The 46,388-nt window shown below is 67.0% G+C and carries 51 protein-coding genes, 1 tRNA gene, 1 pseudogene and 1 riboswitch (1 of these 54 cut by a window edge); of the genes and pseudogenes, 33 read left to right on the forward strand and 20 right to left on the reverse strand.

The window, feature by feature from the left end; translation table 11 throughout:
* Positions 1–991: the final stretch of a glutamate synthase large subunit gene (gene gltB, locus RNZ50_22205; protein ID MDT8857707.1), read on the forward strand. 3,548 nt of this gene lie to the left of the window's left edge; the window shows 991 of its 4,539 coding nt (coding positions 3,549–4,539); its start codon lies off the left edge, out of view; its stop codon occupies positions 989–991.
* Between the two features lie 45 nt (positions 992–1,036).
* On the opposite strand, the gene RNZ50_22210 is transcribed toward gltB, so the two are convergent.
* Positions 1,037–1,384 (reverse strand): DUF4342 domain-containing protein, encoded by a 348-nt coding sequence (locus RNZ50_22210; protein ID MDT8857708.1) that lies wholly within the window; start codon positions 1,382–1,384, stop codon positions 1,037–1,039.
* Between the two features lie 159 nt (positions 1,385–1,543).
* Here RNZ50_22210 and mtgA point away from each other — a divergent pair, with 159 nt between their 5' ends.
* From mtgA to RNZ50_22235, 5 genes are all read left to right on the forward strand, one after another.
* Complete coding sequence (mtgA, locus tag RNZ50_22215; GenBank protein MDT8857709.1) at positions 1,544–2,290, forward strand: monofunctional biosynthetic peptidoglycan transglycosylase; 747 nt, start codon at positions 1,544–1,546, stop codon at positions 2,288–2,290.
* 77 nt (positions 2,291–2,367) lie between these two features.
* Positions 2,368–3,033: a glutathione S-transferase family protein gene (locus tag RNZ50_22220; protein MDT8857710.1), complete on the forward strand. Its 666-nt coding sequence runs from the start codon at positions 2,368–2,370 to the stop codon at positions 3,031–3,033.
* 71 nt (positions 3,034–3,104) lie between these two features.
* Positions 3,105–4,133: a tRNA epoxyqueuosine(34) reductase QueG gene (queG, locus tag RNZ50_22225; GenBank protein ID MDT8857711.1), complete on the forward strand. Its 1,029-nt coding sequence runs from the start codon at positions 3,105–3,107 to the stop codon at positions 4,131–4,133.
* A gap of 54 nt (positions 4,134–4,187) precedes the next feature.
* Positions 4,188–4,682: a DUF1294 domain-containing protein gene (locus RNZ50_22230; GenBank protein ID MDT8857712.1), complete on the forward strand. Its 495-nt coding sequence runs from the start codon at positions 4,188–4,190 to the stop codon at positions 4,680–4,682.
* A 70-nt stretch (positions 4,683–4,752) separates the two neighbouring features.
* Positions 4,753–4,923 carry a hypothetical protein gene (locus RNZ50_22235; GenBank protein MDT8857713.1) on the forward strand — a complete coding sequence of 57 codons (171 nt, stop codon included), beginning with the start codon at positions 4,753–4,755 and terminating at the stop codon, positions 4,921–4,923.
* 75 nt (positions 4,924–4,998) lie between these two features.
* On the opposite strand, the gene RNZ50_22240 is transcribed toward RNZ50_22235, so the two are convergent.
* Positions 4,999–5,865 (reverse strand): branched-chain amino acid aminotransferase, encoded by an 867-nt coding sequence (locus RNZ50_22240; GenBank protein ID MDT8857714.1) that lies wholly within the window; start codon positions 5,863–5,865, stop codon positions 4,999–5,001.
* 151 nt (positions 5,866–6,016) lie between these two features.
* On the opposite strand from RNZ50_22240, the gene RNZ50_22245 reads away from it, so the two are divergent.
* The 7 genes from RNZ50_22245 to dxs all read left to right on the forward strand — a co-directional run bounded on the left by RNZ50_22245 (position 6,017) and on the right by dxs (position 11,784).
* On the forward strand, positions 6,017–6,526 hold the full coding sequence (locus tag RNZ50_22245; protein MDT8857715.1) for a MarR family transcriptional regulator: 510 nt from the start codon (positions 6,017–6,019) through the stop codon (positions 6,524–6,526).
* The gene (locus RNZ50_22250; protein MDT8857716.1) at positions 6,523–7,233 is read left to right on the forward strand and encodes a response regulator; all 711 of its coding nucleotides are present in this window, start codon (positions 6,523–6,525) and stop codon (positions 7,231–7,233) included. Before RNZ50_22245 ends, RNZ50_22250 begins: the two co-directional genes overlap by 4 nt.
* A 67-nt stretch (positions 7,234–7,300) precedes the next feature.
* Positions 7,301–7,810: a hypothetical protein gene (locus RNZ50_22255; protein MDT8857717.1), complete on the forward strand. Its 510-nt coding sequence runs from the start codon at positions 7,301–7,303 to the stop codon at positions 7,808–7,810.
* Positions 7,807–8,733: a histone deacetylase family protein gene (locus RNZ50_22260; protein MDT8857718.1), complete on the forward strand. Its 927-nt coding sequence runs from the start codon at positions 7,807–7,809 to the stop codon at positions 8,731–8,733. Before RNZ50_22255 ends, RNZ50_22260 begins: the two co-directional genes overlap by 4 nt.
* Complete coding sequence (locus tag RNZ50_22265) at positions 8,730–8,972, forward strand: exodeoxyribonuclease VII small subunit (protein ID MDT8857719.1); 243 nt, start codon at positions 8,730–8,732, stop codon at positions 8,970–8,972. Before RNZ50_22260 ends, RNZ50_22265 begins: the two co-directional genes overlap by 4 nt.
* Positions 8,969–9,838, forward strand: a complete 870-nt coding sequence (locus RNZ50_22270; protein MDT8857720.1) for a polyprenyl synthetase family protein — start codon at positions 8,969–8,971, stop codon at positions 9,836–9,838. Before RNZ50_22265 ends, RNZ50_22270 begins: the two co-directional genes overlap by 4 nt.
* Before the next feature lie 32 nt (positions 9,839–9,870).
* Positions 9,871–11,784 (forward strand): 1-deoxy-D-xylulose-5-phosphate synthase, encoded by a 1,914-nt coding sequence (gene dxs / locus RNZ50_22275; protein ID MDT8857721.1) that lies wholly within the window; start codon positions 9,871–9,873, stop codon positions 11,782–11,784.
* Between the two features lie 9 nt (positions 11,785–11,793).
* On the opposite strand, the gene RNZ50_22280 is transcribed toward dxs, so the two are convergent.
* Together RNZ50_22280 and RNZ50_22285 are read right to left on the reverse strand one after the other, a co-directional pair.
* Positions 11,794–12,456, reverse strand: a complete 663-nt coding sequence (locus RNZ50_22280; GenBank protein MDT8857722.1) for an exopolysaccharide biosynthesis protein — start codon at positions 12,454–12,456, stop codon at positions 11,794–11,796.
* A gap of 110 nt (positions 12,457–12,566) precedes the next feature.
* A complete protein-coding gene (locus RNZ50_22285) occupies positions 12,567–13,415 on the reverse strand; it encodes an SDR family oxidoreductase (protein ID MDT8857723.1) in 849 nt (282 codons plus the stop codon).
* A 156-nt stretch (positions 13,416–13,571) separates the two neighbouring features.
* Here RNZ50_22285 and RNZ50_22290 point away from each other — a divergent pair, with 156 nt between their 5' ends.
* The 4 genes from RNZ50_22290 (at position 13,572) to RNZ50_22305 (ending at position 16,710) form a co-directional block, all read left to right on the forward strand.
* On the forward strand, positions 13,572–15,053 hold the full coding sequence (locus tag RNZ50_22290) for an AMP nucleosidase (GenBank protein ID MDT8857724.1): 1,482 nt from the start codon (positions 13,572–13,574) through the stop codon (positions 15,051–15,053).
* Between the two features lie 133 nt (positions 15,054–15,186).
* The gene (locus RNZ50_22295; GenBank protein ID MDT8857725.1) at positions 15,187–15,474 is read left to right on the forward strand and encodes an HU family DNA-binding protein; all 288 of its coding nucleotides are present in this window, start codon (positions 15,187–15,189) and stop codon (positions 15,472–15,474) included.
* Between the two features lie 72 nt (positions 15,475–15,546).
* Positions 15,547–16,422 carry a DMT family transporter gene (locus RNZ50_22300; GenBank protein ID MDT8857726.1) on the forward strand — a complete coding sequence of 292 codons (876 nt, stop codon included), beginning with the start codon at positions 15,547–15,549 and terminating at the stop codon, positions 16,420–16,422.
* A gap of 123 nt (positions 16,423–16,545) precedes the next feature.
* The gene (locus RNZ50_22305; GenBank protein ID MDT8857727.1) at positions 16,546–16,710 is read left to right on the forward strand and encodes a hypothetical protein; all 165 of its coding nucleotides are present in this window, start codon (positions 16,546–16,548) and stop codon (positions 16,708–16,710) included.
* Here the strand turns inward: RNZ50_22305 and aroC are convergent.
* Complete coding sequence (aroC, locus tag RNZ50_22310) at positions 16,707–17,819, reverse strand: chorismate synthase (GenBank protein MDT8857728.1); 1,113 nt, start codon at positions 17,817–17,819, stop codon at positions 16,707–16,709. The two genes, RNZ50_22305 and aroC, sit on opposite strands and share 4 nt — an antisense overlap.
* Before the next feature lie 149 nt (positions 17,820–17,968).
* Positions 17,969–18,067, forward strand: a riboswitch (TPP riboswitch).
* A gap of 35 nt (positions 18,068–18,102) precedes the next feature.
* Here aroC and thiB point away from each other — a divergent pair.
* The 3 genes from thiB to RNZ50_22325 are packed head-to-tail and all read left to right on the forward strand — an operon-like array spanning position 18,103 to position 21,285.
* A complete protein-coding gene (thiB, locus tag RNZ50_22315; GenBank protein ID MDT8857729.1) occupies positions 18,103–19,089 on the forward strand; it encodes a thiamine ABC transporter substrate binding subunit in 987 nt (328 codons plus the stop codon).
* Positions 19,065–20,606, forward strand: coding sequence for a thiamine/thiamine pyrophosphate ABC transporter permease ThiP (locus RNZ50_22320; GenBank protein MDT8857730.1), 1,542 nt, complete (start codon positions 19,065–19,067; stop codon positions 20,604–20,606). The genes thiB and RNZ50_22320 overlap by 25 nt, the downstream gene beginning before the upstream one ends.
* Complete coding sequence (locus RNZ50_22325; GenBank protein MDT8857731.1) at positions 20,593–21,285, forward strand: ATP-binding cassette domain-containing protein; 693 nt, start codon at positions 20,593–20,595, stop codon at positions 21,283–21,285. Before RNZ50_22320 ends, RNZ50_22325 begins: the two co-directional genes overlap by 14 nt.
* A gap of 94 nt (positions 21,286–21,379) precedes the next feature.
* Here RNZ50_22325 and RNZ50_22330 read toward each other — a convergent pair whose 3' ends face one another.
* The 6 genes from RNZ50_22330 to RNZ50_22355 form a co-directional block, all read right to left on the reverse strand.
* Positions 21,380–22,237 (reverse strand): cytochrome c1, encoded by an 858-nt coding sequence (locus RNZ50_22330; protein ID MDT8857732.1) that lies wholly within the window; start codon positions 22,235–22,237, stop codon positions 21,380–21,382.
* Positions 22,238–22,256: 19 nt separating this feature from the next.
* On the reverse strand, positions 22,257–23,567 hold the full coding sequence (petB, locus tag RNZ50_22335; GenBank protein MDT8857733.1) for a cytochrome b: 1,311 nt from the start codon (positions 23,565–23,567) through the stop codon (positions 22,257–22,259).
* 14 nt (positions 23,568–23,581) lie between these two features.
* Entirely contained in the window at positions 23,582–24,142 is a 561-nt protein-coding gene (gene petA, locus RNZ50_22340; protein MDT8857734.1) for a ubiquinol-cytochrome c reductase iron-sulfur subunit, read from the reverse strand.
* 229 nt (positions 24,143–24,371) lie between these two features.
* Positions 24,372–25,019, reverse strand: coding sequence for a LysE family transporter (locus tag RNZ50_22345; protein ID MDT8857735.1), 648 nt, complete (start codon positions 25,017–25,019; stop codon positions 24,372–24,374).
* On the reverse strand, positions 25,016–25,624 hold the full coding sequence (locus tag RNZ50_22350) for a glutathione S-transferase (GenBank protein ID MDT8857736.1): 609 nt from the start codon (positions 25,622–25,624) through the stop codon (positions 25,016–25,018). The genes RNZ50_22345 and RNZ50_22350 overlap by 4 nt, the downstream gene beginning before the upstream one ends.
* Positions 25,625–25,642: 18 nt before the next feature.
* Positions 25,643–25,948, reverse strand: a complete 306-nt coding sequence (locus tag RNZ50_22355) for a hypothetical protein (protein ID MDT8857737.1) — start codon at positions 25,946–25,948, stop codon at positions 25,643–25,645.
* 182 nt (positions 25,949–26,130) lie between these two features.
* Here RNZ50_22355 and RNZ50_22360 point away from each other — a divergent pair, with 182 nt between their 5' ends.
* A complete protein-coding gene (locus RNZ50_22360) occupies positions 26,131–26,694 on the forward strand; it encodes a peroxidase-related enzyme (GenBank protein MDT8857738.1) in 564 nt (187 codons plus the stop codon).
* A gap of 61 nt (positions 26,695–26,755) precedes the next feature.
* Here RNZ50_22360 and ykgO read toward each other — a convergent pair whose 3' ends face one another.
* Positions 26,756–26,881, reverse strand: coding sequence for a type B 50S ribosomal protein L36 (gene ykgO, locus RNZ50_22365; protein ID MDT8857739.1), 126 nt, complete (start codon positions 26,879–26,881; stop codon positions 26,756–26,758).
* Positions 26,882–26,952: 71 nt separating this feature from the next.
* A tRNA-Val gene (locus RNZ50_22370) sits at positions 26,953–27,027 on the reverse strand.
* Positions 27,028–27,193: 166 nt separating this feature from the next.
* On the opposite strand from RNZ50_22370, the gene RNZ50_22375 reads away from it, so the two are divergent.
* Positions 27,194–28,069: an N-formylglutamate amidohydrolase gene (locus tag RNZ50_22375; GenBank protein ID MDT8857740.1), complete on the forward strand. Its 876-nt coding sequence runs from the start codon at positions 27,194–27,196 to the stop codon at positions 28,067–28,069.
* A 1-nt stretch (position 28,070) separates the two neighbouring features.
* Here RNZ50_22375 and RNZ50_22380 read toward each other — a convergent pair whose 3' ends face one another.
* On the reverse strand, positions 28,071–29,324 hold the full coding sequence (locus tag RNZ50_22380) for a DNA polymerase IV (GenBank protein ID MDT8857741.1): 1,254 nt from the start codon (positions 29,322–29,324) through the stop codon (positions 28,071–28,073).
* A gap of 205 nt (positions 29,325–29,529) precedes the next feature.
* Between RNZ50_22380 and RNZ50_22385 the strand changes: the two genes are divergently transcribed.
* From RNZ50_22385 to RNZ50_22405, 5 genes are all read left to right on the forward strand, one after another.
* The gene (locus tag RNZ50_22385) at positions 29,530–31,206 is read left to right on the forward strand and encodes an IS1634 family transposase (GenBank protein ID MDT8857742.1); all 1,677 of its coding nucleotides are present in this window, start codon (positions 29,530–29,532) and stop codon (positions 31,204–31,206) included.
* Between the two features lie 75 nt (positions 31,207–31,281).
* Positions 31,282–32,214, forward strand: a complete 933-nt coding sequence (locus RNZ50_22390; protein ID MDT8857743.1) for an IS5 family transposase — start codon at positions 31,282–31,284, stop codon at positions 32,212–32,214.
* 249 nt (positions 32,215–32,463) lie between these two features.
* On the forward strand, positions 32,464–33,345 hold the full coding sequence (locus RNZ50_22395) for an SPFH domain-containing protein (GenBank protein ID MDT8857744.1): 882 nt from the start codon (positions 32,464–32,466) through the stop codon (positions 33,343–33,345).
* Positions 33,342–33,614 (forward strand): hypothetical protein, encoded by a 273-nt coding sequence (locus RNZ50_22400; protein ID MDT8857745.1) that lies wholly within the window; start codon positions 33,342–33,344, stop codon positions 33,612–33,614. Before RNZ50_22395 ends, RNZ50_22400 begins: the two co-directional genes overlap by 4 nt.
* Positions 33,615–33,731: 117 nt before the next feature.
* Complete coding sequence (locus RNZ50_22405) at positions 33,732–34,055, forward strand: hypothetical protein (GenBank protein MDT8857746.1); 324 nt, start codon at positions 33,732–33,734, stop codon at positions 34,053–34,055.
* Between the two features lie 217 nt (positions 34,056–34,272).
* Here RNZ50_22405 and istB (RNZ50_22410) read toward each other — a convergent pair whose 3' ends face one another.
* Complete coding sequence (istB, locus tag RNZ50_22410) at positions 34,273–34,992, reverse strand: IS21-like element helper ATPase IstB (GenBank protein ID MDT8857747.1); 720 nt, start codon at positions 34,990–34,992, stop codon at positions 34,273–34,275.
* A 119-nt stretch (positions 34,993–35,111) separates the two neighbouring features.
* Here istB (RNZ50_22410) and istA (RNZ50_22415) point away from each other — a divergent pair, with 119 nt between their 5' ends.
* Complete coding sequence (istA, locus tag RNZ50_22415) at positions 35,112–36,650, forward strand: IS21 family transposase (GenBank protein ID MDT8857748.1); 1,539 nt, start codon at positions 35,112–35,114, stop codon at positions 36,648–36,650.
* Positions 36,651–36,662: 12 nt separating this feature from the next.
* On the forward strand, positions 36,663–37,424 hold the full coding sequence (gene istB, locus RNZ50_22420) for an IS21-like element helper ATPase IstB (GenBank protein ID MDT8857749.1): 762 nt from the start codon (positions 36,663–36,665) through the stop codon (positions 37,422–37,424).
* A gap of 88 nt (positions 37,425–37,512) precedes the next feature.
* Here istB (RNZ50_22420) and RNZ50_22425 read toward each other — a convergent pair whose 3' ends face one another.
* Positions 37,513–37,674, reverse strand: a complete 162-nt coding sequence (locus tag RNZ50_22425) for a hypothetical protein (GenBank protein MDT8857750.1) — start codon at positions 37,672–37,674, stop codon at positions 37,513–37,515.
* Entirely contained in the window at positions 37,671–39,179 is a 1,509-nt protein-coding gene (istA, locus tag RNZ50_22430) for an IS21 family transposase (GenBank protein MDT8857751.1), read from the reverse strand. The genes RNZ50_22425 and istA (RNZ50_22430) overlap by 4 nt, the downstream gene beginning before the upstream one ends.
* Positions 39,180–39,365: 186 nt before the next feature.
* Between istA (RNZ50_22430) and RNZ50_22435 the strand changes: the two are divergent.
* Positions 39,366–39,836: pseudogene (locus tag RNZ50_22435) on the forward strand (ferritin-like domain-containing protein).
* 44 nt (positions 39,837–39,880) lie between these two features.
* On the opposite strand, the gene pyrF reads toward RNZ50_22435, so the two are convergent.
* Positions 39,881–40,588 (reverse strand): orotidine-5'-phosphate decarboxylase, encoded by a 708-nt coding sequence (gene pyrF / locus RNZ50_22440; GenBank protein ID MDT8857752.1) that lies wholly within the window; start codon positions 40,586–40,588, stop codon positions 39,881–39,883.
* Between the two features lie 143 nt (positions 40,589–40,731).
* On the opposite strand from pyrF, the gene RNZ50_22445 reads away from it, so the two are divergent.
* From RNZ50_22445 to clpB, 3 genes are all read left to right on the forward strand, one after another.
* Positions 40,732–41,505 carry a hypothetical protein gene (locus RNZ50_22445; GenBank protein ID MDT8857753.1) on the forward strand — a complete coding sequence of 258 codons (774 nt, stop codon included), beginning with the start codon at positions 40,732–40,734 and terminating at the stop codon, positions 41,503–41,505.
* A complete protein-coding gene (locus tag RNZ50_22450; protein ID MDT8857754.1) occupies positions 41,505–42,335 on the forward strand; it encodes a hypothetical protein in 831 nt (276 codons plus the stop codon). Before RNZ50_22445 ends, RNZ50_22450 begins: the two co-directional genes overlap by 1 nt.
* Positions 42,336–42,453: 118 nt before the next feature.
* Positions 42,454–45,066, forward strand: a complete 2,613-nt coding sequence (gene clpB, locus RNZ50_22455) for an ATP-dependent chaperone ClpB (protein MDT8857755.1) — start codon at positions 42,454–42,456, stop codon at positions 45,064–45,066.
* Between the two features lie 178 nt (positions 45,067–45,244).
* On the opposite strand, the gene RNZ50_22460 is transcribed toward clpB, so the two are convergent.
* Positions 45,245–45,724, reverse strand: coding sequence for a fasciclin domain-containing protein (locus RNZ50_22460; protein ID MDT8857756.1), 480 nt, complete (start codon positions 45,722–45,724; stop codon positions 45,245–45,247).
* Positions 45,725–45,904: 180 nt separating this feature from the next.
* The gene (locus tag RNZ50_22465) at positions 45,905–46,345 is read right to left on the reverse strand and encodes a DUF302 domain-containing protein (protein ID MDT8857757.1); all 441 of its coding nucleotides are present in this window, start codon (positions 46,343–46,345) and stop codon (positions 45,905–45,907) included.
* Positions 46,346–46,388: the final 43 nt, after the last annotated feature.

A 46,388-nucleotide genomic window follows, 5' to 3' on the forward strand; every position in this document is an offset into this window, starting at 1 on the left:
CATCGGCGCGCGGTCGATGGACGAGATCATCGGGCGGGCCGACCTTCTGAGCCAGGTGTCGCGCGGCTCGGCGCGGCTGGATGACCTTGACCTGAACCCGCTTCTGATCAGCGTCGATGGGGCGCACCGCATCACCTATGACCGCAGCAAGCCGCGCAACGCGGTCCCCGACACGCTGGATGCCGAAATCGTCAAGGACGGGGCGCGGTTCTTCGAGGACGGCGAGAAGATGCAGCTGTCCTACGCCGTGCGCAACACGCACCGCACCATCGGCACGAGGGCATCGAGCCATATCGTGCGGCGGTTCGGGATGAAGAACGCGCTGCAGCCGGACCATCTGACGGTGAAGCTGTCGGGGTCGTGCGGCCAGTCTCTGGGCGCCTTTGCCGCGCGGGGGCTGAAGCTTGAGGTGATGGGGGATGCCAATGACTATGTCGGCAAGGGCCTGTCGGGCGGCACCATCGTGGTGCGGCCGCAGATGTCGTCGCCGCTGGTCGCCTCGGAAAACACCATCATCGGCAACACCGTGCTTTATGGCGCGACCGATGGTTTCCTGTTCGCGGCGGGGCGGGCGGGAGAACGCTTTGCCGTGCGCAACTCGGGTGCATCCGTGGTGGTCGAAGGCTGCGGAACCAACGGCTGCGAGTACATGACCGGCGGGGTGGCGGTGATTCTGGGCCGGATCGGCGCGAACTTCGGCGCGGGGATGACCGGGGGCATGGCCTACCTTTATGACCCCCAGGGCGTGGCCGAGGATTTCATGAACCTCGAATCGCTGGTCACCTGCGGCATCGGCCATCCGCATTGGGAAGCGCAGCTGCGCGGCCTGATCGAGACCCATGTCCGCGAAACCGGCAGCCAGAAGGGCGCGGCCATCCTGCAGAACTGGTCGGCAGAGCGCGGCAACTTCCTGCAGGCCTGCCCGAAGGAAATGCTGGTGCACCTGCCGCATCCGCTGAGCGACGAGCGCCAGTCGGTTCCGGCGGAATGACGGGAAGGGCCCCCGCGCAGGCGGGGGCCGTGTCGCGTCTCGGGGTCAGGCGTCGGGCGGGGTGTCGGCCCTGGTTTCGGGCGGGCGGGCGTCGGGATGGTCCGTCTCGCGTTCGACCTCGATCTTGACCTTGGTCATCATCGCGGCAATCACGCCGATGATCGCCAGCCAGGGCGCGGCGAGCACCACCACCCCGCCGGCGATGGCGCCGACCGTGACAGGCATTTCCAGCGTGAAGTCTTCGCCCGCGCGGATGCGAAGCCTGCGGACATTGCCGGTGCGGATCAGGTCCTTGACCTTGTCCAGCAGCTGGCCGCCGGTAACCTCGATCTCTTCGACGAAGGTGCGGTGCGGCTTGTCCTTCGGGGCGTCGTTGTTGGAAGGATTGTCCATGTCGGTTCTCCCGTGTTCGGCCGGTGAGTCGGCCTTGGCGGCATTTTAGCCGTTTTGCGTGACGGAATCGTGCGCTGGATCATGGACGGGCCGCTTTCGTGGGGTGAGGCCATGGCGGCTTGACCCTGCGGGCGGCTTCGTGGCTATGGTGGCGGCGTCATGGTGAAAGAAACCCGCAAGAAACCGGCGACAAGGGCGGCGGCCAAGGCGGTGGCCGAGGCCGCGCCGCCACGCCCGCTGTCGCGGCGCCTGTTGGCATGGGCCCTGCGCGGGGCAGCGGCGGTGACCGGGCTCTTTGCCTTTCTGGTGATCTTGTTCTGGATGGTGAACCCGCCGACCACGATCTACATGCTGCAGGAAAGCGCCCGGCTGGGCGGGGTGGAGCGGGACTGGGTGGACATGGACGAGATCGCGCCGGTGATGGCGCGGTCGGCCGTGGCGGCGGAGGATGCGAACTTCTGCCTGCACTGGGGCTTCGACATGGCCGCGATCCGCGCGGCGGTAGAGGCGGGCGGCAGCCGTGGCGCCTCGACCATCAGCCAGCAGGTGGTGAAGAACGTGTTCCTCTGGCACGGGCGGTCGTGGCTGCGCAAGGCGGCCGAGGCGCTGATCACCCCGGCCATGGAAACGCTGTGGTCCAAGCGCCGGATCCTGGAGGTCTATCTGAACGTGGCTGAATTCGGCGAGGGCGTGTTCGGTGTCGAGGCGGCGGCGCAGCACCATTTCGGGGTGCGTGCCGCCGATCTGACCCCGGTGCAGGCGGCGCGGCTGGCCGCGGTGCTGCCCGACCCCAAGGGCCGCAACGCGGGAAAACCCAGCGCCTTTGTGCGCAGCCGGGCGGCGGCGGCGCTGGAAGGGGCCAAGACCATCCGCGCCGACGGCCGCGCCGGCTGCTTCGAGGACTGATCGCGGCCATTCAGCCATTGAGTTCTCGCCCCCGGCGCGGCTATGACAGGGAACCCCTGCCTGACCCGAGTGTGCCGATGAACCGACTGTATCATTTCCCGCTGTCGCCCTTCTGCCGCAAGGTGCGCCTGACGCTGGCCGAAAAGCGGATCGAGGTCGAGCTGATCGAGGAGCGTTTCTGGGAGCCGAGCCCCGATTTCCTGCGGCGCAACCCGGCGGGCAAGGTGCCGGTGCTGCGCATGGACACCAAGGTGATGAGCGAAAGCCAGGCGATCTGCGAGTATCTGGAAGAAACGGTGCCCGAGCCACGCCTGATGCCGCGCGACCCTGACGGGCGGTTCGAGGTGCGCAGGCTCTGCGCCTGGTTCGACGACAAGTTCCAGTGCGAGGTGACCTCGAAGCTGCTGTACGAGAGGATCAACAAGAAGATCATGGGGCAGGGCTACCCCGACAGCAAGAACGTCAAGTTCGGGGCGAACCGGATCAAGTTCCATCTGGATTATCTGGCCTGGCTCTTGGACCAGCGGCGTTGGCTGGCAGGCGACGTGATGTCGCTGGCCGATTTTACTGCGGCGGCGCATCTGTCGTGCCTCGACTACATTTCCGATGTCGACTGGAACCGGCACGCGGTGGTGAAGGACTGGTATGCCAAGATCAAGTCGCGCCCCTCATTCCGGCCGCTGCTGGCCGACCAGGTGCCGGGGTTCCCGCCGCCGGCCCATTATGCCGACCTGGATTTCTAGCGGCCGGCGCCGGGGGGCTGTCTGCCCCCCGGGCCCCCCGCGGATATTTGAGAACAGAAGAAAGGTGGAGGGTGCAGGCGACTGACCTGAAGGCTCGGCTGATCACCCGGGCGCTGGAGGAAGGGTTTTCCGGCGTCGGGGTCTGTGCGCCGGATGCGGTGCCGGAAGCTGCGGGGCGGTTGCGGGCGTTTCTGGCGGCGGGGCGGGAAGGGCAGATGGGCTGGATGGCCGAGCGCGAGGCCTGGCGCGGGTCGGCCGCGGCGCTGTGGCCCGAGGCGCGCTCGGTCGTGATGCTGGCCGAGGTCTATACGCCGGAGGGCGACCCGCTGGCGGTGTTGCAGGCGCGGGACCGGGCGGCGGTGAGCGTCTATGCCCAGGGGAGGGATTATCACGATCTGGTCAAGCGGCGGCTGAAGCGGCTGGGGCGGTGGCTGGTGGACGCGTCGGGGGCCGGGATCAAGGTGTTCGTCGACACCGCGCCGGTGATGGAAAAGCCGCTGGCGCAGGCCGCAGGGTTGGGCTGGCAGGGCAAGCATACGAACCTTTTGAGCCGGGAGCTGGGAAGCTGGTTCTTTCTGGGTGCGATCTTCACCACGGCCGCGCTGCCGCCCGATGCGCCGGAGGTTTCGCATTGCGGCAGTTGCACCGCCTGCCTCGACATCTGCCCGACCGCGGCGTTTCCGGCGCCCTGGCAGCTGGATGCGCGGCGCTGCATTTCCTATCTGACGATCGAGCACCGCGGGCCGGTGGACGAGGATCTGCGTGGCCTGATGGGCAACCGGATCTATGGCTGCGACGATTGCCTGGCGGTGTGCCCGTGGAACAAGTTCGCGGTCGCTGCGCGCGAGATCGGCTATCAGCCGCGCGTCGGGGCGCCGCTGCTGGCGGAGCTTGCGGCGCTGGACGATGCCGCGTTCCGGGCGCGGTTTTCGGGCAGCCCGATCAAGCGGATCGGGCGCGACCGCTTCGTGCGCAACGTGCTTTATGCCATAGGCAACTCGGGGGATGCCGGATTGCGCGGGGCGGCGGCCGCGCTGGTGGAGGACGGCGACGCGGCGGTGGCGGATGCGGCGCGCTGGGCCCTGCGGCGGCTGGCCTGAATTCTGCCGGAAATCCGGGTATGATCGCGTCGTCTTTGCGAGAAAGGTTGGATCGTGGATGGTGAGACGGTGGCGGGGCAGCCGTGGCTGCTGATCGGGGCGCTGGCGGGGTTTCTGGTGGTGGCGAACCTGCTATGTGCGCTGGCCTTCTGGCTGGACAAGCGGCGGGCGGTGGCGGGGGAGTGGCGGATACCTGAGGCGACCCTGCTGGGGATGGCGCTGGCGGGCGGCTGGGTCGGGGCGAAATGGGCGCAACACCGGTTTCGCCACAAGACGCGGAAACAGCCCTTTCGGACGCAGTTGAACACCATTGGCGCGGTGCATCTGGTAGCGGCGGCTCTGCTGTTCGCGCCTATGGGGGATCTGGGTCTGCCGGAAGTTGCACGGGTGCAGAAAAGGCTGTCGGGGCTGGTTTGGTCGGCGCAAGATGCGCTGGCCGACATGGCGCAAGGTCTGACCGTCGCGGCCCCGCAGACTGCCGCAAAGGCGGAACTGCCGCGCCGGTTCGGGCCGGGCAGCGACGGCTGGGCGGCGGCAGACCGCCGGTGAGGCGGCAAATCCTTGGGTTCCGGCGGATCGGTGCTATATTGACCGTCCGACTCACGCTGGAGGATCAGAGATGACCAAGCATATTGCCGACCATCGCACGCCGTCGAAAAACGGGCGTCTGGTGCATTTCCTGCGGATCGCGCGCGGCGCGCGCGGGCTTTGGCACCGGGCCGAGGCGATGCCTGCGGGCAACCGGCGAGTGGTGGAGTATCTGCGCATCGCGCGGGGACGTGAAGCCTGAGGGCACGATTTTTCTACGAAAAATCAGATGGATGACGGAGCTCGGGCAGGCCGATCAGGCCCGCCCGGTTTCGTTTCAGGACCGCACCAGCTTTTCGTAGTCGGTCGCGATCTCGTGCGTCAGGGCCCCCACCTCGAAGTTGTAGGGGCCGATCTCGCCGACCGGGGTGACCTCGGCGGCGGTGCCGGTGAGGAAGCATTGTTCGTAGCCTTCCAGATCGGCGGCCTCGATGCGGCGTTCGATCACGGTGATGCCCTTGGCGCGCAACATGCCGATGACGGTCTGGCGGGTGATGCCGTTCAGGATCGCGTCGGGAACCGGGGTGTGAACCTCGCCGTCCTTGACGAAGAAGATGTTGGCGCCGGTCGCCTCGGCAACAAAGCCGCGATAGTCGAACATCATCGCATCGGAGCAGCCCTTCGCCTCGGCCGCGTGTTTCGACATGGTGCAGATCATGTAGAGACCGGCGGCCTTGGCGGCGTGCGGTATGGTGTCGGGCGACGGGCGCTTCCATTTCGAGATGTCGAGCTTGGCGCCCTTGAACTTGGCGTCGCCGTAATAGGCGCCCCAGGTCCAGACCGCGATGGCCATGCGGATCGGGTTGCGCTTGGCGGCTACCCCCATGTCCTCGCCCGAACCGCGCCAGGCGACGGGCCGCACATAGGCATCGGTCAGGCCGTTGGCCTTGAGGGTCGCCTCCTTGGCGGCCTCGATCTCGGCGACCGACCAGGGCAGCTCCATGTCGAGCAGTTCGGCCGATTTGCGCAGCCGTTCGGAATGCTCGACCGACTTGAAGATCTTGCCGTTGTAGCAGCGCTCGCCCTCGAAGACGCTTGACGCGTAGTGCATCGCATGGGTCAGGATGTGGACGTTGGCGGCGCGCCAGTCCACCAGTTTGCCATCCATCCAGATAAAGCCGTCGCGGTCGTCGTAGCCTGCCATTTTCCGGTCCTCCGTCGGGTCACTTTGCGAATGTTGCGCAGGTTTGGTCCGAAGTGGACATAAAGTTGCGCGAAATCGGGGTTTGGCTAACAGTTGAGTCTTGGAAAGTCAACAAGGCTGACATAAAATCGGCGCAACGAGGGAGGCGGCGATGGCAGAAGGCGGGGCCGGACCGGGCGGGGGCGAAAGCCTGCTGTTCCTGACCGACGAACAGGTGCGCAAGGGGATCGAGGCGATGTTCTTTGCCTATCGCGGCTTTACCGCCGACCCGGACCGGATTCTGGGCGGGATGGATTACGGCCGGGCGCATCACCGGGCGATCCACTTCATCCACCGCAGCCCGGGCACCACGGTGAACAACCTGCTGTCGATTCTGGGCGTGACCAAGCAGAGCCTGAACCGGGTGCTGCGGACGCTGATCGAGGACGGGCTGGTGGAAAGCCGGGTCGGGCGGCAAGACAAGCGCGAGCGGCATCTGCTGCTGACGGAAAAGGGCGCTGCGCTGGAACGGGCGCTGTCGGATGCACAGCGGGCGCGGATGAGGGCGGCCTATCGTGCGGCGGGGCCCGCGGCGGTGCAGGGCTTTCGCCAGGTGCTGGAGGCGATGATGGACCCCGATCTGCGCCGCCAATACCAGACGCTGAAGGAGAGCGGGGCATGACCGAGCCGCAGGCGCACCTTCTGGTGGTGGATGATGACGAACGCATCCGGGGGCTGTTGCAGAAGTTCCTGATGCGCAACGGCTTTCTGGTGACGATCGCGCGAGATGCGGCGCAGGCACGGCGGCTGCTGTCCGGGCTGGAGTTCGACCTGATCGTGCTGGACGTGATGATGCCGGGCGAGGACGGCATCTCGCTGACCCAGGCGCTGAGGGCGCGGATCACCACGCCGATCCTGCTGCTGACCGCGCGGGGCGAGGCCAGCAACCGGATCGAAGGCTTCGAGGCCGGGGCGGACGACTATCTGGTGAAGCCGTTCGAGCCGAAGGAACTGCTGCTGCGGATCAACGCGATTCTGCGCCGGGTGCCGCAGGTGCGCGCCGATGCCGGGCCGAAGGTGCTGCATCTTGGGGCGGTGCGCTATGATCTGGACCGGGGCGAGCTGTGGCGCGGGGCGGAACCGGTGCGGCTGACCGCGACCGAGGCGCAACTGATGCGGATCTTTGCCGCGCAGCCCGGCGAGCCGGTCAGCCGCGAGCGGCTGGTGGGTGATCTGGGGCGCGACGAGGGGCTGGGCCCGGACCGGGCGCAGGAGCGGGCGGTGGATGTGCAGATCACCCGGTTGCGCCGCAAGATCGAGGCCGACCCGCGCCAGCCGCGCTATCTGCAGACGGTGCGGGGGTCGGGCTACATGCTGGCGCCCGACTGAACAGCGCGGGCGTTGCGGTCGGGCGGGCGGCGGGCTAGCGTGGCGGCGTGACCGAATGGAGGACCACATGCTTTCCCGAAACCCGTTGATTGCCCACAGACTTGGCGCCGCCCTGCTGCTGTCCGCCCTTGCCACGCCCGTGCTTGCACAGGGGCTGGTGGCCTGGGATACCACCGCCGGCTGGGATGTGCTGATCGACCCGTCGCTGGGCAACGGCTGCCTGATCCAGTCTGAATTCACCGACGGGTCGGTGGTGCGGATCGGGTTCGATCTGACGGAAGGCATGGGCTACGTGACCGCCTTCAACGAGGCGTGGGGCGCGATCGAGGAGGGCAAGACCTACCCCGTGTCGTTCACGCTCGATTCCGAGGAATACGAGGCCGAGGCGAAGGGCATCTATCTGGAAGGCGTGCCGGGGGCGGACATCTACTTCGACAACGAGGAGTTCCTGTTCGACATCGCGGCGCGGCAGACCATGGTCTTGTCGCATGACGGGGCAGAGGTGATGTCGATCGACCTGACCGGCTCTGCCGCCGCGTTGACCGACGCGATTGCCTGTCAGGAAGCGCAGGGGTGACCACCGCGCTTTTCAGCCACGTCGGCTTTGACGGCCATGTGACGCCGCCGGGCCACCCCGAACGGGTGGCCCGGCTGGCGGCGGTGGCAGAGGGGCTGGCGGGGCTGGACCTGCTGCGGCTGGAGGCGCCGGTTGGGGCCGAGGCCGACGTGCTGCGCTGCCACCCGGCGCGCTACCTGAACAACGTCCGCACCGCCTTGCCGCAGGAGGGCTGGGCGCAACTGGATGGCGACACCTACATGGCGCCGGGGTCGCTGGAGGCGGCGCTGCGCGGGGTGGGCGGCGCGTGTGCGGCGGTCGATCTGGTGCTGGGCGGCGGGGCGGCAAATGCCTTCGTCGTCTGCCGCCCGCCGGGGCACCACGCTGAACGCGAAACCGCGATGGGGTTCTGCCTGTTCGGCAACGTGGCGATTGCTGCCAAGCGGGCGCTGGACGTGCATGGCCTGGAGCGGGTGGCCGTCGTCGATTTCGACGTGCATCACGGCAACGGAACGCAGGATCTGCTGTGGGACGAGGCGCGGGTGCTGTTCTTCTCCAGCCACCAGATGCCCTTGTATCCCGGCACCGGGTATCCGTCGGAACGCGGTGCGCACGGGCAGGTGGTCAACCTGCCGCTGCGGGGCGGCAGCGGGGGTGCGGAAATGCGGGCGATTTACGAGGCGGAGGTGTTCCCGCGGCTGGACGCATTCGCGCCGGAACTTATCTTGATCTCGGCGGGGTTCGATGCCCATGCCGACGACCCGCTGGCGGGGCTGATGTGGGCTGCGGCCGATTTCGGCTGGCTGACGGGGCGGCTGTGCGACGTGGCTGCGGCGCATTGTGGCGGGCGGGTGGTCTCGACACTTGAAGGCGGATATGATCTAGCTGCGCTGGCCGCGAGTGTGGCGGCGCATGTCGGCGTGTTGAAGGAGCGGGGCGCATGAGCAGTGAAAAGCCGGTTGCCGGAATGAGCTTTGAAGAGGCGATGGCGGCGCTGGAACTGGTGGTATCGCAACTGGAACGCGGCGAGGTGCCGCTGGACCAGTCTATCGCGCTTTATGAACGCGGGGCGGCGCTGAAGGCGCATTGCGCGGCCATGCTCAAGGTGGCCGAAGACAAGGTCGAAATGATCCGTGCCCGCGAAGGGCAGGCCATCGGCACCGCACCGGCGGAGGGGCTGTGAGTTTTCAGGCGGTCTTGAAGGCGGATTCGGCGCGGGTTCACGAACGGTTGAACGAGACGCTGGCGCGGTTCGGCACCGAGCCGGTGATTGCGGCGATGCGCTATGCGTTGCAGGGCGGCAAGGGGCTGCGCGGCTTTCTGGTGCTGGAATCGGCGCGGCTGCACAAGCTGGACTCGGGGCGGGCGATCAGTGCTGCGGCGGCGGTCGAGGCGCTGCACGCCTATTCGCTGGTGCATGACGACCTGCCCTGCATGGACGACGACGACCTGCGGCGCGGCCTGCCGACCGTGCATGTGAAATGGGACGAGGCGACGGCGGTGCTGGCGGGAGACGCGCTGCAGACGCTGGCCTTCGAACTGCTGTGCGACCACGACATCGGCTCGGCCGAGGTGCGGGTGTCGCTGGTCGCATCGCTTGCGAAAGCCTCGGGCGCCGAGGGCATGGTTCTGGGGCAGGCGCTGGACATTGCTGCCGAGACCGCAACGGCGCCGCTGACGCTGGCCGAGATTACCGCGTTGCAGGCGGGCAAGACCGGCGCGCTGATCGGTTGGTCTGCGCAGGCGGGGGCGCTGATCGCGCAGGCCGACCCCGAACCGCTTCGCCGCTATGCGCAGGCGTTGGGGCTGGCGTTCCAGATCGCCGACGACCTGCTGGACGCGACCGGGGACGCGGGCAAGACCGGCAAGCGGGTCGGCAAGGATGCCGATGCGGGCAAGGCCACCTTCGTTTCGTTGCTGGGGCTGGAGGGTGCGCGCGCCCGCGCCCGTGATCTGGTCGCCGAGGCCGAAGCCGCCCTGCTGCCCTATGGCGCAGGGGCCGGCACCTTGATTGACGCGGCGCGCTTCGTTATCGCGAGGGACAACTGACCCCGCCGCCGACACCCCGAGGAGGGGACGCCATGACCAACCGACCCAAGACCCCGACGCTCGACCGCGTAACCCTGCCCTGCGACCTCAAGGGGCTGACCGACCGCGAGTTGCGGGTGCTGGCCGATGAATTGCGCGCCGAGACGATTTCGGCCGTTTCGGTCACCGGCGGGCATCTGGGTGCCGGGCTGGGCGTGGTCGAATTGACCGTGGCGCTGCACGCGGCCTTCGATGCGCCGCGCGACAAGATCATCTGGGATGTCGGTCACCAGTGCTATCCGCACAAGATCCTGACCGGGCGGCGCGACCGCATCCGCACGCTGCGCGCCAAGGACGGGCTGGCCGGTTTCACCAAACGCTCGGAAAGCCCCTATGACCCGTTCGGGGCGGGGCATTCGTCAACCTCGATCAGCGCGGCGCTGGGCTTTGCGGCGGCGCGCGATCTTGGCGCCGATGGCGGCGACGCGGTTGCGGTGATCGGTGACGGTTCGATGTCGGCGGGCATGGCGTTCGAGGCGATGAACAACGCGGGCCACCTGAAGAAGCGCCTGTTCGTGATTCTGAACGACAACGAGATGAGCATCGCGCCGCCGGTCGGGGCGCTGTCCTCCTACCTCTCGCGGCTTTATGCCGGCGCGCCGTTCCAGGATCTGCGGGCGGCGGCGAAGGGGGCCGTCAGCTTCCTGCCCGAACCGTTCCAGGAAGGCGCGCGGCGGGCGAAGGAGCTGCTGAAGGGCATGACCGTCGGCGGCACGCTGTTCGAGGAGCTGGGCTTTTCCTATGTCGGGCCGGTGGATGGGCACGATCTGGACCAGTTGCTGCCGCTGCTGCGCACGGTGAAGGCGCGGGCGACCGGGCCGATGCTGATCCACGTCATCACCAAGAAGGGCAAGGGCTATGCCCCGGCCGAATCCGCGCGCGACAAGGGTCATGCCACCTCGAAGTTCGACGTGCTGACCGGGGTGCAGGCCAAGGCGGCATCGAACGCGCCAAGCTATACCAAGGTATTCGCGCAGGCGCTGATCGCCGAGGCGGCGCAGGACGAGAAGATCGTGGCGGTGACGGCTGCGATGCCGGATGGCACGGGGCTGAACCTGTTCGCGGAACGGTTCCCGCGCCGCTGTTTCGATGTGGGCATTGCCGAACAACATGCCGTGACCTTTTCGGCGGGCATGGCGGCGGGCGGGCTGAAGCCGTTCTGCGCGCTCTACTCGACCTTTCTGCAACGCGGTTATGACCAGATCGTGCATGACGTGGCAATCCAGCGCCTGCCGGTGCGCTTTGCCATCGACCGGGCCGGGCTGGTGGGGGCGGATGGTGCGACCCATGCCGGGGCGTTCGACGTGGCATTCCTGGCCAACCTGCCGGGATTCGTGGTGATGGCGGCGGCGGACGAGGCCGAGCTGGTCCACATGGTCGCCACCGCCGTGGCGCATGACGAAGGCCCGATTGCCTTCCGCTTTCCGCGCGGCGAGGGTGTCGGGGTGGAAATGCCCGCCCGCGGCGTGCCGCTGGAAATCGGCAAGGGCCGGGTGATGCGCGAAGGCAGCCGGGTGGCGCTGCTGTCGTTCGGCACGCGGCTGTCGGAGGTGCTGGTGGCGGCCGAGGCGCTGGCGGCGCGCGGCATTGCCCCCACGGTGGCCGATGCCCGCTTTGCCAAGCCGCTTGACCGCGACCTGATCCTGCGGCTGGCGCGGGAGCATGAATGCCTGATCACCATCGAGGAAGGTTCGGTCGGCGGCTTCGGCAGCCATGTCGCGCAACTGCTGGCCGAGGAGGGCGTGTTCGACACAGGGCTGAAATACCGCTCGATGGTGCTGCCCGACATCTTCATCGACCAGGCCAGCCCCGAGGCGATGTATGCCGTGGCCGGGATGAACGCGCCGCAGATCGAGGCGAAGGTGCTTCAGACACTAGGCGTGGCGGTGGTGGGGATGCGGGCCTGAGGCCCGCATTCAGAACGCGCCGAACAGCACGAACACCGCCGACAGGAACAGCGCATAGGCAATGCCGCCAACCGTCACCGTCGCCACGACGGCGGCGGCGATGCCGCCAAAGATCCACAGCCCGTCGCGCTGCAACATGCCAAGGCCGACGATGCAAAGCGCGATCGACGGCAGCATGTTGCCAAGGGGGATCGGCAGCGAAAGCAGCACCGCCAGAAACAGGCACAGCGCGCCGATCGCCCGTTCCGCCGCCGGGCTGAACATGAACTCCAGCCGCCGGGTGAGCATCTTTTCGGCGCGGTCGAGCCAGGGCACGCCGCGGCCCACGATGGTGGCGAACCATTCCCGCGTGAAGGACCGCCGCGAAATCACCTGTGGCAGCCACGGCATCCGGCCCAGCATCATCTGCGCCGACAGGAACATCAGCGGCACGCCCAGCACCCCCGCCAGACCGGGCGGCGAAGGCAGGATGTTGGGAAAGGCGAACACCAGCAGCAGCGCGCCGAACGCCCGTTCCTGCATGACATGCAACAGATCGCCCAGCGTGACGTGGCTTCGCGACGTGTCGTTGGCCAGCGCCTGCAGGATTTCCGACAGGCGCGGGCCGGTCGGGCGCCGACGCCCGGCCTTGGGCGACACTGGTTGCGACGGGGTAGGGGGGTCAGCGATCATGCCGCGGGTCCTTGGCCGTTTCGGGGTGGCTGATCCAACATGGTTGCGGCGCGGCGGTGGCGCAAGGCAACCCGACCGATGGCGGCAAGGTGCCGTCGGTCGCGGTGTGATCAGGCATCGGGGTCGGCGGCGAGCAGGGCCGCCAGCCCGCTGCGGTAATCGGGGTGGATCAGGCGGACGCCAAGTTCTTCCCTGATCCGGGCGTTGCCGACGCGTTTCGATTCGGCGTAGAAGCTGCGCGCCATCGGTGAGAGGTCGGCCGTCTCGTAGGGCACCGCCTCGGGTTCGGGCAGGCCCAGCAGGGCGGCGGCGTGGCCGATCACATCTTCGGGCGGGGCGGGGTCGTCATCGCAGACGTTGTAGATTGCCCCCGGGTTCGGGCGGTTGATCGAGGCTTCCAGCACCAGCCCGATGTCATCGACATGGATGCGCGAAAACACCTGACCGGGCTTGATGATGCGCCGGGCGCTGCCGTCGCGCACCTTCTCGAACGGGCCGCGGCCGGGGCCGTAGATGCCCGCCAGCCGGAAGATGTGCAGCGGCACCCCCAGCGCCTGCCACGCCTGTTCGGCCTGCACCCGCAACGCGCCGCGCCTCGTGCCGGGGGTCGCGGGCGTGTCTTCGGTCACCCAGCCGCCCTGATGGTCGCCATAGACGCCGGTGGTGGAAAGATACCCGACCCAGCGCAGCGGTGCGGCGGCAATCGCGGTCGCATGGGCGTTCAGCACCGGGTCGCCGTCTTCCTCGGGCGCGATGGAGGTCAAGAGATGCGTGGCCTGCGCCAGTGCCGGGCCAAGGTCGGCGGGCCAGAGCAGCGGCTCCACCCCTTGCGCGCGAAAGCCCTCGGCGCGGGCCGGATTGCGGGTGGTGCCGATCACCCGCCAGCCCTGCGGGAGCAGCCGGGCGGCAAGGGCCTGTGCGGAATAGCCATGTCCAAGGGAAAGCAGCGTCTGTGTCATGGCGTGACTATCGGCGGGCATTGCCGCAAGCGCAAGGGGGCGGCGGCAAGGCGCAACGGCTGTCACTCTCGCGATACGGTGGTATGGCACGGGTCAGGGGCCTTGCGCGGCAGGCCCAACGTCGTGTTAGATGCCGGATCATTGAGAGACATGAACATGCAAGACGATCATTCGCACCAGCTGCTGACCCCAGACTACCCCGCACCCGAGGCTTTCACCGACCCCGCCGCCGCAGTCGCCCGGCTGGAGGAGATATATTTCATTGCCACCGAGTTCCTGTCGCGCCATTTCAGCGCCGCCGTGACGAAAGGCAAACCTGCCGCGAAGGTCCGCGCGCATTACCCCGAGATCCGCCTGACCACGACCAGCTTCGACCATGTCGACAGCCGGCTGAGCTTTGGCCATGTCGCGGGCCCCGGCACCTATGCGACCACCGTCACCCGGCCCGACCTGTTTCGCCACTACCTGATCCAGCAGATCACCCTGCTGGTGCAGAACCACGGCGTGCCGGTGCTGATCGGCGCCTCGGAAACGCCGATTCCGGTGCATTTCGCGGTGGCGGGCAACCCGGCGGTGTCGGTGCCGCAGGAGGGCGTGCTGGAGTTCAGCCTGCGCGACGTCTTCGACGTTCCCGACCTTGCGACCACCAACGACGACATCGTCAACGGCGTCGGGCTGACCCATGCCGACGGCTCGCACCCCTTGGCGCCGTTCACCGCGCAACGGGTCGACTACAGCCTGGCCCGGCTGGCGCATTACACCGCGACCGAGCCTGCACATTTCCAGAACCATGTGCTGTTCACCAACTACCAGTTCTACGTCGACGAGTTCGAGGCCTTCGCCCGGGCGCAACTGGCCGATCCGGCCAGCGACTATGTCGCCTTCGTCGCCCCCGGCAACCACGAGATCACCGGGCCGGACACCGCGCTGCCGGTCATCACCAAGATGCCGCAGATGCCGACCTACCATCTGAAACGCGCCGACGGGCAGGGCATCACGCTGGTCAACATCGGGGTCGGGCCCAGCAACGCCAAGACCGCTACGGACCATATCGCCGTGCTGCGACCCCATGCCTGGCTGATGGTGGGGCATTGCGCGGGCCTGCGCAATTCGCAGTCGCTGGGCGACTTCGTGCTGGCGCATGGCTACCTGCGCGAAGACCATGTGCTCGACGCCGACCTGCCGATCTGGGTGCCGATCCCGGCGCTGGCCGAGATCCAGATCGCGCTGGAAGATGCGGTGGAATACGTGACCAAGCTGGAAGGGTATGAGCTGAAACGCATCATGCGGACCGGCACCGTCGCCACCATTGACAACCGCAACTGGGAATTGCGCGACCAGTCTGGCCCGGTGCACCGCCTCAGCCAGTCCCGCGCCATCGCGCTGGACATGGAAAGCGCCACCATCGCCGCCAACGGCTTTCGCTTCCGGGTGCCCTATGGCACGCTGCTGTGCGTATCGGACAAGCCGCTGCACGGCGAGTTGAAGCTGCCGGGCATGGCCAGCGACTTCTACCGCACCCAGGTGGCGCGCCATCTGCAGATCGGCATCCGCGCGATGGAGACGCTGCGCGAAATGCCGATCGAGCGCATCCACAGCCGCAAGTTGCGCAGTTTCGAGGAAACCGCCTTTCTCTGATCGACGAAAAAGCCCAGCAATTGTTCGCGGGGGCTTGAACTGCGCGGCAAAAACCTGTGTAGCGGCGTCATTCGCCCGCAAAGGGCAAAGACGGACCCCGCGACAGACCGGGGCCATGATCAGGAGACAGGACATGATGAAGCCGATGACCAAGACCCAACTCGTTGCCGCCGTGGCCGAAGAGATGGGGTCCGACAAGAAGACCGCCAGCGCCGCGATGGATGCGATTGCTTCGGTGGTGGCGCGCGAAGTGGCCGCAGGCGGCGCCGTGACGCTGCCGGGTCTGGGCAAGGTGGTTTGCCGCGCGCGCCCGGAACGTCTGGTGCGCAACCCGGCCACCGGCGAGCAGGTGACCAAGGCGGCCGACAAGCAGGTGAAATTCGCCATCGCCAAGGCGCTGAAAGACAGCGTAAACGTCTGATCTCCCCCGGTCATCCGGGCTTTGGGGGTCGCCTGCGGGCGGCCCCCTTTTTCATGACAGGGGCGACGGGCGATGGACCTGAAAGCGATCCTGATGGGGCTGGCCTTCGCGCTGATGTGGTCATCGGCCTTCACCTCGGCGCGGTTGATCGTGGCGGATGCGCCCCCCCTGATGGCGCTGGCGCTGCGCTTTGCCATCTCGGGCGTGATCGCGATCGGGGTGGCGGCGGCGCTGGGGCAGGGCGGGCGGCTGACCCGGACGCAATGGCGCGGCGTGGTGATCTTCGGGCTGTGCCAGAATGCGCTTTACCTTGGCTTCAACTTCGTCGCGATGCAGTGGGTCGAGGCGAGCCTTGCCGCCATCGTCGCCTCGACCATGCCGCTTCTGGTGGCACTGGCGGGTTGGGCGGTGTTTGGCGACCGGGTGCGGCCGCTGGGCGTGGCGGGGTTGCTGGCGGGTTTTGCGGGCGTGGCGATCATCATGGGGTCGCGGCTTTCGGGCGGGGTGGACGGGCTGGGGCTGGTCTTCCTCGGGCTGGGCGTGCTGGCGCTGACCTTCGCCACGCTGGCGGTGCGCGGCGCCTCGTCGGGCGGCAACCTGCTGATGATCGTGGGCCTGCAGATGCTGGTGGGGGCGGCCGTGCTGGCCGGCCCCGCGCTGGTGCTGGAGGACTGGGCGGTGACCTGGTCGTGGCAGCTTGGGCTGGCCTTCGCCTATACCGTGCTGGTGCCGGGGGTGCTGGCAACCTGGGTCTGGTTCGTTCTGGTGGCGCGGATCGGGGCGGTGCGCGCCGCGACCTTCCATTTCCTCAACCCGTTCTTCGGCGTGCTGGTCGCGGCCCTGCTGCTGAGCGAACGGCTGAGCCTGTGGGACGCGGCTGGCGTGGCCATCGTGGCCTGCGGCATTCTGGCTGTGCAGATGTCCAAGGCCGTGCCCGCCGGGCGCTAGCGCCCCGTTCACGCGCCTTCACGGAAGGTTGCGATGACAGCGCGACCGCTTCGCGCCATGGTTGCAGCAGGCTCGGGCAGCCCGGGCGCGACCCATGCCTGTTGCCAACAAAGGGAGTGAGCGATGAATCTCAGTGATTTCATGATGTTGTCGGGTAATGTAACGCTTTCCGCCCCGTTGCGGCAACTGGCGCGGACCGGCACTGTTTCGGTGGCCGGGGCGCCGTCTGCCCCGGACCGGCCAGAGGTCAGCGCCGATCTGGCGCCCGCCATGGAAGACCCGCGCTAAAGCGCCGCCGGGCCGATCTCGCCGCGCACCCCGCCGGTCTGGCCACGGTCGCGCAGGATATGGTCCAGGATGACACAGGCCATCATCGCCTCGCCCACCGGCACGGCGCGGATGCCGACACAGGGGTCGTGGCGGCCCTTGGTCACGATATCGACCGGCTCCCCCGCCATGTCGATGCTGCGGCGCGGAATCAGGATCGACGAGGTCGGCTTCACCGCGAAACGCACCACCACATCCTGCCCGGTCGAGATGCCGCCCAGAATGCCCCCGGCGTGGTTCGACAGAAACTCGGGGCCATGCGCGCCCATCACGATCTCGTCGGCATTGTCGGTCCCGGTCAGGGCGGCGGCGGCCATGCCTTCGCCGATCTCGACCCCCTTCACGGCGTTGATCGACATCATCGCGGCGGCCAGATCGCCGTCAAGCTTGCCGTAGACCGGCGCGCCAAGACCGGCAGGCACGCCTGAGGCCACGACCTCGATCACCGCGCCGATGGAATTGTGCGCGTGGCGCAGCTCGTCCAGACAGGTTTCCCACATTGCGGCGGCGGTGGCGTCCGGGCACCAGAACGGGTTCCGTTCGATGGCAGCCGCGTCAAACCTGCTGCGGTCGACGGCATGTGGACCCATCTGCACCATGTAGCCGGTGATCGTCAGCCCCGGCACCAGCCGGGCCAGCACCGCGCGCGCCACGCCGCCCGCCGCCACCCGCGCCGCCGTCTCGCGTGCCGAGGACCGGCCGCCGCCGCGCGGATCGCGCAACCCGTATTTCTGGTGATAGGTGATGTCGGCATGGCCCGGCCGGAAGCTTTGCGCGATGTTGCCGTAGTCCTTCGACCGCTGGTCGGTGTTCTCGATCAGAAGCTGGATCGGGGTGCCGGTGGTCAGCCCCTCGTAGGTGCCCGACAGGATCTGCACCGCATCCGCCTCGCGGCGCTGTGTGGTGAACTTGTTCTGGCCGGGCTTGCGCCGGTCGAGCCAGTGCTGGATCGCGGCCGCCTCCAGCGGCATGCCGGGCGGGCAGCCATCGACCGTGGCCCCAAGGGCCGGCCCGTGGCTTTCGCCCCAGGTGGTGACGCGGAACATGTGGCCGAAGGTGTTGAAGCTCATGGCGGCGATCCTTGCGCAGGCCCGGCTGGCATAGGGCAAAGCGGCGCGCTGGGAAACCCGATTTTTCGCCGCCGGGTCGGGCGCGATTTTTCTACGAAAAATCGGCGGCTGGATTGGGGGTTGCAGCCGGGGCCGGGCGCGTTATGCTCGCTGTCACCTCGGGGTGCCTTCAGTGGCTGAGATGCGAAAGCGGACCCGTTGAACCTGAACCGGTTAAGACCGGCGGAGGGAAGGTGTATGGAATGATCCATCTCCAGCTCCGCCCGTCGCATTGGAGGATGAGATGAGATCTTCGTTCCTTGCGGTGGGTTTCTGTGCCACGGCCTCGCTGGCCGCAGCGGAAACCCCTGTGCTGACAGTGCTGACCTATGACAGCTTCGTGTCGGAATGGGGCCCCGGCCCCGCCATCGAAAAGGCGTTCGAGGCGACCTGCGGCTGCGATCTGCGGCTGGTGGGCGCGGGCGACGGCGCTGCCCTGCTGGCGCGGGTGCAGCTTGAGGGCAAGGGGTCCGAGGCCGACATCGTGCTGGGGCTCGACACCAGCCTGACCGCCATGGCCGCCGCGAGCGGGCTTTTCGCGCCGCATGGCGTGACCGGCAGCTTCGACCTGCCGGTGGACTGGGATGACCCGCTGTTCCTGCCCTATGACTGGGGCTGGTTCGCCATGGTCCATGACACGACCCGCCTTGCCACCCCGCCCGCCTCGTTTCAGGCGCTGGCGGCATCGGATCTGAAGATCGTGATCCAGGACCCGCGCTCGTCGACCCCCGGTCTGGGGCTGCTGCTCTGGGTCAAGGCGGCCTACGGCGACCGCGCGCCGGAAATCTGGTCGGCGCTGGCCGACAACATCGTGACGGTGACCCCCGGCTGGTCCGAGGCCTACGGGCTGTTTCTGGCGGGCGAGGCCGACATGGTGCTGAGCTACACCACGTCGCCCGCCTATCACCTGATCGCGGAAGACGATGCGACCAAGGCGGCGGCGCCCTTCGACGAAGGGCATTACCTGCAGGTCGAGGTGGCGGGCAAGCTGGCGGCCAGCGATCAGCCCGCGCTGGCCGACGCGTTCCTGGCCTTCATGGGCAGCGAGGGGTTCCAGTCGGTGATCCCGACCACAAACTGGATGTACCCGGCGCGGACCCCGGCGGGCGGGTTGCCGGAAGGCTTCGACACCCTGATCACGCCGGCCAAATCCCTGCTGATGACGGCGGCCGAGGCGCAGGCCGCCCGTGGCCCGGCGCTGGATGAATGGCTGACCGCCCTTTCCCGCTAGGCGCGACGGCGGTTGCCGCAGCCCTGGGTGCCCTCACGCTGGGCACCCTTGGCGCGGTGCTGGCGCAGGCCGGGGGGGCGGCCCCCGGCCCAGCCGACTGGGCGGCGGTGCGCTTCACGCTGGTGCAGGCCGCGTTGTCGGCTGTAGTGTCGGTCGCGCTGGCGGTGCCGGTGGCACGGGCACTGGCGCGGCGGCGCTTTGCCGGGCGCGGGGCGGTGGTGGCCTTGCTGGGTGCGCCGTTCCTGCTGCCGGTGATCGTGGCGGTGCTGGGGGTTCTGGCCATCTTTGGCCGGGCCGGATGGCTGTCGCAGGGGCTGATGGCGGTGGGGTTGCCGCCGCTGTCGATCTACGGGCTGCACGGGGTGGTGCTGGCGCATGTGTTCTTCAACATGCCGCTGGCGGTGCGGATGATCTTGCAGGGCTGGCAGGCGATTCCTGCCGAACGGCTGCGGCTGGCGGCGAGCCTGGGCTTCGGGCCGGGCGCGATCTGGCGGCATCTGGAGGCGCCGATGTTGCGCGCCGTGCTGCCCGGGGTGGCGGCGATGATCTTCGCCATCTGCCTGACCAGCTTTGCCGTGGCGCTGACGCTGGGCGGCGGGCCGGCGGCGACCACGGTCGAGCTTGCGATCTATCAGGCGTTGCGGTTCGAGTTCGACCTGCCGCGCGCCGCGGCGCTGTCGGCGGTGCAGGTCGGGCTTTGCGCCGTGGCGGTGGCGCTGGCGGCGCGGCTGGCGCTGCCTGCGGGCTTTGGCGCCGGGCTCGACAGGGTGGCCGACTGGCCGGCGCGGGCCGGGGGCTGGCGGTGGGTCATGGACGGGCTGGTGATCGGCGCGGCGGTGGTGTTTGTGGCTCTGCCGCTGGTTGCGGTGGCGCGGCAGGGGGTGCCGGGGCTGGCGGGCCTGCCGCCGCAGGTCTGGGCGGCGGCGGGGCGGTCGCTGGCGGTGGCGCTGGCCTCGGGCGCGCTGGCGGTGGGCGGGGCGCTGGTGCTGGCGCTGGCGGTGGCCCAAGGGCGGCGTGGCTATGAACTGGCGGCGATGCTGCCGCTGGCGGCCTCGGCGCTGGTGCTGGGGACGGGGCTGTTCGTGATCGTGCAGCCCTTCGTCAGCCCGGCGCGGGTGGCGCTGCCGGTGACGGTGGCGGTGAACGCCGCGCTGTTCCTGCCCTTCGCCTTCCGCATCCTGCTGCCCGAGGCGCGGTCGTTGCAGGCCGACCATGGCCGGCTGGCGCAGGCGCTGGGACTTGGCGTGCTGGCGCGGCTGCGATGGGTCACCCTGCCCCGGCTGCGCCGCCCGCTTGGCTTTGCGGCTGGCGTGGCGGCGGCGCTGTCGATGGGCGATCTGGGGGTGATCGTGCTGTTTGCGGGCGAACAGGGTGCAACCCTGCCGCTCTTGGTGCAGCGCCTGATGGGCGCCTACCGGATGGAGTCGGCGGCGGCGGCGGCGCTCTTGCTGGTGGTGCTGTCTTTCGTCCTGTTCTGGGGGCTGGATCGGTGGGGGAGGGGCAATGCTGCGGCTTGAAGGCGTGACACTGGCGCAGGGCGGCTTTCGCCTGACAGCCGACTGGGCGGCAGAACCGCCGCAGCGGCTGGCGATCATCGGGCCGTCCGGCTCGGGCAAGTCGACGCTTCTGCTGGCGATTGCCGGGTTCCTGGCGCCGGTGGCGGGGCGGATCACCTGGAAAGGGCAGGATATGGCCCCGCTTGCCCCGGGAGATCGGCCTGCGAGCATCCTGTTCCAGGACCAGAACCTGTTCCCCCACCTGACGCTGGCGCAGAACCTCGGCCTCGGCCTCTCTACCCGGTTGCGCCCGCCACCGGGAGATGCGGCGCGGATCGAGGCCGCACTGGCGCGGGTGGGGCTGGCGGGGCTGGGTGGGCGAAAGCCCGCGCAGCTTTCCGGCGGCCAGCAGGGGCGCGCGGCACTGGCCCGCGCCCTGCTGCGCGCCCGACCGATGCTGCTGCTCGACGAGCCCTTCGCGGCGCTCGGCCCGGCGCTGAAGGCCGAAATGCTGGACCTGGTGGCCGAAGTCGCCGACGAAACCCGCGCCCTGGTGCTGATGGTCACCCACGACCCCCGCGACGCGCGGCGCTTCGCCAGCCATGTCGTGCTGGTGGCCGACGGGGTGGCGCAGGCCCCGGTGCCGACCGGCCGACTGTTCGCCGATCCGCCGCAGGCCTTGCGCGACTATCTGGGGTAGGCCGGAATTTTCGTAGAAAATTCGTGCCACGCCGCAGAAATGCGAAACCCCGCCGGATCACGGCGGGGCTTCGGGTCTTGTCGGGAACGCCGGATCAGGTGGTCTTCTTCCTGCCCTTGACGCCGAGCCACAGCTGCTTGTTGGTCAGATACAGCAGCACCGACAGCACGCCCAGGAACAGCACCGCCACAAAGCCGGCCTGCTTGCGCGCCATCATCTTCGGCTCCGCGGTCCACATCATGAAGGCGGCCACGTCTTCGGTCATGGCTTGGACGGTGTTTTCACTGCCGTCGGCGAATTCGACCTGGCCGTCATACAGCGGAGGCGGCATGGCGATCCAAGAGCCCGGAACCGTCGAAATCCCGTGTTCGTCCTTGCACTCGTCGGGAATGCCCCCGGCGGTGAAGGCCACGTTGTAGTAGCCGGTGAAGTCTTCGGGGGCGCAGGCCGGGGCGTCAAGGTATCCGGTCTGGATCGCCACGATGTATTCCGGGCCACCGATCCCCCGGAACAACTGGCTGATGCCGGTGCCGTAGGGGCCGTGGAACGCCGCCCGCGCCTTGGCCATGACGCTCAGGTCCGGGCCCATGCCGTCACCGATCACGGTCGGGAAGTGGTCGGACGGCTTGCGCGGCCGGTCTTCGTCGATCTCGGGGTCGTAGATGTCCATGTTCGCGGCATAGGCGCGAACCTGGTCGGCGGGAAGTTCCGGTCCGCCCTTGTCGGACAGGGTGCGGATCGGCACGAACTTCATGCCGTGGCATGACGAGCAGACTTCGGTGTAAACCTGAAGGCCGCGCTGGAGCTGGGCCTTGTCGTAGGTGCCGAACGGCCCTTCGAAGCTGAAGGACACGTCCTCTGCGTGGTGCACCGGTGCCCCCCCGGCGGCCAGCGCGGCCCCCGAGGTCAGAACGAGGGCGGACACGGCGCTGAGTGCGATGTTGCGGATCATCTGGGTCAGTCCCCTTCTCTCACTCGGCCGGGCCGTAGTGGGCATTGAAATCTTCCTCGATCGTCTCGGGCTGCGGCAGGGGTTTTTCCATGGCCCCGAGCATCGGCAACACGACAAGGAAGTAGGCGAACCAGTAGGCGGAAGCGATCAGCGAGATCGTCGGGTAGATGCCTTCGGTCGGCATCGCGCCCACCCAGGTCAGCACGACGAAGCAGATGCACAGGCCGATGAACCACATCTTGAACATCGGGCGATACTTGCCCGACCGAACCGGCGAGGTGTCGAGCCACGGCACCAGCGCCATGACCGCAATCGCGCCGAACATCGCCAGCACGCCGAAGAACTTGGCGTCGATGATGCCGAAGCTGAGGAACTGGACGATCTGCACCACCCAGACATCGGCGGTGAAGGCCCGCAGGATCGCGTAGAACGGCAGGAAGTACCATTCCGGCACGATGTGGACCGGCGTCACCAGCGCGTTGGCCTCGATGTAGTTGTCGGGGTGGCCAAGGTAGTTCGGCATGAAGCCGACGATCGCGAAGAACACCGTCAGGATCACGGCCAGCGCGAACAGGTCCTTCATCACGAAGTAGGGCCAGAACGGCAGGGTGTCCTTCTCGGCCTCTTCCTTCGACCCGCGGCGCACTTCGACGCCGGTGGGGTTGTTGTTGCCGGTGGTGTGGAAGGCCCAGATATGCACCGCAACCAGCGCCGCGATGACGAAGGGCAGCAGGTAGTGCAGGCTGAAGAAGCGGTTCAGCGTGGCGTTGTCGACCGCGGGTCCGCCCAGCAGCCATTCCTGGATGGCAGGCCCCACGCCGGGGATCGCGCCGAACAGGCCGGTGATCACCGTGGCGCCCCAGAAGGACATCTGGCCCCATGGCAGAACGTAGCCCATGAAGGCGGTCGCCATCATGGCCAGGTAGATCAGCATCCCGATGATCCAGGTCACTTCGCGCGGCGCCTTGTAGCTGCCGTAGTAGAGGCCCCGGAAGATGTGCAGGTAGACGGCAATGAAGAACAGCGACCCGCCGTTGGAATGCAGGTAGCGCAGCATGTGCCCGCCGTTCACGTTGCGCATGATGTGCTCGACGCTGGCGAAGGCCATGTCGACATGGGGCGTGTAGTGCATGGCCAGCACGATGCCGGTCACGATCTGAAGCACGAGGCAGAAAGTCAGGACGATGCCCCAGATCCACATCCAGTTGAGGTTCTTGGGCGTGGGGATCATGATTGTGTCATACAGCAGCCCGACGATCGGCAGGCGGCTGTGCAGCCACTTCTCGCCGCCCGATTTGGGCTCGTAGTGGTCATGCGGAATTCCGGCCATGTGATTGCTCTCCCTCAGCCCAGCTGGATTGTGGTTTCGTCGATGAACGCTGTCACCGGGATGTCAAGATTGCGCGGCGCGGGCCCTTTGCGGATGCGGCCTGCCGTGTCGTAATGCGACCCGTGGCAGGGGCAGAACCAGCCGCCGAAGTCACCCGAGGCATTGCCCATCGGCACGCAGCCGAGGTGGGTGCACACGCCGATCATCACCAGCCATTCGCCCGCTTCGTCGAGCGTGCGGTTCTGGTCCGACGCGTCGGCACCGGGCTTGTTCAGGTTCTCGGCCGTCTGATCGAGCAGGCCCTTGATGTCGACGGCGCGGCCGGCCTCGATTTCCTCGGGCGTGCGGCGGCGGATGAACACCGGCTTGCCGCGCCATTTGAATGTCAGCTGGGTGCCGACTTCGACGCCGCTGATGTCAACCAGAATCGACGACAGCGCGGTCACATCGGCCGAAGGATTCATCTGGTCGATCAGCGGCCAGATCGCAGCGCCGGCCGCGACCGCCCCTGCCCCTGCCGTTGCGTAGTACAGGAAATCCCTGCGGGTGCCTGCATGATCGTCTGTGTGGGACACGAGATCTTCTCCCTTCAAGGGCCGAGCACGACCCATACGATGCCGGGGCAGCGGTTACCCGCAGCCTTACCGGGGCGTTATGTAACTCTCAGGCCGGGAGTCGTCCAGCGGACAATAGGGCGCAGCCTGCCCCATCCGCCCGGATTTGCGACGAAAGTCCACGCCTGTGCCCGGAACAGGCCACGAAAACCCGCAGTCTGCACGCTTTGGCGGCGGCCCGGCGATTCCCTCAGGCGGTGCCGGACAGCACGTCGGCCAACAGCCGCAGCGCCACAAAGGCGAAGAACAGCCCCGCCACACCCGATATTGCCCAGCCCGCTGCCAGATAGAACCGGGCGGCGGCGGGGGTGGAAAACAGCAGTGCATAGCCGCTGTGGATGGTGAACGACAGCACGCAGGCCCCCGCGCACAGCAGCGCGATGTCACCCGGTGCCGCCCGGGCCACCGGGAACAGCGTCAGGATCGCCAGCCAAGAGGTCAGCGCCTTGGGATTCAGCGCGTTGATCAGCAGCGACCGCCGGAAGCCTGCCGCGAAATCCAGCCCTCCCCGGCCCCGCACCCTGTCGGGACCGCCGCGAAACCCCGCCCAGGCGGCGCGCAGGTAGCGGCTGGAAAACACTGCCAGCAGCGCAATCGCCGCCAGCGTCAGCGCCACCTGCGCCCCCGGCAGCAACGCAAACACCGAGGCCATGCCGACGGACATGAACAGGCACCAGCCGCCGATGCCAAGCCCGACGCCGACCGCCGAGCCGATCCCGGCCTGGCGCCCCGACCCCATGGCGGTGGCGATGGTGTTGATCACGTTCGGCCCCGGGCTGACGATGTTGATCGCCAGAAAGCCCCAGACCGTCACAAACTGCGCCAGCGGCAGGGTCAAACCGGCGGAACCGTGGCCTTCATCGACGGGCGGGCCGAGAATCCGGCCTCCCACGCCGCAAGGTCGGGGTGTGCGGCGCGCCAGCTTCGGTCGGAATGGCGGAAGTCGATGTAGCCCAGCGCGCAGCCCACCGCGATCTGCCCCATATCGAGCGGGCCGGACAGATGGTCGATCCAGCGGCTTTCCAGCGCGTCGAGCGCGCGGCCGACCTTGGCCCACTGCCCCTCGACCCAGGGGCCGAAATGCCGGTCCTCCGGGCGGACCCGCTTTTCGTAGACCATCAGGATCGCGGCATCCAGCATCCCGTCCGCCGTCGCCTCCAGCGTCAGCGTATCCCACAGACGGTCCCCTGCCGGGTAAAGCCCGGCCCCGGCCAGTTCGTCCAGATAGCGGCAGATCACCCGGCTGTCATAGATCGCCCCGCCCGCGTCGCGTTCCAGCGCCGGAATCTTGCCCAGCGGGTTCTGGTCAATCGGCATCGAGCCGGTGTCAACCGGCGTGCCCGCAACGGGCACCAGCGTCACCGCATCAAGCTGGCCGGTTTCATGCAGCAGAACCATGACCTTGCGGACATAGGGCGAGGTCGGGGAGTGATAAAGTCGCATGGGTCGCTTTCCGTGGTTTCAGAGCTTGCGCAGGCGCAGGCGGCCCAGCAGCGCCGCGTCGATCTCGACCCCGGTGTTGCCCCAGCGCAGCGTCCGGATCATCCGGACGGCGGTGTTGGTCTGGCGCAGGCCGCCATCGGTGCGGTCGCCGGGCTGGTGGATCGCCAGCCCCTCGGGCATCTCGTCCATCGCATCCTCGGCGCGCTGATCGGTGACGCCCGGCCGCAGACCGCGGGTGACCGCCCGGCGCACCGCCCAGGCGGCGGCGGCAACAAGCCCGGTGCGCAGGGCAAGGACGGCGATCGGGGCAAGGGGCAGGGGCATGGCATCCTCCGTTTCAATGAAGGATGGTAGGGCAGGGTCGGCAAGGTGTAAATGGGGTGGGCCGACCGGGCGGTGCCAGCCCGCTCTGACGTGATGATTTGCACCCCTTCCCGCATCAGGGTGGTGGACGGCCGGGCGCGCATAGCCAAGGATGGCGTCGGCCAGCCATGAAGGAGACGACGATGGACCCGGTGACCGCCCTCGACCTGCCGCCCGCCAACCCGCTGGACGACGACATCACGGCCTACTTCGCGAAATGCGAGGAAAAGCTGGGGCTGGTGCCGAACGTGCTGCTTGCCCATGCCTTCGATCAGGCCAAGCTGCGCGCATTCATGGCGATCTACAACGACCTGATGCTGGCACCCTCGGGCCTGTCGAAGATGGAACGCGAGATGATCGCGGTGGCGGTTTCGGCCGAAAACCGCTGCGTCTACTGCCTGACCGCGCACGGGGCGGCGCTGCGGCAACTGTCGGGCGACCCGGTGCTGGCCGAGATGGTGGCGCAGAACTGGCGGGTGGCCCCGCTGCCGCCGCGCCAGCGCGCGATGCTGGCCCATGCCGTCAAGCTGACCCTGACACCGCAGGCGATGGAGGCCGCCGACCGCGACGCCCTGCGCGAGGCCGGTTTCAGCGACCGCGACATATGGGACATCGCGGCGGTCGCGGCCTTCTACAACATGTCGAACCGGCTGGCCGCGGCGGTCGAGATGCAGCCGAACGTGGAATATCACGTGATGGCGCGCTGACATGAAAACACCGCCGGGGTTTCCCCGCGGCGGTGTTTTTCGCAATCGCTGCGGGCAGCGATCAGCCCTGACGGGCCTTGTAGCGCTTTTGCGTCTTGTTGATCACATAGACGCGGCCTTTGCGGCGCACGACCTGGCAATCGCGATGACGCGACTTCAGCGAGCGGAGCGAGTTCGCAACCTTCATCGGTCTTCTCCCATTCGTGGCGCGCGTGCGCCTTGAAAAACAATGCCCCCGTCGCCGGGGGCGGTGAAACATGGTGGGCGGTACAGGGATCGAACCTGTGGCCACTACGATGTCAACGTAGTGCTCTACCGCTGAGCTAACCGCCCACTCGCCTTGCATTTCCACCCTGGTCTTTCCCGGGGCTGGCCCCAAATGAAAGGACGCGGGCGGAACCGCGTCGGTTGCTGGGTCTATAAATAGAGTCGCGGGACTGTTCAAGGGGTTTTGGCTTGCGAAAGATTGCGGCTATATCTGGCGGATGAAGGAGATCGCATGACCGCCGCCGACCGTTCCGACGCCTATGTGCTGACGCGCCCCGTCCGGCGCACCACGAGCGTGATCTTTTCGTCGCCCCATTCCGGGCGCGACTATCCGGCGGCGTTTCTCCTTGGCAGCGCGCTGGATGCGCGGGTGATCCGGTCGTCGGAGGATGCGTTTGTCGACCGGTTGTTCGCCTCGGCCCCCAACCTTGGCGCGCCATTGCTGGTTGCCCGTGCGCCGCGCGCGTATCTTGACCTGAACCGCTCCGCCGACGAGCTTGACCCCGCGCTGATCGAGGGCATTCCGCGTGCCGCCCACAACCCGCGCATCGTTTCGGGGTTGGGGGTGATTCCGCGCGTGGTGGCGAATGGCCGGGCGATCTATCGCGGCAAGATCCCGCTGGCGGAAGCCGAGGCGCGGCTGATCCGCTACTGGCACCCCTATCACGCCGCGCTGCGGATGCTGCTCGACGAAAGCCATGCCGCGCTGGGCGAGGCGGTGCTGGTCGATTGCCACTCGATGCCGCATGAGGCGATCGAAACCCACGCCCGCCCCGGCGCGCCCCGCCCCGAGGTGGTGCTGGGCGACCGCTTCGGGGCCGCGGCCGGCGGCGAGGTGATGGCCCGGATCGAGGCCGCCTTCACCGGCGCGGGCCTGCGGGTGGCGCGCAACGCGCCCTTTGCAGGAGCCTATATCGCGCAGGCCTACGGACGCCCCTCGCGCCGCCAGCATGTGGTCCAGGTCGAGATCGACCGCTCGCTCTACATGGACGAGGCCCGCATTGAGCCCCGGTCCGACTTCGGCGCTTTCCGCGCGCTGATCACCGGCGTGATTGCCGAAATCGCGCTGATCGGGCGCGAGGACGCGATGCCGCTGGCGGCCGAATAGGTCAGCGCAGGCTCCGCCCCCGGATGATCGCCTGTGCCCCGAACCGGGCGCGGATCGCGTCGGTGGCCCGTTCGGCGGCCGCGCGTTTCCCCGCGTCTGGGTCGAGAAGGTCGGCCGTGCGGTCGGCCCCCGCTTCCGCCGCCAGATCGGAAATGCCGACGCCGATCAGCCGGTAGGGCCCGCGCGCCCCGGCATGATCGAACAGGTCGCGGGCGGCGTGATAGATGCGGTCGGCGATCTGCGTCGGGTCGGGCAGGGAATGGCGGCGGGTGACAAGCTGGAAGTCGGCGCGCTTGAGTTTCAGCGTGACGGTTCCCCCCGCCAGCGCCTTGGCCTTCGCGCGGTCTGCCACCTGTTCGGCCAGCCGCCAGATGTGGCCATCCAGAATGTCGGGGTCGGCGGTGTCGGTGTCGAAGGTGGTTTCCTTCGAGATCGACTTCAGCTTTTCGTCGCGCATCACGCGTCGGCTGTCCTGCCCGCGCGCCAGATGCCAGAGCCGGTCGCCGGTCTGGCCGAAACGGGCGGCAAGGTCGGCGCGGTCCCAGCGCAGCAGGTCGCGGATGGTGCGGATGCCTGCGGCTTCCAGCGCTCCTTGCGTGGCGGTGCCGACCCCCCAGATGATCCGCACCGGCCGCGTCGCGAGGAAGCCTTCCGTTTCCACCCGCCCGATCACCGAAAAGCCGCGCGGCTTGTCGAGGTCGGAGGCGATCTTGGCGAGGAACTTGTTGTGCGAGAGCCCGACCGAGACGGTGATGCCGAGGTCGGTCTCGATCCGCGCCACCAGCCGCGCCAGTTGAACGGCCGGGGGGGCGCCGTGCAGGCGGGTGGTGCCGGTCAGATCAAGGAACGCCTCGTCCAGCGACAGGGGTTCGATGGCGGGGGTCAGGGTTTCCATCAGGGCGCGGATCTGGCGCGAGGTGTCGGCGTAGACCTGCATCCGCGGCTTCACGACGACCGCGGCAGGGCAGAGTTTCAACGCCTGAAACATCGGCATCGCCGAGCGGACGCCGGAAATGCGGGCGATGTAGCAGCAGGTCGAAACCACGCCGCGGGTGCCGCCCCCGACGATCACCGGCTGGTCGCGCAGGGCCGGATTGTCGCGTTTCTCGACGCTCGCATAGAAGGCGTCGCAGTCGATGTGGGCGATGGAAAGGGTGTCGAGTTCCGGGTGGGAGAGGATGCGGGGGGAACGGCAGGCCGGGCAGCGAAAGCCGCTGTCGAACCGGGTGAAGCAATCTTTGCAGAGCGCGGGCATAGCGGGAGTATAGCCGGGCCGGGGGGGATCGGGGTACCCAAGTTCGACAGTTGGATGGCGGTTCTTCGTGGACTGGCGGTTGGCGGCGTAGGTAATTCAAGGAGTTAGAGCGGTGCGGCGGCCATTTCGACGCAGGTCTTGTAGTTACACGCTGCGCAGATAAAGTATCTTTTATAAAAGCGTATAGCAGCGTATCCTGCATTCCATGTTCACGCGCATCACCGAGTCCGGCGGCCGCCGCTACCTGCAGATCGTCGAGTCCTTCCGCAACGACGCGGGCAAGTCGCGGCTGCGTGTCGTGGCCAACCTCGGGCGCCTCGATGCCCTGAAGCCCGGCCAGCTCGACGCCCTCATCAGTGGCCTGAACCGCGCGGCCGGCCGGGCTGAGAACTCTGCCTCGGAGGTGATCTACGACGCAGCCCTGGGATATGGCGATGTCTTTGCGCTGCATGAGCTCTGGAAGGAGCTCGGCTTCGACCGTGCGCTCACCGCGGCCCTGCGTTCCGGTCGCCGCGAGATCGATGTCGAGGCGCTGGTGCGCGCCATGGTCTTCAACCGGCTCTGCGCGCCCGACAGCAAGCTGGGCTGCCTGCGCTGGCTGGAAACGGTGGCCATGCCCGCGATGCCCGTGGCGATCAATCACCTGCATCTGCTGCGGGCGATGGACGCGCTGATGGATCACGCAGAGGCCGTCGAGGCGGCACTCGCCCGCCAGATCCGGCCGCTGGTCGACCGGGATCTGGCCGTGGTCTTCTACGATCTCACCACCGTGCGCATCCATGGCGAAGGCGAGGTGGACGACGACATCCGCGCCTTCGGAATGAACAAGGAGACCGGGGGCATCGCCCGCCAGTTCGTGCTGGGCGTGGTCCAGACCGCCGAGGGACTGCCGTCGGCATGGACCCTCGAACCGGTGGCGGGTCCCTGCCGACTGCACACCGTCCATCCCGGCAATGTCGCCGAGACGAAGACGCTGCAGGGCATGCTCACGACCGTCCTGCAGCGCTTTCCCGTGCAGCGCGTGATCCTGGTGGCCGACCGCGGGCTCCTGAGCCTCGACAACATCTCCGAACTGACCGCGATGGCCGAGCGGGAAGCCGGCGGCCGCAAGCTGGAGTTCATCCTGGCGGTGCCAGCCCGCCGCTACGGCGAGCTGGTCGAGACCTTCCAGAGCCTCGCCTTCACCGATGGCCTCGCCGAAGCGAGCTTCGCCGGCCACCGGCTGATCGTGGCGCATGATCCGGATCGGGCCGCGTTGCAGTCCGGACATCGCCGGGCGCGGATCGCCGAGCTTGAGGCGATGGCGGCGAAAATGGTGAAGAAGCTCGATGCCGGTGACACGGCCCGCGGCCGCCGCGCTTCCGACCGCGGTGCCTACAGCCGCTTTGCCCGCGCTGTGGCCGAGGCAGAGCTGACGCGCTTCATTCAGGTCGACTACGCGGCCGACCGCTTCAGTTGGTCGCTGAATGAGGCGGCCCTCGCCGAGGCCGAGCTTTTCGACGGCAAGCTCGCGCTCCTGACCAATGCCCCCGACCTCACGCCGGCCGAGGCCGTCCTGCGCTACAAGTCCCTCGCCGACATCGAGCGCGGCTTCCGCGTGCTGAAGTCCGACATCGAGATCGCCCCGGTCCACCATCGCCTGCCCGACCGGATCCGCGCCCACGCGCTGATCTGCTTCCTGGCGCTGGTCCTCTATCGCGTGATGCGCATGCGGCTGAAGGCCAAGGGACACACAGCCAGCCCCCGCACCGCCCTCGACCTGCTGGCGCGCATCCACCGACACCGGGCCCGCATCGCCGAGCGGAAATTCGAAGGAACGACCACGCCAACACAGGAGCAGCTTGACCTCTTCGACGCCTTGAACCTGCCAAAACCGGCCTGACCGGCGTCCCGTGGCTCTGTTGCACAAATCCCGTGAGGGATTCATCTTGTGAATCCAGCGTGGTAGCTGGACGGCATGAGCAGACCCATACCCCCCGCCTACAAGACCAGGAACTGGCCCGCCTATAACGAAGCGCTGAAGCGCCGCGGCTCGCTGACGATCTGGTTTGATACCGCCATGATCTGGGAGGCTGCGCCGACAGGTAAGCGCGGCCGACAGCCTGACTATAGCGATGCCGCGATCCAGACCTGCCTGACCATCAAGGTGTTGTTTGGCATGGCGCTCAGACAGACGACTGGCTTCGTCGAAAGCCTGCTGGGGCTCATCGATTTGGATTGGGCTGTGCCCAATTTCAGCACGCTGAGCCGTCGCCAGAAGACCCTGAAGGTCAACATCCCCCACCGCGGCTCGCAAGGCCCGCTGCATCTTCTGATCGATAGCACCGGGATCAAGGTTGAAGGCGAAGGTGAATGGAATGCGCGCAAGCACGGCGGCACCAAACGTCGGGTCTGGCGCAAGATTCACATCGGGATAGACGAGAAAACACTGGAAATCCGCGCAGCCGAGTTCACCACCAGCGATGTCGGTGACGCGCCGATGCTGCCCGAACTGCTCGACCAGATCCCGCCCGATCAGGAGATCGCCAGCGTCACCGCTGATGGCGCCTTCGACACACGCAAGTGTCACGACGCCATCGCCGCCCGCGGTGCGGCCGCCATCATTCCGCCCCGCAAGAACGCCAAGCCATGGAAGCCCGACACCCCCGGGGCAATCGCCCGCAACGAAGCCCTACGCGCGTCGAAACGCTTCGGCCGAACCATCTGGCGACGATGGAGCGGTTATCACCGCCGAAGCCGCGTCGAGACGAAGATGCACTGCGTCAAATTGCTGGGTCAGCGCCTCATGGCGCGGGACTTTGACCGTCAGGTCGCCGAGTTTCAGGTCCGTGTAGCCGTGCTGAACGGCTTCACGGCGCTCGGTATACCCGTCACTGAAGCCGTGGGATGAGTCTGTCCAGGGAAAGGGGAGATCTGTCTGTCACCCGATTTGTGCAACAGAGCCCATAGGGGGGGCAAAATTGGGCGCCGATAGGGGGTCAGGTTTGCGTGCCGATTGACAGTCTTGGGGCACCTTGTGGTTGCGGGCGTGCAGGGTAGTGCCGCGCCGGGGGGTGTTGCGCGTGCGGCGGGGTTGCGTGCGGACAGGGTTCGCGGCAATGCTGGGACGAGCGGATTTCAGGACGGATTGGAGAACGGGATGACACCCGAGGAATTGATTGGCGGCAACGCGGTGTATCTGGCGATTGCCGTGTTCATCATCCTGTGCATCTTCCTGGGCGTGCGGATCGTGCCGCAGTCGGAAAAGCACGTGGTGGAGCGGTTTGGCCGCCTGCGGTCGGTGCTGCATCCGGGGATCAACTTCGTGGTGCCGTTCCTCGACCGGGTGGCGCACAAGATCAGCATCCTGGAGCGGCAGTTGCCGACGGCGCAGCAGGATGCCATCACCACCGACAACGTGCTGGTGAAGGTGGAGACGAGCGTTTTCTACCGGATCACCGAGCCGGAAAAGACCGTCTACCGGATCAGGGATGTCGATGCGGCGATTGCGACGACGGTGGCGGGGATCGTGCGGAGCGAGATCGGCAAGATGGAGCTGGATCAGGTGCAGTCGAACCGCAACGGGCTGACGGCGCAGATCCGCGAGCAGGTGCGGGCGATGGTCGATGACTGGGGCATCGAGGTGACGCGGGCCGAACTGCTGGATGTGAACCTCGACGAGGCGACGCGGGCGGCGATGCTGCAGCAACTGAACGCCGAACGGGCGCGGCGGGCGAATGTGACCGAGGCCGAGGGCAAGAAGCGGGCGGTGGAACTGAACGCGGATGCCGAGCTTTATGCCGCCGAGCAGGAGGCCAAGGCGCGGCGGGTGCTGGCCGATGCCGAGGCCTATGCCACCGGGGTGATTGCCGAGGCGATCAAGGAAAGCGGCATCGAGGCGGCGCAATATCAGGTGGCGCTGAAGCAGGTGGAGGCGCTGACGGCGGTGGGGCAGGGTGCGGGCAAGCAGATGATCATCGTGCCGGCCCAGGCGCTGGATGCGTTCGGCGATGCGTTCAAGATGCTGAAGGGGCGCGTGTGATGTGGGCGGTGTGGTGGGTCTGGGTGGTGGCGGGCTTCGTGCTGGGTGTCATCGAGGTGCTGCTGCCGGGTTACATCTTTCTCGGCTTTGCCGTGGGCGCGATGGTGACGGGGATCCTGATCGGCACCGGGTTGATGGGGGGCAGTGTGCCGTGGCTGGTGCTGGTGTTTGCGCTGGCGTCGCTGGCGGCGTGGCTGGCGATGCGGCGGATCTTCGGGTTGCCGGGCAACCGGGCCAAGGTCTGGGACCGCGACATCAACGACAACTGACAGCCGCGCACGGGCTGGCAGGCGGAAACTGACGCACGGCGGCTTGAGCGGACGCGCGGCGGGAACCGTTCGCGCTTGTCCGCGTTGTTCTCGCATCAAACATGCGGGAGACATACCATGTCAGACTATCGTAATACGCCGCCGAACACGACGAACACCACGGTCAACACCCCCGCGGCCCCCGAGCGTTCGGGCATGGGCATGGTGATCGGCGGCGTTGCCGTTGTCGCCATCATCGGCCTTGTGGCCTGGAACATGATGGACAATGACCGGGGTGGCGACACCGCGCCGGTGAGCAACACCATCAACAACACCTCGCCCGCCGTGACCGAGCCTGCCGCACCGGCGGCGCCTGCCCCGGCACCCGAGGCCGCGGCGCCCGCTCCGGCGCCGGAACCCATGGCACCTGCGCCCGCCCCGGCCCCCGCCCCGGTGAACTGAGACTGGTCAGTTTGACCCGAGGCTGAGGATTCCTGCAAGGCGGCCCGTGCGCGGGCCGCCCGCGGTGCAGGTCCGGCCATCAGACAGAAGCCCCGACAATCGACGGAGATTCCCATGAAAACGCTTTCTGTAGCGCGTCAACCAGCATGTCCGTGACCGTCAACCACGTTGGCCGGTTTTAGGCCGCTGGGTTGGCGTATCTGGAATTGTTTTTCGCTCAGCCTTCTCCTTTGTCCTTGTTGTCGGCGATGGTTGTCGTTGGCGGTCTGCTCAGCGCCTCTTTGTTGGAGGCGGCCGCGCGCTGGCGGAAGCTTTCGGCATTCATCTCCAGGATCGCTGCGTGATGAACCAGCCGGTCGATGGCCGCGACGGTCATCGCCTTGTCCGGGAAGATCTGGTCCCAGCCGCTGAAGGGCTGGTTGGCGGCGATGGCGATGCTGCGGCATTCGTAGCGCCGGGCGATCAGCTCGAAGAGCACGCCTGTCTCGGCCTGATCCTTGTGGGCGTAGGTGATGTCGTCGAGGATGATCAGGTCGAACTTGTCGAGCTTGGCGAGCGCGGCTTCGAGCACCAGATCGCGGCGGGCGGCCTGAAGTCGCTGCACCAGATCGCTGGTCCGGGTATAGAACACGCGGTGTCCCCGCTCGATCAGGGCATGGCCTATCGCGCAGAGAATGTGCGTTTTGCCCGTGCCGGAATTGCCGATGGCGATCAGATTGCCGCCACCCTCCAGCCAGTCGCCGGCCGCCAAGGCCTCGATCCGGGCGCGCGGCAGGGTTGGCAGCGCCTTGAAGTCGAAGGTCGCCAGCGTCTTGCCAGCCGGTAGCTGTGCCTCGTTCATGTGGCGCTGAATGCGGCGCATGTCGCGCTCGGCCAGTTCGTATTCCGCGAGGACGGCCAGAAAGCGTGCGTGTTTCGCTTGATGGTGGGCATCGATTTCACGGGATCATGGGCAGTCATTTCGCGTGAAGCTGGGCACTGATTTCGCGGGATCGCGGGCAGGTCTGGTCGGCAAATTGAGGATAGTTGCGCCTTCAGGAATGAAGGGGTGGCTTGATGCCGACAGGACGATTGAACATGCGCCGGATACGAGATGTTTTGCGATTGAAGCTTGGGCAAGGCCTGAGCGAGCGGTCCATTGCCGCTTCCCTCGGTCTGAGCAAGGGGAGCGTCGGAAGCTACACCCAACGGGCGCGTCATGCCGGGCTCACGTGGCCCTTGCCGGAGGGGATCGATGACGACAGCCTTGAACTTCTTTTGTTTCCAGCCCCGCCCACGGTGCCGGACGCGGAGCGGCTTGTGCCCGACTGGGCGGAGATTGACCGCGAGTTGCGCCGCCCTGGGGTGACGCGGATGCTGCTCTGGGAAGAATACCGTGCCGCGCACCCCGGGGGTTTTGCCTATACTTGGTTTTGCACGCATTACGAGGCTTGGAAGGGTCGGGTGCGCCCGACGATGCGCCAGACACATGTGGGCGGCGAGAAGGTGTTCGTCGACTTTGCCGGCGACACCATCGACGTGATCGACCCCACGACCGGCGAAGCGCGGGCCATGAAGCTGTTCGTGGCGGCAATGGGGGCATCGAATCACACCTATGCCGAGGCGGTGGCATCGGAGGGGTTGGAAGATTGGATCCTCGCGCATATCCGGATGTTCGCCTTTCTGGGCGGCGTGCCAAAGGCGGTGGTTCCGGACAATCTGAAGTCCGCCGTGATCAAGGCAGACCGGTTTGATCCGGGGCTGAACCGGACCTATGCCGAGATGGCGGCGCATTATGGCACCGCCGTTCTGCCCGCCCGGCCGCGCAAACCCCGGGACAAGGCGAAGGTGGAAGTGGCTGTCCAAGTGGCACAACGCTGGATTCTGGCGCGGCTGCGGAACCACCGGTTCTTCTCATTGGCCGAGTTGAACGTGGCGATCCGGCGGCTGCTGGACGAGTTGAACATGCGCGTGATGCGCGGCTATGGCGCCAGCCGCGCCGATCTGTTTGCCACTTTGGATCGGCCCAATCTTCAGCCCCTACCGCCCGAACCTTATGTCTTCGCCCGCTGGAAGCGCGCCCGCGTGGCACCCGACTATCACGTTGAGGTCGACAGCTCATGGTATTCCGTGCCCTTCGCGCTGATCAAACAAGAGGTCGATGTTCGCACAAGCGGCCAGACGGTCGAGATATTCCATCGTGGTCAGAGGGTTGCGAGCCACGTGCGCACCCCGGGGCGGCGCAGCCATGTCACCGTGGCCGACCATATGCCATCGGCCCATCGTCGCTTTGCCGAATGGACCCCGGCCAGAATGCTGGCGCAGGCAACCAAGACCGGCCCCGCCGTCGCCGCCTTTTGCGAGATGGTGATGGCTGACCGCCCCCATCCTGAACAGGGGTTCCGCACCTGCCTGGGTGTGCTGGCCTTGGTCAAAACCTATGGGCCGGAGCGCGTTGATGCGGCCTGCCAGCGGGGTGTGACCATCCGGGCCCGCACCGTCACCTCCATTCGTTCGATCCTCAAGACCGGCCTCGATCGCGCCTTCCTGGAAGGCTCCGAAGAGGTCGCCCCCCTCCAGCACGCCAACATTCGTGGCGGCAGCTATTACCATTGAGAAAGGACTAAAATGCTGACCCATCCCACCCACGACCGACTGTTGGCGCTCGGCCTGACCGGCATTGCATCGGCGCTCGAAGAACAACGCAGGTCAACCGCCTTCGACGCCCTCTCGTTCGAAGAGCGTCTCGGCCTGCTGGTCGACCGCGAGGCTGCAGAGCGCGACACCAAGAAACTGGCCTCCCGGCTCAAGTTTGCGGCTCTGCGCCAAGATGCCAGCGTCGAGGATCTGGACCTGCGCAGCCCACGTGGTCTTGACCGCAGTGTCATGGCGCATCTTGCCGATGGCGGCTGGATCGCCCGGCACGAGAACCTGCTGATAACCGGGCCGACCGGTTTGGGCAAAAGCTGGATCGCCTGCGCCCTTGGCCACAAGGCGTGCCGGGATGGGCGGCCCGTCCTCTATCAACGTGCGCCGCGCATGTTCGAGGCCCTTGCTCTGGCCCGTGGCGATGGCCGCCATGAACGCATCCTCAAAACCATCGCCCGCATGGATGTGCTGATCATTGACGATTGGGGCCTCGCCGTCCTCACCGCCCCGGAGCGCCGTGACCTGCTGGAAATCCTCGAAGACCGCCACGGCCGCGCTTCCACCATCGTCACAAGCCAACTCCCCGTTGACCAGTGGCACGAAGCCATCGGCGACCCAACGCTCGCAGATGCCATCCTCGACCGCCTCGTTCACAACGCACACCGCCTCACCCTCTCAGGTGAAAGCCTGCGCAGGCGCTCCGCCGTCACAAAAAAGCTTGACCAAATCGTTCAAGCCTGACTCCATGAAAGCGTCGGCCAGCCTGCCCACGATCCCGTGAAATGACTGCCCAGAATGGCGCGAAACGCGTGCCCACGATCGCGCGAAATCAGCGCCCATTCTCCGCGAAATCCGCAAGAAAGCGGGCAGCGGGCCAGCCTTCGGCATCGGCGCGGGTGGCGATGTCGGCCCAAAGCTTGTGGAAGCTGGGCAGGCGCAGCGCGGTCAGCATGCCTGGCAGCGTGTGGATGTCGATCTCGCGGGAGGTCATGCGCAGGCTCCCAGAAGGGCATCGAAGCTGTCGAGCGAGGGATGGGCGACGGCAACATCTCTCGGCAGCGCCGTTTGCCGCGGGTTCAGGCAGGATGCCAGAGGTCCGGGATCGGGCACCCGGCCCGCGTCCAATTCTGCTGCCAGCAGATGTGCCAGTTCCGCCTCGCAGGCCCGGTCGTGGGCGATGAACAGCAGGTCGACCATGCGGCGGCAGGCGTCGCGGCGGGGCAGATCGCGCTGCAGCACCTTCCAGGCCTCAGCGTATTCGGTTCGCGGGAACAGGCTGTCGCGGTAGATCGAACTCCACAGGGCTTGCGGTTTGCGCCGCAGCGCATGGATGACGTGATGGTAGTTGATGACATGCACGCGATGGCCATCGCCGCGACCTCGCGCCCTTGTATGGCTGACGACCAGGGTGCTGCCGAGAAAGGCCTCAAGGCGATCGTCGTAAAGGTGGACCCGCAAGCGCTGCCCGATCAGCTGCGACGGGGCGCTGTAGAAGATGCTCTTGACCAGAAAGCCGCTGGTGCGGGTGACCGGAACCACGGTCTCTGTAAAGTCGGTGGTGCGCCGGCGCGGCAGGGGCTTCAGATGCGCCCGTTCCACCTGCGTGGCCGCCGCCCGCTGCCGGTTGCGCCGTGCCACCAGAATGTCGATGAAGCGGCGGTAGTCCTCGATGCTGGCGAAGTCGCGGCTGCCGCGCAGGATCAGCGCCTGTTCGATGGCCTTCTTCAGGTGCCGGTTCTGGGACTCCACCGCGCCGTTCTCATGAGCTTCCCCGCGGTTGTTGCGACTGGCCTCCATGCCGTAATGGCCGACGAAGGCATTGTAGCGCGTGGTGATATCCTGGCGCTGGTCAGCCGTCAGGTTGCGGAAAGCGGCCGAGAGGCTGTCGGTGCGATGCTCCTGTGGTGCCCCGCCGAGCGACCAGAGCGCCTGCTGCAGGTTCTCGGCCAGGGCCGTGAAGCTCTCCCCGCCCAGGACCACCCCGACATGCTCCCACCGGCTGTAGACCATGACGAAGTGGTAGAGCAGATGCGGGAATAGCTGGCCCGCGATCGTCACCTCCAGCTCCTCGGCATGAGTGAAGTCGGACTGGGCCATGCGGCCCGGCTCCGGCGTCTGGCGGAAGATGATGTCGCGCTCGGGTCCGTTCAGCGCCCGCCACTGCCGCACCCGCCGTTCCAGGGTGCGCCGGATGCGGTCATCGGGGAAGGCCAGCGGGTGCAGGCCCTGAAGGTGGCGCAGCAGGGTGACGGCCTGCAAGGCGCTGTCCCTCTCCAGCAAGGGAAGGATGTCGCCCTCCCAATAACCCTCGAGGGGATCGGCCACCGTGCGCCCGTGAACGATCTTGCGGTTCGAGGGCAGCGTCGGGTTGGCATCGAACCGTCGGGCCGTGCGCTCGCTGAACCCGGCGCGGGCGGCCGACGTGCGCTGACTGTGATATCGGAGGTCGGACATGTATAATCTCAATTGCTGGTCGTTGATGGGTTTGTAGGCCAACCCGGATCCTCCGTTTGACGGCAGAGGAACCCGGCTTACCAACCCGCAGCGACCAGCACCTTCCCCGAAATCAATCAGGCCGGTGCGGCTGCCCTCCAGACGGGCATGCCCGTCTTCCGTTCAGCCCCACCGGCCAAGGTGGTTGTCGGCACCGGCCAAGATGGTTGTCGCTGAACACTTTCCGACGCCTTCACTCACACGCTGAAAGACATCTATTTCGCAGAGACGGCACTGACCAAGGCGCTGCCGAAGATGGCAACCGCTGCCGGGAATGCCGACCTGAAACAGGCGTTCACCGACCATCTGGCCGAGACGAAGCAGCAGATCAAACTGCTGGACAAGGTGTTTGCCTCGATCGGTGAAAAGGCGGCGGGCGAGAAGTGCGACGCGATCGAAGGGCTGATCAAGGAAGCCAACGGGCTGATCAAGGAAGCTTCCGGCCCGGCGCTGGATGCGGTTCTGATCGGCATCGCGCAGGCGGTCGAGCATTACGAGATCGCGCGTTACGGCACGCTGCGCGAATGGGCCAGGACGCTGGGGAAGGCCGAGGCCCATGACCTGCTGTCGCAGATCCTTGATCAGGAAAAGGCGGCGAATGCCAAGCTGACCGGGCTGGCGGTTGCCACGGTCAACACCGGGACGGCCAAGGCCGCCTGACCCCGGCCACGCCTATCGACACGACACCCGAAAGGGCCCTGATTTCAGGGCCCTTTTCCAATGCCTGCCAGTTCGTGCAGCACCGCCAGCGCAGCGGCCTTCGGGTCGGCGGCCTGCCAGATCGGGCGGCCGATAACGAGATGATCGACGCCGTTGGCGATGGCCTGCGCCGGGGTCTCGACCCGCTTCTGATCGCCCGGCGCCGCACCGGCCGGGCGCACCCCCGGCGTCACGATCAGCTTGCCCCGCGCCTGCGGCAATGCGCGGATCGCGGCAGCCTCGCGCGGCGAGGCGATGACGCCATCGGCCCCGGCATCGAGCGCGCGGGCGGCGCGTTCCAGCGTGATTTCTGCCAGATCGCCGGGGCGGATCATGTTCGCATCCAGATCGGCCCGGTCGAGCGAGGTCAGGATGGTGACGGCAAGGATCTTCGTTTCAGACCCGGCGCGGCCGGTCGCGGCGGCGGCGACCACCTGCGGATCGCCATGCACCGTCAGGAAGTCGAGATTGTATTGCGCGAGACCGCGCACCGCTGCCTCGATCGTCGCGCCGATGTCGAACAGCTTCATGTCGAGAAAGACGCGCTTGCCGTGTTCGTGCTTGAGCTCGTTGGCCAGCGCCAGACCGCCCCCCGTCAGCATCCCCAGCCCGATCTTGTAAAAGCCGACCGCATCGCCCAGACGGGCGGTCAGATCGAGACCCTGCAGGACGTTCGGCACGTCAAGCGCCACGATAAGACGGTCGTCGGTCATCGGATACTCCTGCATTGCGGTTTGGCGGGTGATGGCGGGCCGGGGGCGGGCTGTCAAGCCGCAGGCGGCGCGAAACAGGCGGTGATGCATTGACTTGCCCCCCGCAACCGGATCACGATTCAATCGCGACGGGAGAGGCGGCCATGCAGATCAACATCACCTACGAACGCCCCGAAGAAGGCCCGAAAAGCGGCCCGATCACGGTGGGCTGGTTTCTGTCGTCGGACAAGGGGGCGGTGCTTTACGATGCGCCCGAACGGCTGATCTTCCGCCAGACCAACAAGGCCCATTCCAAGTCGGCCAGCCGCTGCCCGGCGGTGATCCAGATGGAAAGCCGGTATTTCGTGGTGAAATGCCCGTTCGACATCAACATCGGCTTCGGGCGCGACGACAAGGGCAAGGCGCATCTGATCAACCGGGCCGGCGTGGCAAGCCCGGTGCGCGGCAACAAGCTGGGCGAGGTGATGTCGCTGGTGTCCGAGGTGGAATGGCGCTACCCGGACCGCCCCACGGTGCAGATGCTGCTGCCCTATTGTTTCATAGCCGACGAGGTGGTGTATCTGACCCAGATCGGCACCTTTGCCCATTACCGCCCCGACCCGCTGCCCGGCACCATCTTTGGCGGGCGGTTTCCGCTTAACCTGTGGCCAAGACCGCTGATGTGGGCGTTTGAATGGCATGACCCGAGCAAGGATCTCGTGCTGAAACGCGGCGAGCCGCTGTTCTATTGCCAGTTCGAGGGCGATGCGCCGGACCGCCCGGTGCAGGTGATCGAAGCCGAGCGCACGCCGGAGCTTGCCAAATACATGGAGCAGGTGTCGGGTGTGGTGAACTACGTCAACCAGACCTTCGGCCTGTTCAAGGCGGCCGAAGCGTTGCGGCCCGCTAAACTACTGACACCGAAGGGAAAAACCTGATGCGCTCCTCGCTGGAGATATGGAACCTCAAGACCGGCACGGTGTCGGTGGTTTTGAAGACGGATCTGCTGATCGAGGCGCCGAACTGGGACCCTGCGGGCGACAGCCTGATGGTGAATGGCAGCGGCCGGCTGTGGCGGGTGCCGCTGGCAACCCCGCGGCTGGAGGCGGTCGACACCGACTTTGCCACCACCTGCAACAATGACCACGGCTTTTCCCGCGACGGCAGGATGATCGCGCTGTCGAACCGCACCGACCGCGGGTCGGAGATTTTCGTGATGCCCGCGGGTGGCGGGGTGCCCCGCGCCGTGACTCAGCACGCGCCAAGCTGGTTTCACGGCTGGTCGCCCGATGGCCGGCGGCTGACCTATGTCGCGGCGCGCGGCGAAAGCCGGGTGGTCGATGTCTATTCCATCGCGGTGGAGGGCGGCGAGGAAACCCGCCTGACGAACGGCGAAGGCCACAGTGACGGGCCGGAGTATTCGGCCGACGGGGCGCATATCTACTACAACTGCGACCGGACCGGCCACGCGCAGATCTGGCGGATGGCCGAGGACGGGTCGGGGCAGGAACGGCTGTTCGAGGACAGTTACGTCAACTGGTTCCCGCACCCGTCGCCCGATGGCAAGCATGTGGTCTACCTCGCGTTTCCGCCCTTCACCGAAGGCCACCCGCGCGACCTGCATGTGGGTCTGAAGCTGGTGGACCCCGATGGCAGGAACGTCCGCACGCTGATGGAGTTTCACGGCGGGCAGGGCAGCCTGAACGCGCCAAGCTGGGCCCCCGACGGGTCGGCCTTTGCCTTGGTGCATTTCGGCACGCAAAAGTGACGCGGGGCGCTGTGGCAATCTTGCATCAGCCGGGGCGCCTGCCCATGTGAGGAAGGAGGCCGGACCGGGCGTGCCATGACGGGCGTTCAGCGACGGTGCTGATGATGGGAGATTGCCGATGAACCTGGAAAAGTTCACGGAACGGTCGCGCGGGTTTCTTCAGGCCGCGCAGACCATCGCGATGCGGGAAAGCCACCAGCGGCTCGCCCCCGAGCATCTGCTGAAGGCGCTGATGGATGACGACCAGGGGCTGGCCTCCAACCTGATCCGCAAGTCGGGCGGCGAGCCTGCACGGGTGGTCGAGGCGGTCGATCTGGCGATGGGCAAGCTGCCCAAGGTCTCGGGCGACGCGCAGCCGTTCATGGACCCGGGGCTCGCCCGCGTGCTGGACGAGGCGGAAAAGGTTGCCAAGAAGGCCGGGGATTCCTTCGTGCCGGTGGAGCGCATTCTCATGGCGCTGTGCATGGTGCCGTCGAAGGCCAAGGACGCGCTGGATGCGGGTGCCGTGTCGGCGCAGAAGCTGAACGCCGCGATCAACGACATCCGCAAGGGGCGCACGGCCGATACGGCGAGCGCCGAGGAAGGCTATGACGCGCTGAAGAAATACGCCCGCGACCTGACCGAAGCGGCGCGCGATGGCAAGATCGACCCGATCATCGGCCGCGATGACGAGATTCGCCGCACCATGCAGGTGCTGAGCCGCCGCACCAAGAACAACCCGGTGCTGATCGGGGAACCCGGCGTCGGCAAGACCGCGATTGCCGAGGGCCTTGCGCTGCGCATCGTCGATGGCGACGTGCCCGAAAGCCTGAAGAACAAGAAGCTGATGGCGCTGGACATGGGCGCGCTGATCGCCGGGGCCAAGTATCGCGGCGAGTTCGAGGAACGGCTGAAGGCCGTGCTGAACGAGGTGACGCAGGCGGCGGGCGAGATCATCCTGTTCATCGACGAGATGCACACGCTTGTGGGTGCCGGCAAATCCGAAGGCGCGATGGACGCGGCCAACCTGATCAAGCCCGCACTGGCGCGGGGCGAGTTGCATTGCGTCGGCGCCACCACACTGGATGAATACCGCAAGTATGTGGAGAAGGACGCGGCCCTTGCCCGCCGGTTCCAGCCGGTGATGGTCAACGAGCCGACGGTGGAAGACACCATCAGCATCCTGCGCGGCATCAAGGAAAAGTACGAGTTGCACCACGGCGTGCGGATCAGCGACTCGGCCCTGGTGGCGGCGGCGACGCTGTCGCACCGCTATATCACCGACCGCTTCCTGCCCGACAAGGCGATCGACCTGGTGGACGAGGCCGCCTCGCGCCTGCGCATGGAAGTGGACAGCAAGCCCGAGGAACTGGACCAGCTCGACCGCCAGATCCTGCAATTGCAGATCGAGGCCGAGGCGCTGAAGAAGGAAGACGATGCCGCCAGCAAGGACCGGCTGGAACGGCTGCAGAAGGAGCTTTCCGATCTGCTGGAACAGTCATCCGAAATGACGGCGAAATGGCAGGGCGAACGCGACAAGCTGGAAGTGGCGCGCGACCTGAAGGAACAGCTCGACAAGGCACGGGCCGAGCTTGACCACGTCAAGCGCGACGGCAACCTCGGACGGGCGGGCGAATTGTCCTACGGCATCATCCCGGGGCTGGAAAAGCGGCTGTCCGAGGCCGAGGCGCGCGAAGGCGAGGCGCTGGTGTCCGAAGCGGTGCGCCCGGAACAGATTGCCGAAGTGGTGGAACGCTGGACCGGCATCCCCACCAGCAAGATGCTGGAGGGCGAGCGCGACAAGCTCTTGCACATGGAAGAGGCGCTGGGCAAGCGTGTGATCGGCCAGCGGCAGGCGGTAACGGCGGTGGCCAACGCGGTACGCCGCGCGCGCGCCGGGCTGAACGACGAGAAGCGGCCGCTGGGGTCGTTCCTCTTCCTCGGCCCGACCGGCGTCGGCAAGACCGAGCTGACCAAGGCGGTGGCGGAATACCTGTTCAACGACGACTCTGCGATGGTGCGCATCGACATGTCGGAGTTCATGGAGAAACACGCCGTCGCCCGGCTGATCGGCGCGCCTCCGGGCTATGTCGGCTATGAGGAGGGCGGGGTGCTGACCGAAGCGGTGCGCCGCCGCCCCTATCAGGTGGTGCTGTTCGACGAGGTGGAAAAGGCCCACCCCGACGTGTTCAACGTGCTCTTGCAGGTGCTCGACGACGGGATGCTGACCGATGGCCACGGCCGGACCGTCAGCTTCAAGCAGACGCTGATCATCCTGACCTCGAACCTTGGCGCCTATGCGCTGAGCCAGTTGCCCGACGGCGCCGACCCGACCCATGCGCGGGCCGAGGTGATGGAGGCGGTGCGCGGCCATTTCCGCCCCGAGTTCCTGAACCGGCTGGACGAGACGATCATCTTCGACCGGCTGGGGCGCAACGACATGGGGGCGATCGTCGAGATTCAGCTTAAGCTGCTGGAGAAACGGCTGGCCGGGCGCAAGATCACGCTGGAGCTTGACCAGGCGGCGAAGGACTGGCTGGCCGAGGAAGGCTATGACCCGGTGTTCGGCGCGCGGCCGCTGAAGCGGGTGATCCAGCGCCACCTGCAGGACCCGCTGGCCGAGATGATCCTGTCGGGCGACGTGATGGACGGTGCGACCATCGTCATCAGCGCCGGGGCAGAGGGCCTGATCATCGGCGACCGCGTCAGCGCCTCGCGCCGCGAACGTCCGCACGAAGCGGTGGTTCACTGAAACGGATTGAGGGAGGGCAAGGGCCTTCCCCCTTTCTTCTGTTTTAAAATATCCCCGCCGGAGGCTCCCCACCCCGTCGCCCTCACTGGCGGCGCAGAAAGGGTGCCTCATGCGGGGCTACTCTTGCAAGGTGAAACCGCCGCCCGGAGGGCCTTCCGGGCGGCGGCGGCGATTTCCCTTACATCGGCGGCAGGATGACCGCGTCGATGACGTGGATCACGCCATTCGAGGCTTCGATGTCGGCAGTGGACACCGCAGCGCCGTTGACCTTGGCGCCGCCGTCAAGCGTGATGGTCACCTCGCCGCCCTGAACCGTCGCGGCTTTCATGCCTTCGGTCAGATCAGTGGACATCACCTTGCCCGGCACGACGTGGTAGGTCAGGATCGAGGTCAGCTTGTCCTTGTTTTCGGGCTTCAGCAGGTCTTCGACGGTGCCCGCGGGCAGGGCGGCGAAGGCGGCGTCGGTCGGCGCGAAGACGGTGAAGGGGCCGGGGCCCTTCAGCGTTTCCACGAGGCCCGCGGCGGTCACGGCGGCGACCAGCGTGGTGAAGCTGCCTGCGCCCACGGCGGTGTCGACGATGTCCATGTCCTGCGCGAAGGCAGGGGCGGACAGGAACGCCGTCGCGGCGGTCAGGGCGATGAAGGTTCTGCGGATCATTGGTGTCACTCCCGTTTGATCTGCCAATTTGGCTTGGCGAACTTCAACGTCGCGGGGTGCGCTTTGGATCATGGTGACATTTGCGTAGGCGCACTTGACCGGCCGGGCGGCGGGCCTAAGCCGGGCCGCCGCCCGGTTTCCAGTGAAATTGGTGTGATCCGCCGTGAACGGGCGTGACCGTCAGTCCTGACCTAGCGCCTCTTTCACTATCGCCGTCAGCAGCTCGCCCACCGGTGCCATGCTGCCGTCATAGGCGCGGTGGCCGACGGTGATGGTTCCCGGCGCATCCGGGGTTTCATGGACGAAGATGCCGTAGGGGCAGTGCTGGATATTGGCGATGTCGGCCTCCATCACGGCGCGGCTGACGGTGGAGGAGCAGAAGCTGAAGATGTCGGCGGCGGTATATAGCACGCGGTCCGAGCCCACGTCGGCGCGGGTGCGTTCCAGCATCTCGCCGACATGCGAGACGTGGTCGATCACCAGCCCCTGCCCGACGATGGCGCTTTCGATCGCGAAGGTGATGTTCTCGAAACTGTCCTCGACCGTCCAGGTGACGGCGTCTTGCGCGGCGGCGCTGGTCGCAAGGGCCATGGCCACGGCGGTGATGGTAATGCGGATCATCCTGTCCTCCCTGAACTGGTGGCGCAGTCTGCGCGCCCTGCAG

The organism is Paracoccaceae bacterium Fryx2 (assembly GCA_032334235.1).
In the GTDB taxonomy this organism is placed as follows: domain Bacteria; phylum Pseudomonadota; class Alphaproteobacteria; order Rhodobacterales; family Rhodobacteraceae; genus JAVSGI01.

Coding starts and splice junctions, on each gene's coding strand:
- RNZ50_22235 (MDT8857713.1), top strand. CDS start 4,753: ATGACCAAGCATATTGCCGACCATCGCACGCCGTCGAAAAACGGGCGT.
- istB (MDT8857749.1), top strand. CDS start 36,663: ATGCTGACCCATCCCACCCACGACCGACTGTTGGCGCTCGGCCTGACC.
- RNZ50_22350 (MDT8857736.1), bottom strand. CDS start 25,624: ATGCGACTTTATCACTCCCCGACCTCGCCCTATGTCCGCAAGGTCATG.
- RNZ50_22240 (MDT8857714.1), bottom strand. CDS start 5,865: ATGGCAGGCTACGACGACCGCGACGGCTTTATCTGGATGGATGGCAAA.
- RNZ50_22245 (MDT8857715.1), top strand. CDS start 6,017: ATGGCAGAAGGCGGGGCCGGACCGGGCGGGGGCGAAAGCCTGCTGTTC.
- RNZ50_22295 (MDT8857725.1), top strand. CDS start 15,187: ATGATGAAGCCGATGACCAAGACCCAACTCGTTGCCGCCGTGGCCGAA.
- RNZ50_22360 (MDT8857738.1), top strand. CDS start 26,131: ATGGACCCGGTGACCGCCCTCGACCTGCCGCCCGCCAACCCGCTGGAC.
- RNZ50_22320 (MDT8857730.1), top strand. CDS start 19,065: ATGGCTGACCGCCCTTTCCCGCTAGGCGCGACGGCGGTTGCCGCAGCC.
- RNZ50_22255 (MDT8857717.1), top strand. CDS start 7,301: ATGCTTTCCCGAAACCCGTTGATTGCCCACAGACTTGGCGCCGCCCTG.
- RNZ50_22280 (MDT8857722.1), bottom strand. CDS start 12,456: ATGATCGCTGACCCCCCTACCCCGTCGCAACCAGTGTCGCCCAAGGCC.
- RNZ50_22210 (MDT8857708.1), bottom strand. CDS start 1,384: ATGGACAATCCTTCCAACAACGACGCCCCGAAGGACAAGCCGCACCGC.
- aroC (MDT8857728.1), bottom strand. CDS start 17,819: ATGAGCTTCAACACCTTCGGCCACATGTTCCGCGTCACCACCTGGGGC.
- clpB (MDT8857755.1), top strand. CDS start 42,454: ATGAACCTGGAAAAGTTCACGGAACGGTCGCGCGGGTTTCTTCAGGCC.
- RNZ50_22450 (MDT8857754.1), top strand. CDS start 41,505: ATGCGCTCCTCGCTGGAGATATGGAACCTCAAGACCGGCACGGTGTCG.
- pyrF (MDT8857752.1), bottom strand. CDS start 40,588: ATGACCGACGACCGTCTTATCGTGGCGCTTGACGTGCCGAACGTCCTG.
- istA (MDT8857748.1), top strand. CDS start 35,112: ATGCCGACAGGACGATTGAACATGCGCCGGATACGAGATGTTTTGCGA.
- dxs (MDT8857721.1), top strand. CDS start 9,871: ATGACCAACCGACCCAAGACCCCGACGCTCGACCGCGTAACCCTGCCC.
- RNZ50_22355 (MDT8857737.1), bottom strand. CDS start 25,948: ATGCCCCTGCCCCTTGCCCCGATCGCCGTCCTTGCCCTGCGCACCGGG.
- RNZ50_22390 (MDT8857743.1), top strand. CDS start 31,282: ATGAGCAGACCCATACCCCCCGCCTACAAGACCAGGAACTGGCCCGCC.
- ykgO (MDT8857739.1), bottom strand. CDS start 26,881: ATGAAGGTTGCGAACTCGCTCCGCTCGCTGAAGTCGCGTCATCGCGAT.
- mtgA (MDT8857709.1), top strand. CDS start 1,544: ATGGTGAAAGAAACCCGCAAGAAACCGGCGACAAGGGCGGCGGCCAAG.
- petB (MDT8857733.1), bottom strand. CDS start 23,567: ATGGCCGGAATTCCGCATGACCACTACGAGCCCAAATCGGGCGGCGAG.
- RNZ50_22300 (MDT8857726.1), top strand. CDS start 15,547: ATGGACCTGAAAGCGATCCTGATGGGGCTGGCCTTCGCGCTGATGTGG.
- RNZ50_22460 (MDT8857756.1), bottom strand. CDS start 45,724: ATGATCCGCAGAACCTTCATCGCCCTGACCGCCGCGACGGCGTTCCTG.
- RNZ50_22325 (MDT8857731.1), top strand. CDS start 20,593: ATGCTGCGGCTTGAAGGCGTGACACTGGCGCAGGGCGGCTTTCGCCTG.
- RNZ50_22405 (MDT8857746.1), top strand. CDS start 33,732: ATGTCAGACTATCGTAATACGCCGCCGAACACGACGAACACCACGGTC.
- RNZ50_22375 (MDT8857740.1), top strand. CDS start 27,194: ATGACCGCCGCCGACCGTTCCGACGCCTATGTGCTGACGCGCCCCGTC.
- RNZ50_22250 (MDT8857716.1), top strand. CDS start 6,523: ATGACCGAGCCGCAGGCGCACCTTCTGGTGGTGGATGATGACGAACGC.
- RNZ50_22385 (MDT8857742.1), top strand. CDS start 29,530: ATGTTCACGCGCATCACCGAGTCCGGCGGCCGCCGCTACCTGCAGATC.
- RNZ50_22285 (MDT8857723.1), bottom strand. CDS start 13,415: ATGACACAGACGCTGCTTTCCCTTGGACATGGCTATTCCGCACAGGCC.
- RNZ50_22380 (MDT8857741.1), bottom strand. CDS start 29,324: ATGCCCGCGCTCTGCAAAGATTGCTTCACCCGGTTCGACAGCGGCTTT.
- RNZ50_22395 (MDT8857744.1), top strand. CDS start 32,464: ATGACACCCGAGGAATTGATTGGCGGCAACGCGGTGTATCTGGCGATT.
- RNZ50_22445 (MDT8857753.1), top strand. CDS start 40,732: ATGCAGATCAACATCACCTACGAACGCCCCGAAGAAGGCCCGAAAAGC.
- RNZ50_22330 (MDT8857732.1), bottom strand. CDS start 22,237: ATGATCCGCAACATCGCACTCAGCGCCGTGTCCGCCCTCGTTCTGACC.
- RNZ50_22290 (MDT8857724.1), top strand. CDS start 13,572: ATGCAAGACGATCATTCGCACCAGCTGCTGACCCCAGACTACCCCGCA.
- RNZ50_22265 (MDT8857719.1), top strand. CDS start 8,730: ATGAGCAGTGAAAAGCCGGTTGCCGGAATGAGCTTTGAAGAGGCGATG.
- RNZ50_22465 (MDT8857757.1), bottom strand. CDS start 46,345: ATGATCCGCATTACCATCACCGCCGTGGCCATGGCCCTTGCGACCAGC.
- thiB (MDT8857729.1), top strand. CDS start 18,103: ATGAGATCTTCGTTCCTTGCGGTGGGTTTCTGTGCCACGGCCTCGCTG.
- RNZ50_22220 (MDT8857710.1), top strand. CDS start 2,368: ATGAACCGACTGTATCATTTCCCGCTGTCGCCCTTCTGCCGCAAGGTG.
- RNZ50_22425 (MDT8857750.1), bottom strand. CDS start 37,674: ATGACCTCCCGCGAGATCGACATCCACACGCTGCCAGGCATGCTGACC.
- RNZ50_22305 (MDT8857727.1), top strand. CDS start 16,546: ATGAATCTCAGTGATTTCATGATGTTGTCGGGTAATGTAACGCTTTCC.